General features: G+C 71.0%; 54 protein-coding genes and 2 pseudogenes (1 of these 56 cut by a window edge). 32 read left to right on the top strand and 24 right to left on the bottom strand.

Features of this window, described 5'->3' with window-relative positions; translation table 11 throughout:
* On the bottom strand, nucleotides 1-710 hold the 5' portion of the coding sequence (locus ACGFNH_RS00280) for an anion permease (protein WP_393650712.1). The gene continues 574 nt to the left of window position 1, outside the view; only the first 710 of its 1,284 coding nucleotides appear in the window; the start codon lies at nucleotides 708-710; the stop codon falls past the left edge of the window.
* Nucleotides 711-912: 202 nt separating this feature from the next.
* Here ACGFNH_RS00280 and ACGFNH_RS00275 point away from each other — a divergent pair, with 202 nt between their 5' ends.
* The 3 genes from ACGFNH_RS00275 to ACGFNH_RS00265 all read left to right on the top strand — a co-directional run bounded on the left by ACGFNH_RS00275 (nucleotide 913) and on the right by ACGFNH_RS00265 (nucleotide 4,797).
* Nucleotides 913-1,584 (top strand): class II aldolase/adducin family protein, encoded by a 672-nt coding sequence (locus ACGFNH_RS00275; RefSeq protein WP_393650711.1) that lies wholly within the window; start codon nucleotides 913-915, stop codon nucleotides 1,582-1,584.
* Between the two features lie 214 nt (nucleotides 1,585-1,798).
* Nucleotides 1,799-2,926, top strand: a complete 1,128-nt coding sequence (locus ACGFNH_RS00270; RefSeq protein WP_393650710.1) for an alpha/beta hydrolase — start codon at nucleotides 1,799-1,801, stop codon at nucleotides 2,924-2,926.
* 323 nt (nucleotides 2,927-3,249) lie between these two features.
* Nucleotides 3,250-4,797, top strand: a complete 1,548-nt coding sequence (locus ACGFNH_RS00265) for a hypothetical protein (RefSeq protein ID WP_393651451.1) — start codon at nucleotides 3,250-3,252, stop codon at nucleotides 4,795-4,797.
* Nucleotides 4,798-4,860: 63 nt separating this feature from the next.
* On the opposite strand, the gene ACGFNH_RS00260 is transcribed toward ACGFNH_RS00265, so the two are convergent.
* Nucleotides 4,861-5,517, bottom strand: a complete 657-nt coding sequence (locus ACGFNH_RS00260; protein ID WP_393650709.1) for an alpha/beta fold hydrolase — start codon at nucleotides 5,515-5,517, stop codon at nucleotides 4,861-4,863.
* Between the two features lie 62 nt (nucleotides 5,518-5,579).
* Nucleotides 5,580-5,999, bottom strand: a complete 420-nt coding sequence (locus ACGFNH_RS00255; RefSeq protein WP_393650708.1) for a VOC family protein — start codon at nucleotides 5,997-5,999, stop codon at nucleotides 5,580-5,582.
* Between the two features lie 364 nt (nucleotides 6,000-6,363).
* On the opposite strand from ACGFNH_RS00255, the pseudogene ACGFNH_RS00250 reads away from it, so the two are divergent.
* The 3 genes and pseudogenes from ACGFNH_RS00250 to ACGFNH_RS00240 all read left to right on the top strand — a co-directional run bounded on the left by ACGFNH_RS00250 (nucleotide 6,364) and on the right by ACGFNH_RS00240 (nucleotide 9,450).
* Nucleotides 6,364-7,961 (top strand): annotated as a pseudogene (locus tag ACGFNH_RS00250) (ABC-F family ATP-binding cassette domain-containing protein).
* A gap of 356 nt (nucleotides 7,962-8,317) precedes the next feature.
* Nucleotides 8,318-8,539, top strand: coding sequence for a helix-turn-helix domain-containing protein (locus ACGFNH_RS00245; RefSeq protein WP_055472015.1), 222 nt, complete (start codon nucleotides 8,318-8,320; stop codon nucleotides 8,537-8,539).
* A 125-nt stretch (nucleotides 8,540-8,664) separates the two neighbouring features.
* Nucleotides 8,665-9,450 (top strand): enoyl-CoA hydratase/isomerase family protein, encoded by a 786-nt coding sequence (locus tag ACGFNH_RS00240; protein WP_393650707.1) that lies wholly within the window; start codon nucleotides 8,665-8,667, stop codon nucleotides 9,448-9,450.
* Nucleotides 9,451-9,582: 132 nt separating this feature from the next.
* Here the strand turns inward: ACGFNH_RS00240 and ACGFNH_RS00235 are convergent, their stop codons facing one another.
* On the bottom strand, nucleotides 9,583-10,413 hold the full coding sequence (locus ACGFNH_RS00235) for a hypothetical protein (RefSeq protein ID WP_393650706.1): 831 nt from the start codon (nucleotides 10,411-10,413) through the stop codon (nucleotides 9,583-9,585).
* A 209-nt stretch (nucleotides 10,414-10,622) separates the two neighbouring features.
* Here ACGFNH_RS00235 and ACGFNH_RS00230 point away from each other — a divergent pair, with 209 nt between their 5' ends.
* From ACGFNH_RS00230 to amaP, 5 genes are all read left to right on the top strand, one after another.
* Entirely contained in the window at nucleotides 10,623-11,120 is a 498-nt protein-coding gene (locus tag ACGFNH_RS00230) for an Asp23/Gls24 family envelope stress response protein (RefSeq protein ID WP_393650705.1), read from the top strand.
* A 63-nt stretch (nucleotides 11,121-11,183) separates the two neighbouring features.
* Nucleotides 11,184-11,369 (top strand): hypothetical protein, encoded by a 186-nt coding sequence (locus ACGFNH_RS00225; protein WP_393650704.1) that lies wholly within the window; start codon nucleotides 11,184-11,186, stop codon nucleotides 11,367-11,369.
* A gap of 6 nt (nucleotides 11,370-11,375) precedes the next feature.
* On the top strand, nucleotides 11,376-11,801 hold the full coding sequence (locus tag ACGFNH_RS00220) for a hypothetical protein (protein WP_393650703.1): 426 nt from the start codon (nucleotides 11,376-11,378) through the stop codon (nucleotides 11,799-11,801).
* Nucleotides 11,798-12,556, top strand: coding sequence for a DUF6286 domain-containing protein (locus ACGFNH_RS00215; RefSeq protein WP_393650702.1), 759 nt, complete (start codon nucleotides 11,798-11,800; stop codon nucleotides 12,554-12,556). Before ACGFNH_RS00220 ends, ACGFNH_RS00215 begins: the two co-directional genes overlap by 4 nt.
* 7 nt (nucleotides 12,557-12,563) lie before the next feature.
* A complete protein-coding gene (gene amaP / locus ACGFNH_RS00210; RefSeq protein ID WP_393650701.1) occupies nucleotides 12,564-13,163 on the top strand; it encodes an alkaline shock response membrane anchor protein AmaP in 600 nt (199 codons plus the stop codon).
* Between the two features lie 137 nt (nucleotides 13,164-13,300).
* On the opposite strand, the gene ACGFNH_RS00205 is transcribed toward amaP, so the two are convergent.
* The 4 genes from ACGFNH_RS00205 to ACGFNH_RS00190 all read right to left on the bottom strand — a co-directional run bounded on the left by ACGFNH_RS00205 (nucleotide 13,301) and on the right by ACGFNH_RS00190 (nucleotide 16,412).
* Nucleotides 13,301-14,056 carry an SDR family oxidoreductase gene (locus ACGFNH_RS00205; protein ID WP_393650700.1) on the bottom strand — a complete coding sequence of 252 codons (756 nt, stop codon included), beginning with the start codon at nucleotides 14,054-14,056 and terminating at the stop codon, nucleotides 13,301-13,303.
* A gap of 170 nt (nucleotides 14,057-14,226) precedes the next feature.
* Nucleotides 14,227-15,030 (bottom strand): SURF1 family protein, encoded by an 804-nt coding sequence (locus tag ACGFNH_RS00200; protein ID WP_393650699.1) that lies wholly within the window; start codon nucleotides 15,028-15,030, stop codon nucleotides 14,227-14,229.
* 49 nt (nucleotides 15,031-15,079) lie between these two features.
* Complete coding sequence (locus ACGFNH_RS00195) at nucleotides 15,080-15,313, bottom strand: hypothetical protein (protein ID WP_393650698.1); 234 nt, start codon at nucleotides 15,311-15,313, stop codon at nucleotides 15,080-15,082.
* 64 nt (nucleotides 15,314-15,377) lie between these two features.
* A complete protein-coding gene (locus tag ACGFNH_RS00190; protein ID WP_393650697.1) occupies nucleotides 15,378-16,412 on the bottom strand; it encodes a DEDDh family exonuclease in 1,035 nt (344 codons plus the stop codon).
* A gap of 279 nt (nucleotides 16,413-16,691) precedes the next feature.
* On the opposite strand from ACGFNH_RS00190, the gene ACGFNH_RS00185 reads away from it, so the two are divergent.
* The gene (locus ACGFNH_RS00185; RefSeq protein ID WP_393650696.1) at nucleotides 16,692-17,675 is read left to right on the top strand and encodes a sterol desaturase family protein; all 984 of its coding nucleotides are present in this window, start codon (nucleotides 16,692-16,694) and stop codon (nucleotides 17,673-17,675) included.
* 147 nt (nucleotides 17,676-17,822) lie between these two features.
* On the opposite strand, the gene ACGFNH_RS00180 is transcribed toward ACGFNH_RS00185, so the two are convergent.
* Complete coding sequence (locus ACGFNH_RS00180) at nucleotides 17,823-19,376, bottom strand: S8 family serine peptidase (protein ID WP_393650695.1); 1,554 nt, start codon at nucleotides 19,374-19,376, stop codon at nucleotides 17,823-17,825.
* 120 nt (nucleotides 19,377-19,496) lie between these two features.
* Nucleotides 19,497-21,032, bottom strand: a complete 1,536-nt coding sequence (locus ACGFNH_RS00175) for a S8 family serine peptidase (RefSeq protein ID WP_393650694.1) — start codon at nucleotides 21,030-21,032, stop codon at nucleotides 19,497-19,499.
* Between the two features lie 596 nt (nucleotides 21,033-21,628).
* On the opposite strand from ACGFNH_RS00175, the gene ACGFNH_RS00170 reads away from it, so the two are divergent.
* The 3 genes from ACGFNH_RS00170 to moaA all read left to right on the top strand — a co-directional run bounded on the left by ACGFNH_RS00170 (nucleotide 21,629) and on the right by moaA (nucleotide 24,745).
* Complete coding sequence (locus tag ACGFNH_RS00170) at nucleotides 21,629-21,979, top strand: DUF485 domain-containing protein (protein ID WP_393650693.1); 351 nt, start codon at nucleotides 21,629-21,631, stop codon at nucleotides 21,977-21,979.
* The gene (locus ACGFNH_RS00165; protein ID WP_393650692.1) at nucleotides 21,976-23,595 is read left to right on the top strand and encodes a cation acetate symporter; all 1,620 of its coding nucleotides are present in this window, start codon (nucleotides 21,976-21,978) and stop codon (nucleotides 23,593-23,595) included. Before ACGFNH_RS00170 ends, ACGFNH_RS00165 begins: the two co-directional genes overlap by 4 nt.
* A gap of 160 nt (nucleotides 23,596-23,755) precedes the next feature.
* A complete protein-coding gene (moaA, locus tag ACGFNH_RS00160) occupies nucleotides 23,756-24,745 on the top strand; it encodes a GTP 3',8-cyclase MoaA (protein ID WP_393650691.1) in 990 nt (329 codons plus the stop codon).
* Here moaA and ACGFNH_RS00155 read toward each other — a convergent pair.
* The 5 genes from ACGFNH_RS00155 to ACGFNH_RS00135 all read right to left on the bottom strand — a co-directional run bounded on the left by ACGFNH_RS00155 (nucleotide 24,728) and on the right by ACGFNH_RS00135 (nucleotide 30,189).
* Nucleotides 24,728-24,952 carry a hypothetical protein gene (locus ACGFNH_RS00155; RefSeq protein ID WP_393650690.1) on the bottom strand — a complete coding sequence of 75 codons (225 nt, stop codon included), beginning with the start codon at nucleotides 24,950-24,952 and terminating at the stop codon, nucleotides 24,728-24,730. The genes moaA and ACGFNH_RS00155 overlap by 18 nt on opposite strands.
* A 229-nt stretch (nucleotides 24,953-25,181) precedes the next feature.
* The gene (locus ACGFNH_RS00150; protein WP_393650689.1) at nucleotides 25,182-25,556 is read right to left on the bottom strand and encodes a DUF3099 domain-containing protein; all 375 of its coding nucleotides are present in this window, start codon (nucleotides 25,554-25,556) and stop codon (nucleotides 25,182-25,184) included.
* Nucleotides 25,557-25,789: 233 nt separating this feature from the next.
* The gene (tyrS, locus tag ACGFNH_RS00145) at nucleotides 25,790-27,217 is read right to left on the bottom strand and encodes a tyrosine--tRNA ligase (protein ID WP_393650688.1); all 1,428 of its coding nucleotides are present in this window, start codon (nucleotides 27,215-27,217) and stop codon (nucleotides 25,790-25,792) included.
* Nucleotides 27,218-27,277: 60 nt separating this feature from the next.
* Nucleotides 27,278-28,669: a metallopeptidase TldD-related protein gene (locus ACGFNH_RS00140; RefSeq protein WP_393650687.1), complete on the bottom strand. Its 1,392-nt coding sequence runs from the start codon at nucleotides 28,667-28,669 to the stop codon at nucleotides 27,278-27,280.
* On the bottom strand, nucleotides 28,666-30,189 hold the full coding sequence (locus ACGFNH_RS00135) for a TldD/PmbA family protein (RefSeq protein ID WP_393650686.1): 1,524 nt from the start codon (nucleotides 30,187-30,189) through the stop codon (nucleotides 28,666-28,668). The genes ACGFNH_RS00140 and ACGFNH_RS00135 overlap by 4 nt, the downstream gene beginning before the upstream one ends.
* A 176-nt stretch (nucleotides 30,190-30,365) precedes the next feature.
* Between ACGFNH_RS00135 and fabG the strand changes: the two genes are divergently transcribed.
* The 3 genes from fabG to ACGFNH_RS00120 all read left to right on the top strand — a co-directional run bounded on the left by fabG (nucleotide 30,366) and on the right by ACGFNH_RS00120 (nucleotide 32,381).
* Nucleotides 30,366-31,070, top strand: a complete 705-nt coding sequence (gene fabG / locus ACGFNH_RS00130; protein WP_393650685.1) for a 3-oxoacyl-[acyl-carrier-protein] reductase — start codon at nucleotides 30,366-30,368, stop codon at nucleotides 31,068-31,070.
* Between the two features lie 5 nt (nucleotides 31,071-31,075).
* Entirely contained in the window at nucleotides 31,076-31,855 is a 780-nt protein-coding gene (fabI, locus tag ACGFNH_RS00125) for an enoyl-ACP reductase FabI (protein WP_393650684.1), read from the top strand.
* Nucleotides 31,856-32,048: 193 nt separating this feature from the next.
* Complete coding sequence (locus ACGFNH_RS00120) at nucleotides 32,049-32,381, top strand: hypothetical protein (RefSeq protein ID WP_393650683.1); 333 nt, start codon at nucleotides 32,049-32,051, stop codon at nucleotides 32,379-32,381.
* Here the strand turns inward: ACGFNH_RS00120 and ACGFNH_RS00115 are convergent.
* On the bottom strand, nucleotides 32,356-33,030 hold the full coding sequence (locus tag ACGFNH_RS00115) for a FadR/GntR family transcriptional regulator (protein ID WP_393650682.1): 675 nt from the start codon (nucleotides 33,028-33,030) through the stop codon (nucleotides 32,356-32,358). The two genes, ACGFNH_RS00120 and ACGFNH_RS00115, sit on opposite strands and share 26 nt — an antisense overlap.
* A 73-nt stretch (nucleotides 33,031-33,103) precedes the next feature.
* Between ACGFNH_RS00115 and ACGFNH_RS00110 the strand changes: the two genes are divergently transcribed.
* The 4 genes from ACGFNH_RS00110 (at nucleotide 33,104) to ACGFNH_RS00095 (ending at nucleotide 36,086) form a co-directional block, all read left to right on the top strand.
* Nucleotides 33,104-34,555: a CynX/NimT family MFS transporter gene (locus ACGFNH_RS00110; protein WP_393650681.1), complete on the top strand. Its 1,452-nt coding sequence runs from the start codon at nucleotides 33,104-33,106 to the stop codon at nucleotides 34,553-34,555.
* Between the two features lie 170 nt (nucleotides 34,556-34,725).
* Nucleotides 34,726-34,842, top strand: coding sequence for an SGM_5486 family transporter-associated protein (locus tag ACGFNH_RS00105; protein ID WP_393650680.1), 117 nt, complete (start codon nucleotides 34,726-34,728; stop codon nucleotides 34,840-34,842).
* 215 nt (nucleotides 34,843-35,057) lie between these two features.
* Nucleotides 35,058-35,276: a hypothetical protein gene (locus ACGFNH_RS00100; protein WP_393650679.1), complete on the top strand. Its 219-nt coding sequence runs from the start codon at nucleotides 35,058-35,060 to the stop codon at nucleotides 35,274-35,276.
* Nucleotides 35,277-35,534: 258 nt separating this feature from the next.
* Entirely contained in the window at nucleotides 35,535-36,086 is a 552-nt protein-coding gene (locus ACGFNH_RS00095; protein WP_393650678.1) for a SixA phosphatase family protein, read from the top strand.
* Between the two features lie 198 nt (nucleotides 36,087-36,284).
* Here the strand turns inward: ACGFNH_RS00095 and serB are convergent, their stop codons facing one another.
* Nucleotides 36,285-37,520, bottom strand: coding sequence for a phosphoserine phosphatase SerB (serB, locus tag ACGFNH_RS00090; RefSeq protein ID WP_393650677.1), 1,236 nt, complete (start codon nucleotides 37,518-37,520; stop codon nucleotides 36,285-36,287).
* A gap of 621 nt (nucleotides 37,521-38,141) precedes the next feature.
* Between serB and ACGFNH_RS00085 the strand changes: the two genes are divergently transcribed.
* A complete protein-coding gene (locus ACGFNH_RS00085; RefSeq protein ID WP_393650676.1) occupies nucleotides 38,142-40,811 on the top strand; it encodes an FHA domain-containing protein in 2,670 nt (889 codons plus the stop codon).
* 121 nt (nucleotides 40,812-40,932) lie between these two features.
* Here the strand turns inward: ACGFNH_RS00085 and ACGFNH_RS00080 are convergent, their stop codons facing one another.
* The 3 genes and pseudogenes from ACGFNH_RS00080 to ACGFNH_RS00070 form a co-directional block, all read right to left on the bottom strand.
* Nucleotides 40,933-41,679, bottom strand: a complete 747-nt coding sequence (locus ACGFNH_RS00080; RefSeq protein ID WP_393650675.1) for a transglycosylase SLT domain-containing protein — start codon at nucleotides 41,677-41,679, stop codon at nucleotides 40,933-40,935.
* 484 nt (nucleotides 41,680-42,163) lie between these two features.
* Nucleotides 42,164-43,327, bottom strand: coding sequence for an S-adenosylmethionine:tRNA ribosyltransferase-isomerase (locus ACGFNH_RS00075; protein WP_393650674.1), 1,164 nt, complete (start codon nucleotides 43,325-43,327; stop codon nucleotides 42,164-42,166).
* A pseudogene (locus ACGFNH_RS00070) lies at nucleotides 43,324-44,024 on the bottom strand (SDR family NAD(P)-dependent oxidoreductase). Before ACGFNH_RS00070 ends, ACGFNH_RS00075 begins: the two are co-directional and overlap by 4 nt.
* Before the next feature lie 182 nt (nucleotides 44,025-44,206).
* Between ACGFNH_RS00070 and ACGFNH_RS00065 the strand changes: the two are divergent.
* From ACGFNH_RS00065 to ACGFNH_RS00050, 4 genes are all read left to right on the top strand, one after another.
* A complete protein-coding gene (locus ACGFNH_RS00065) occupies nucleotides 44,207-45,385 on the top strand; it encodes a GAF domain-containing sensor histidine kinase (RefSeq protein WP_393650673.1) in 1,179 nt (392 codons plus the stop codon).
* Nucleotides 45,378-46,031, top strand: coding sequence for a response regulator (locus ACGFNH_RS00060; RefSeq protein WP_393650672.1), 654 nt, complete (start codon nucleotides 45,378-45,380; stop codon nucleotides 46,029-46,031). Before ACGFNH_RS00065 ends, ACGFNH_RS00060 begins: the two co-directional genes overlap by 8 nt.
* A gap of 175 nt (nucleotides 46,032-46,206) precedes the next feature.
* Nucleotides 46,207-46,446, top strand: coding sequence for a chaplin (locus ACGFNH_RS00055; RefSeq protein ID WP_393650671.1), 240 nt, complete (start codon nucleotides 46,207-46,209; stop codon nucleotides 46,444-46,446).
* A 263-nt stretch (nucleotides 46,447-46,709) separates the two neighbouring features.
* The gene (locus ACGFNH_RS00050) at nucleotides 46,710-46,955 is read left to right on the top strand and encodes a chaplin (RefSeq protein ID WP_393650670.1); all 246 of its coding nucleotides are present in this window, start codon (nucleotides 46,710-46,712) and stop codon (nucleotides 46,953-46,955) included.
* Nucleotides 46,956-47,112: 157 nt separating this feature from the next.
* Here the strand turns inward: ACGFNH_RS00050 and ACGFNH_RS00045 are convergent, their stop codons facing one another.
* A complete protein-coding gene (locus ACGFNH_RS00045) occupies nucleotides 47,113-47,922 on the bottom strand; it encodes a hypothetical protein (RefSeq protein ID WP_393650669.1) in 810 nt (269 codons plus the stop codon).
* A 108-nt stretch (nucleotides 47,923-48,030) separates the two neighbouring features.
* Here ACGFNH_RS00045 and ACGFNH_RS00040 point away from each other — a divergent pair, with 108 nt between their 5' ends.
* The 4 genes from ACGFNH_RS00040 (at nucleotide 48,031) to ACGFNH_RS00025 (ending at nucleotide 51,630) form a co-directional block, all read left to right on the top strand.
* Nucleotides 48,031-48,825: an ABC transporter ATP-binding protein gene (locus tag ACGFNH_RS00040; RefSeq protein WP_393650668.1), complete on the top strand. Its 795-nt coding sequence runs from the start codon at nucleotides 48,031-48,033 to the stop codon at nucleotides 48,823-48,825.
* 191 nt (nucleotides 48,826-49,016) lie between these two features.
* Nucleotides 49,017-49,439 carry an NfeD family protein gene (locus ACGFNH_RS00035; RefSeq protein WP_393650667.1) on the top strand — a complete coding sequence of 141 codons (423 nt, stop codon included), beginning with the start codon at nucleotides 49,017-49,019 and terminating at the stop codon, nucleotides 49,437-49,439.
* Nucleotides 49,440-49,560: 121 nt separating this feature from the next.
* Nucleotides 49,561-50,526 carry an SPFH domain-containing protein gene (locus ACGFNH_RS00030; RefSeq protein ID WP_393650666.1) on the top strand — a complete coding sequence of 322 codons (966 nt, stop codon included), beginning with the start codon at nucleotides 49,561-49,563 and terminating at the stop codon, nucleotides 50,524-50,526.
* 189 nt (nucleotides 50,527-50,715) lie between these two features.
* A complete protein-coding gene (locus ACGFNH_RS00025; RefSeq protein WP_393650665.1) occupies nucleotides 50,716-51,630 on the top strand; it encodes a sulfite exporter TauE/SafE family protein in 915 nt (304 codons plus the stop codon).
* Between the two features lie 24 nt (nucleotides 51,631-51,654).
* On the opposite strand, the gene ACGFNH_RS00020 is transcribed toward ACGFNH_RS00025, so the two are convergent.
* The 3 genes from ACGFNH_RS00020 to ACGFNH_RS00010 form a co-directional block, all read right to left on the bottom strand.
* Nucleotides 51,655-52,173 carry an HNH endonuclease gene (locus ACGFNH_RS00020; RefSeq protein WP_393650664.1) on the bottom strand — a complete coding sequence of 173 codons (519 nt, stop codon included), beginning with the start codon at nucleotides 52,171-52,173 and terminating at the stop codon, nucleotides 51,655-51,657.
* A gap of 247 nt (nucleotides 52,174-52,420) precedes the next feature.
* Nucleotides 52,421-52,948: a YbhB/YbcL family Raf kinase inhibitor-like protein gene (locus tag ACGFNH_RS00015; protein WP_393650663.1), complete on the bottom strand. Its 528-nt coding sequence runs from the start codon at nucleotides 52,946-52,948 to the stop codon at nucleotides 52,421-52,423.
* 60 nt (nucleotides 52,949-53,008) lie between these two features.
* A complete protein-coding gene (locus ACGFNH_RS00010; RefSeq protein ID WP_393650662.1) occupies nucleotides 53,009-53,800 on the bottom strand; it encodes a sporulation protein in 792 nt (263 codons plus the stop codon).
* A 156-nt stretch (nucleotides 53,801-53,956) separates the two neighbouring features.
* Here ACGFNH_RS00010 and ACGFNH_RS00005 point away from each other — a divergent pair, with 156 nt between their 5' ends.
* Nucleotides 53,957-54,598 (top strand): DNA-3-methyladenine glycosylase, encoded by a 642-nt coding sequence (locus ACGFNH_RS00005; protein WP_393650661.1) that lies wholly within the window; start codon nucleotides 53,957-53,959, stop codon nucleotides 54,596-54,598.
* The last annotated feature ends 417 nt before the right edge of the window (nucleotides 54,599-55,015 follow it).

The raw sequence follows: 55,015 nt of genomic DNA, 5'->3' as shown, positions 1-55,015 counted from the left end.
CAGCCGCCCAGGTACGTGCCGAGCGCGATGGCGAGTCCGGCCGAGACGATGACCCACATCGGCGGGTCGGCGTCCGGGGCGATCACCCCACCGGTGATCAGCGCCAGGGTCATCACACCCATGGTCTTCTGCGCGTCGTTCGTGCCGTGGGCCAGGGAGACGAGCGCGGCCGAGGCGATCTGGCCGGCGCGGTAGCCCTTGGCGGTGGCGTCGGGGTCGGCCTTGCGGGCGGCCCGGTAGGTCAGGCGGGTCGCCAGCAGCGTGGCGACACCGGCCACGATCGGAGCGGCGACGGCCGGGATGAGGACCTTCATGACGACCTCGTCGCCGTGGACGGCGTCGAAGCCGACCGAGGCCACGGTCGCGCCGATGATGCCGCCGAACAGAGCGTGCGAGGAACTGGACGGGAGTCCGGCGAGCCAGGTCAGCAGATTCCAGACGATGGCACCCACCAGACCCGCGAAGATGACTTCGGGTCGAATGCCGGATTCGTCGATGATGCCTTTGGAGATCGTGGCCGCGACCTCGACCGAGAGGAACGCGCCGACGAGGTTGAGGGCCGCCGACATCGCCACCGCAGTCTTGGGCCGCATAGCCCCGGTGGAGATGGTCGTGGCCATGGCGTTGGCTGTGTCGTGGAAGCCGTTCGTAAAGTCGAACACCAAGGCCGTGATGATCACGATCCCGATGAGAAGCGTGATGTGTTCCATTCACCCAGGCAATCAGCTCGATGGTCAGTGGCACGGCGACCGTAGGGATGGCGAGTGAACGGAAGATGAACTGAACGCGGCGTTGGAGTGCTGCTGTGCAGCGGTGGTCGGTTCTCGGCCGAATGTGCGGAGAATCAGCCTCCCAGGTGACGGCCGTCCCGCCCAACACTGTGAAACAGCTCACTGACATCGAGGTGAATGCATGGAATCGCTGGAACGGCCGACACCGCTCAACGAGGCCTGGGCCGACCTGGTCGCCACGGCCCGTCGCACCGTCGCCGACGGCCTGGTGGTCGGCACGTCGGGGAACGTCTCGGTACGCGTCGGGGACATCGTGCTCGTCACCCCGACCGGGGTCCCGTACGAACGGCTGGCCGCCCACGACGCGGTAGCCGTCGACCTCTCCGGGCACCAGATCCTCGGCGAGCTGAAGCCCACCAGCGAACTGCCCATGCACCTCGCCGTCTACCGCACCACGGCGGCGGAGGCCGTCGTCCACACCCACGCCGTCCACGCCACGGCCGTCTCCACGCTCGTCCCCGAGCTGCCGCCCATCCACTATCTGACGGCGACCCTCGGCGGAGCGGTGCGCGTCGCCCCCTATGCGCTCTACGGCAGCGAGGAATTGGCCGAGAACATGCTGCACGCTCTCCGTGACCGCAGCGCCTGTCTGTTGCAGAACCACGGCACCGTGGCGTACGGCGCGAGCCTGGACGAGGCGTACGACCGCACCGCGCATCTGGAGTGGATGTGCCGGGTCTGGCTCGCAGCGAACGGCGTGCCGGGGCGCGAGCCCAGCCTGCTGTCGCCGGAACGGCTGGCGGAGGCGGGGGAGAAGCTCCGGGGATACGGCCAGCCCTGCGGCGGCGGCTGAGCGGCGGCGACGACCGGGGTCGAGCGGCGACGGCCAACGGGGGCCGGGCGGTGACGACCGTCCGAAGGGCCGACCGGGTGCCACGGCCGCCGGCTCGTTCCGCCGCGACCGTGCCGCCGGTCGGCTCCCCTCCCCGAGGCCGTGCCCGCACCGCCACTCCCGGACGGTGCCATCCCACTGGCCGCCCGACCCCCGGCCGACCACACTGGGACGGATGCGCCTGCGTTCAGCGGCGGCCGCGGCCGCCACCACCGTGCTCGGTGCCGGAGCCGCCGCCGTGGCGGCGGGACGGTACGCCTGTGACGCTGCCCTCAAACCGGCGCGTACCCGGCCGTTGCCCGCCGACCAGCCCCTCACCGTGCACGCCGTGGACGGCGACCGGGTCACCCTCACCCGCAGTCTGGCGTCACTGCGGCCGGGGACGTACGGGCTGACCGGAGGGGAAACGCACGCCGTCGTCGGGCCCGTCCTGGAGTCCGCCCCGCACCCGCCCGACTGCGTCGTACGCCGCCTGGAGCGGGTCACCCACGGCTCCCTGAAGCCGGGCGCGCGCCTCTGGCTCACCCCCCAGGTGCACATCGGCAACCCGCGCGACGCGCTCGGCCTGGACCACGCCGATGTCGATGTGCCCGGTGAACTCGGCCCGCTGCCCGCCTGGTTCGTGCCCGGCGCCCGCGACACCTGGGTCATCACCGTGCACGGCCTCGGCACCACCCGCGAACACCCCATGACCGTCCTGCCCTTCCTGCACGGGCAGGGCGTCCCCGTCCTCGACCTCGCCTACCGCGGCGACCTCGGCGCGCCCCGTTCCCCGGACGGCATCAGCCACCTCGGCGACACGGAGTGGCGCGACCTGGACGCGGCGATCCGCTACGCGGTGCGGTACGGCGCCGAGACCGTCGTGCTGTACGGCTGGTCCACGGGCGCCACGATGGCCCTGCACGCCGCGGCGCGGTCCGCCCTGCGCAACCGGATCAAGGGCCTGGTGCTCGACTCCCCGGTCCTCGACTGGCGGGCGACCGTACGCGCGCTCGCCTCCGCCGACGGCACGCCGGGGCTGCTGCTCCCGCTGGCCGTGCGCGCCGCACAAGGGCGTACGGGACTGGACGGCGGGCCGCTCACCGGATCCTCCGACCCCGACCGGATGACCGTGCCGACGCTGATCCTGCACGGTCCGGACGACGGCATCGCCCCCTGGGGCCCGTCGCAGGCACTCGCGGATGCCCGGCCCGACCTCGTCACGCTCCACACCGTCGAGCACGCCCCGCACGCGTCCTCGTGGAACGCCGACCGGGAGGACTACGAGGAGTCGCTCCGGCGCTTCCTGACGCCCCTGATGTAGTCCCGCTCGACCGAGGGGGGAGTCACGCTCGCCGGAGCATCCGGTCCCGCTCGACGGAGACCCGCGCCTCGCTCGTGCCGTCCGTCGCCAAGGACGTGACGCCTGCCCGGTGACGGTCGTCCGCGGGCAGTGCCCTGCGCGACGACGTGCCTGCGGGCGGTACGTATGCGCAGGTCGGAGCAGCCCCGCGGCTGCTGCGCGAGAGGTGCGGCAGCCGCCCGAGCGGATTCCGATTGGGCTTTCCGGCCGCCAGCGGGAAGACTGCTCCCGTGACGTCCCGTACCCCGCGCGACTCCCGGCTCCGCCTTGTCCCCCGCCGACCGATGACCGCCGCCCGCCGGGCCGTGTCGAACCGGCGCACCCGAAGCGCGCCGCGGCCGCCCGAGGGCACTCCGCCGAGGGCCGAACTCGCTCGGCAGGCGCGGACGGAGCTCGCCGACGCCGTACGGATCGCCCGCTGGGCGGACACCGAAGGCGTCCGTGGGGCCTGCCTGCCGCCCGGAGACAGCGGCACGCTCAGCGCGGAGGCGGCCGAAAGGGCCGCGGCGGCACTGGAATTGACGTCGCATCAGGTGCAGGCCGACTGGGACCGGGCACGCCTTGCCGGCCTCGTCGAACTGCACGGTGACACCGCCCGCCCCGGCTGGCGGCTGCAGGCGTGGGACCGGGACGACGGCGCGGTGCTGCGCGGCTGGGTCGCGCTGTTCGACGCCTGGTCGATCGCCCACCCCGCGCCCTCCGCGTTCGCGCCCGGGCCGGTTGCGGAGGTCGTCGAGGCTGTGCCGCAGCTGCTGTCCCTGCTGCAGCTCTCCGAGGGAGCCTTCCTCGTCTCGGCCCTCCAGGATCTGCTGGAGCAGCGCATCGCCGAACTGCGCACCGAGCGCTGCGAAGTGCCTTACGGCGGCGGCATTCCCGAGCCGCGGGCCGCGGAGGCGGAGGCGGAGCCGGGTGAGCCGGCCGACGCTGCCGGAATGTCCCGGGGGCCCGACGCCGCGCAGGCCGAATCCGCGCAAGCCGCATCCCCCAAGGCCGAATCCGCGCAAGCCGCATTCGCCAAGGCCGAATCCGCGCAGGCCGAATCCGCCAAGGCCGAATCCGCGAAGCCCGACGCGGTGAAGGCCGACGCCGGGGCGCCCGCCGCCGAGGGCCCGCCGTCCGGTGTGCTGCTGGACTGGGCACTGGACGCCTTGGTGAGCGTCGGTGCGCTGACCGTGGGCGACGGCCAGGCCAGGCTCACCCCGCTCGGCAACTGGGCCGTATGGGTCAAGCTGGAGCAGATCTGCGTCGCGGCGCAGAGCCCCGCCGGGAACATCGAGCGGTCCGCGGAGGACATGCTGCGCGGCTGCGCCCGCCTCACCCCCGGCCCCGCGCGGGACGAGTACCGGGCCTGGCTCGCCGCCCGCCCGAGCGGCAGCGCCGTCTCCGAGCTCCTCGACGCCGCCCGCGGCGACGACGCCCTGCTGCGCGGGCTCGCCTTCGAGGCGCTGCGCGTGGTCGGCGCTCCCGCCGAGCCCGCCGTGCGGTCCGTCGTCGACGAACCGGGCCTGCGCCCCTACGCGTTGATGTGGCTGGCGGAGCAGGAGGGCGTCGACCCGGACGACCCGCTCGCGGTGCTCACCCGCGAAGAGGCCACCTGGCTGTGGATCGACACCGCCGCCGCTGTCGCCGACCACGGCGAAGCGCCGCTGCTCGTACGCCATCTGGACTCGGCCGTGCAGGGCACGGTCCCCGCGCTGCTGGCGGAGGTACGGGCCGTGGGCCATCCCCGTACGGTGCAGGTGCTCGTCGCCCTCGCCGCCGCGCACCCCGACCCGGCGCTCGCCAAGGCCGTGCGGAGGGCTGCCTTCCAGGTGCACACCGGAGAGGCGTAGCGACCGGACCCGGACCGCAGTCCGGCGCGGCGGCTGCCCAACAGCCGGGCGCGGCCGGGCAGTTCACTCCGCGTCCGTGTGAATCCTCAGCAGGAACTCGAGGATCGGCGGGGCGACCGTCCTGGCGAGATCCTCGGCCGTGCGCAGATCGCCGGAGACGGCGACCGAGGCGAGGGTGGCGTCCGGCATCACGGCCGCGGCCTGCTCGGCGAGTGCCCGCGGATGCCGCCAGTCGGTGCCGGGGATGACGAGCGCGGGTGCGCGGACGGCCGCCAGCTCGTTCACATGCCTGAAGGACCGGTCGTGGCCGACGGCGGCCGCCGCCACGATGCTGGGCGGTTGGCTGCGCGGAATGGCGTCGCGGACCATCGACCCGACCACGGGCGGGAGTTCGGGCAGGATCGGCGCCCACGCGGCCTCCAGCCCCCGGGACCGGGCGCGTCGGGCGAAGGCGTCGAGGAACGCGATCTCCTCGGCCTTGGCAGCGTCGTCCTCGATGTCCTCGACCCCGATCGGGAACACGCCCCTGATGCGGTCCGGCCGGTCGATCGCCGCCCGGAGCGCGATCGTCGAACCGAGCCCCGTACCGCCGACCGCGGCCCGCCCCGTGCCCACTCCGTCGAGCAGCGCGAACACATCGTCCGTGTACTGCTGCCAGGTGTGGCGGGCGGGATCGGTGCACACCGAAGTGCCGTAGCCGCGGATGTCCGGCAGAACCACCGTCGGGATGCCATGGCCGCCCCACAGCCCGAACAGCTCCCACCGGGCCGCCGGGCCGGCCGTCAGTCGGCTTTGCCGCTGGGTACGTACGTGCCGAAGCTCCAGACATTGCCCTCGGCGTCCCGCGCCATGTAGTCCCGCGACCCGTAGTCCTGGTCGGTCGGCGCCATCAGGATCTCGACACCATGGGCCGCGGCCCTGCTGTGGTGGGCGTCGACGTCCTCGACGACGACGTAGATCCCCGAGGGTCCCGCGTTCCGCATCGTCTGGGCGAAGACGCCCTCACGGCCCTTCGAGCCGAGCATGACCACGCCGTTGCCGTAACTGAGTTCCGCGTGGGCGACCATGTCGTCCTCGCCGGTGTAGACAGCGTCGGCGCGGAAGCCGAAGGCCTCGGTGAGGAGTGTGACGGCGGCATGGGCGTCGTCGTACAGCAGCGTCGGGCAGATCGTCGGCCGAACCGGACCGCTGGTGTCCGCCATGACGTTCACTCCTCGTTCCCTGAGTGCCATCGGGTGCCATCGGGTGCCATCGCGGCTGCCGCTGCGGCCGTGGGCCCGCCGGGGCGCGGGCGACTGCCGTCGATGAGCCCGAGTATGAGTGAAACGCATCACTTCGGCCTGTCACGCGCCGCGGCGACGGGCCTCCTCAGCGGCGGCGCGGGGGCGCTCCGCCCGGAAAAAGCAGTTGCACAGCACCGCTAGACTCCTCTTCATGGCAATTCTCCTTGTGCATTAGACGGCGTCGCCGGTCGCTCATCGCCCGCCCGGTGTCACCGGTGCGCTCTGCGCGCGGCCGCCGCACCCGCCTGCCCGACGCCCTCTTCTGCTGTCCTGGAGTTTTTCCGTGATCACCGCCACCGGCCTCGAGTTGCGCGCCGGCGCCCGCATCCTCATCGAGTCCGCCTCCTTCCGTATCGCCAAGGGCGACCGGATCGGTCTCGTGGGGCGCAACGGCGCCGGCAAGACCACCCTGACCAAGGTCCTCGCCGGCGAGGGCATCCCCGCCTCCGGCACCGTCACGCGTACGGGCGAGGTCGGCTACCTCCCGCAGGACCCGCGCACCGGCGACCTCGAGGTGATGCCCGCGACCGCATCCTCTCGGCGCGCGGCCTGGACACCGTGCTGCGCCGCATGCGCGAGAACGAGGAGCGGATGTCCACCGGCCAGGGCGCCACCCGCGAGCGCGCCATGAAGAAGTACGAGCGCCTGGAGACCGAGTTCCTGACCAAGGGTGGTTACGCGGCCGAGGCCGAGGCCGCGACGATCGCCGCCAGCCTCAACCTCCCGGACCGCGTGCTCGGCCAGCCCCTGCACACGCTCTCCGGCGGACAGCGGCGCCGCGTCGAGCTGGCCCGGATCCTCTTCTCCGACGCCGACACCCTGCTCCTCGACGAGCCGACGAACCACCTCGACGCCGACTCGATCTTCTGGCTCCGGGACTTCCTGAAGACCTACCGCGGCGGCTTCGTGGTCATCTCCCACGACATCCAGCTCGTCGAGACAGTCGTGAACAAGGTCTTCTACCTGGACGCCAACCGCTCGCACATCGACATCTACAACATGGGCTGGAAGAAGTACCTCCAGCAGCGCGAGGACGACGAGAAGCGCCGCAAGCGCGAGCGCGCCAACGCCGAGAAGAAGGCCGCGGCCCTCAACTCCCAGGCCGACAAGATGCGGGCCAAGGCCACCAAGACCGTGGCCGCCCAGAACATGGCCCGCCGCGCCGAGAAGCTGCTCTCCGGCCTGGAGGAGGACCGCCGGCGCGACAAGGTCGCCAAGCTGCGTTTCCCCGACCCCGCGCCCTGCGGCAAGACCCCGCTCACCGCCGAGGGCCTGTCGAAGTCGTACGGCTCGCTGGAGATCTTCACCGACGTCGACCTGGCGATCGACAAGGGCTCCCGGGTGGTCATCCTCGGCCTCAACGGCGCGGGGAAGACGACGCTGCTGCGCCTGCTCGCCGGGGTCGAGCGGCCCGACACCGGCATGGTCACGCCCGGCCACGGCCTCAAGCTCGGCTACTACGCGCAGGAGCACGAGACCCTGGACCCGGACCGCACGGTCCTGGAGAACATGCGGTCGGCCGCCCCGGACATGGACCTGGTCGAGATCCGCAAGACGCTGGGCTCGTTCCTCTTCTCCGGCGACGACGTGGACAAGCCCGCGGCGGTGCTCTCCGGCGGCGAGAAGACCCGTCTCGCGCTCGCCACCCTCGTGGTGTCCTCTGCGAACGTGCTGCTCCTCGACGAGCCCACCAACAACCTCGACCCGGCCAGCCGCGAAGAGATCCTCGGCGCGCTGCGCACCTTCACCGGTGCGGTGGTGCTCGTGACGCACGACGAGGGTGCGGTGGACGCGCTCCATCCGGAGCGGATCATCCTGCTGCCGGACGGTGTCGAGGACCTGTGGGGCGACGACTACGCGGATCTCGTCGCGCTCGCCTGATCCACTTCGGCCTCGTCACCTGATCCACTCCGTATGGATCATTCGGCCTAGGCGTGATCCATCATCTGAGTGAGTCAAGGTCATCCTCCGGCGTGCCGCCTCGGTCGGTCCCCCTCTCCGTGGTCCAGACCTCCGCCGGTCGAGTCCCGGTCGAGGGGTGCTGCGCTGACCTGGACGTTCTCGCGCGACTGCACACAGTGACGATCCCCGCGCGGCACGGAATCGCGAAGTCCGATTGTGGCTGTGCGCTGCGACGGCGCGAAGCTCGTCGCAGAGACCTTGCCGAATGGGTGGCCAGGAAGCCCCCTAGGGGTGATCATGAGAGTCCAGAGCGCACTTCCCATGAGGAGGCACGGGTGGCCGAGACTCTGAAGAAGGGCAGCCGGGTGACCGGCTCCGCGCGCGAAAAGCTCGCGGCAGACCTGAAGAAAAAGTACGACTCCGGTGCGAGCATCCGGGCGCTGGCCGAGGAGACCGGCCGCTCGTATGGGTTCGTTCACCGGATGCTGAGCGAGTCCGGGGTGACCCTCCGTGGTCGTGGCGGAGCCACTCGGGGCAAGAAGGCTCCCGCCTCCTGACGAGGCACCCCCGGCAGGAATTGGGCAGTGCCACCCGGTCGGTCGGCCGATCGCCCGGGTGGTTACTGTGCAGTAGGGTCGACTCGATCGTCGACCGTTCGACTGCTGCCCATCCGGAGGCACCCATGACCCTGCTGGACAAGGACGGCGTACGGCTCACCCTCGACGAAGCGGAATCCGTCGCCACGGTGACCCTCGCCAACCCCGACAAGCGCAACGCCCAATCGCCCGCCCTGTGGCGCGCGTTGACCGAGGCCGGGCGCATCCTGCCGGGCAGCGTCCGCGTGGTGGTGCTGCGCGGAGAGGGCAAGTCGTTCTCGGCGGGGCTCGACCGGCAGGCGTTCACCCCTGAGGGTTTCGACGGCGAGCCGTCGTTCATCGATCTCGCGCGCGGCTCCGACGCGGACCTGGACGCGACCATCGCCGAGTACCAGGAGGCGTTCACCTGGTGGCGGCGGAACGACGTCATCTCCGTCGCCGCCGTGCAGGGACACGCGATCGGCGCGGGCTTCCAGCTCGCGCTCGGCTGCGACCTCCGCGTCTGCGCCGACGATGTGCAGTTCGCCATGCGCGAGACCAGCCTCGGACTGGTCCCGGACCTCGCCGGTACTCATCCGCTCGTCGGCCTCGTGGGCTATGCCCGTGCGCTGGAGATCTGCGTCACCGGGCGCTTCGTCCAGGCTGCCGAAGCCGAGCGCACCGGCCTCGCCAACCTCGTCGTACCCACTGCCGAACTCGACGCCGCGGTGGCGGATCTGACCGCCGCTCTGCTCGCCGCACCGCGCAACGCCGTGGTCGAGACGAAGGCGCTGCTGCGCGGTACGGCCGGGCGCTCGTACGAGGAGCAGCGGGTGGCGGAGCGGGGCGCGCAGGCCCGTCGCCTCCGCGACCTCGCGGGCGTCGGCGACTGAACGAGTGCCTCCGGCGAGGCCGGCGTTGCCGGGGCGCCTCGGTGCCTGCGGCGTCTCACGTTCCTCTCGATGACCGGGCCGGCGCCGAGACGGCACCGACCGTGATCCGGGCGGGGAGCAGCCCTGCCCGGATCACGGCTGGTCCACCGCCGTCACGAGCACGGCCACCGTCACCGGGATGGCCGTGTCGGCGGCCGCCGCGGCGGTCACGGCCGAGCGCACGGCACGGGCGACGTCCAGCGTGCGATGGCTGAGCGCGGTCGCCAACTGCACCTCGACATGGCGCCGTTGGGGCTCCTCCTCATCTTGGAGCCGTACGGCGCGGGCGAGCCCGCCGAGCGCGGGGGCGAGCCGGGTCACGCCGGGGACGGCGACGACGGCATCGGCCACGTGGCGTACGGTGCCGGGCTCCGTACGTCCACCTTCCCGGCTCGTGCCGTCCGGTTCCTTCCGAGGACGGGCCCCCGCGGCATCCCTGCCCCGGTCGTCCCCGTCCTGGCCGTCCGCGCACCCCTCGTCCTGCTCCCCGCGGTCCGGTCCCGGGGGCTCCTCGGTGCCCGGCTCGCCGTCCAGCACGTCGGTGACCCGGAGGTCGACGACCGTCGCTTCCAGCCCGAGGTCGTCCTCCGCGGACGCCAGCAGCAGTTCGCGCAGCCGCTCCGCCGTTTCAGGGAGCGGCTGACGCGTCCCGGCCGCGAACTCCGCCTCCACGCGCAGGAGTCCCGGGGGCAGGGCGCTCGCCGGCGGCGGGACCGCCGGCTCGCCCGCCGCGCCGGGGTCGGCGAGCGAGAGCCGGATCCTGCCTGTCCGCACCCCGTGCAGCCTGCTCGCCGCCCGGCGCAGTACGCCGCTCGCCGCCCGCTCCGTGATCCACGCGCCGTCGCCGGGCCCGCCGAGTGGCAGGATCCGGCCCAGCGCGAGCTGTTGCCGTACGGCGTCGGTCCACGCATCCGTGACCACCACCGGGCCTCACCTTCCTCGGCTCGTACGCATCGTTGCGTCGTCCTTCGCGGTCCGTCTCGCCGGCGTGATCGTGGTTCCACGCCCGCCTGTCACGGGGTACAGCGTGCCGTCCCACGCCTGCCGCACCCCCGGAGCGGCACGGGCGATTCACACTTAATCTGAGCAAAGGAGCGAAATTGCGCTTCTCACCTCGGAAGGGATGACCGGACATGCCCGAGACCGCCCAGCGGAAACGGACCGAGACCCCTGAATCCCAGTCCTTTGAATCCCAGTCCTCCCTCGAGCCCACCGGGAAGACGCTCGGCTCGGCACGCGGTGGAGGGGACCCGGCCACACGCGGCCGTACCACCATCGCCGACGGGGTCGTGGAGAAGATCGCCGCCCTCGCGGCGCGCGATGTCTTCGGCGTCCACGCACTCGGCGGCTCCCGCACCTTCGGTGCGGTGCGCGACCGGGTGCCGGGCGGAAAGCCCCCCGTCACTCGCGGGGTTCGCGCCGAGGTCGGCGAGGTGCAGACGGCGCTCGACATGGAACTCGTCGTCGACTACGGCGTGGCGATCGCCGACGTCTCGCGGGCCGTACGGGAGAACGTGATCTCCGCGGTGGAACGGATGACGGGTCTGGAGGTCGTGGAGGTCAACATCGCGGTCAGCGATGTGAAGCTGCCCGACGAGGAGGACGAGGAAGAGGGGCCGCGCATCCAGTAGGCGCAGCCGCGGGGGGACGGACCGGACCGGGCGGCGCAGGCACCAACCGAAGGAGCGCGCACGATGAGCATGGCCCTGATCGGCATGATCGCCGGAATGGCGCTGGGATTCGCCGGATACTTCGGCGGGTTCGGTGCGTTCCTGCTGGTGGGGGCGCTGGGCGTCGTCGGACTCGTGGTCGGCCGGCTCCTGGAGGGCGACTTGGAGCTCGGCGACTTCTTCCGTTCCCGCGACGACCGGCGGCGGTGAGCGCCGGTGCCGGAGGAGTCCGTCGCGGAGGCGGAGCCGGTACGCGAGCCCGTGGCCGCCGGGGAGCGAGGGGACACCAGCATCGCGGACCGGGTCGTCGCGAAGATCGCCGCGCGGGCGGCCAGGGAGGCGCTCCGGGACGCTCCCGCGGTGCAGTGGGTTCCTGCCGGGCGTCCGCCGCATGCGACGGTCTCCCTCCGCAGGCGGCCCGGCCAGGGCGGGGCGCTGCCCCCCTTCGGTGAGGCGCGGATCCGGATCGCCCTGGAGCTGGGCTATCCCTGCGACATCGGCGCACAATGCGGAGCCGTGCGTCGCGACGTCACCGAGCGGGTACGCGCCCTGGCGGGCATGGACGTGCCCGAGGTCTCCGTGTCCGTGGAACGACTGCACTCCGAGCAGTCGCGGGCCGCGGAGCAGGGGAGGGTCAGATGAGCGACCACGAACCGGACGCGAAGGGCGCGCCCGGCACCTCCGGCAGCACGCAGCGCATGCCGACGGTCGAGCGCGATCCCGGCTCCGGCGGCGACTCCGGCCCGGGCCGCGGTTCCGGTTCCGGTTCCGCCTCCGGCGGTGGAGCCGATCTGGAGCAGTCCTCGTCCGCCGCGGACTACGAGGGCGCGAGCGGCAACGGCAAGCCCCGCAGGTTCTGGTCGGAGCGCCGGGTCCCGGCGGGCATCGTCGCGGCGATCGCCACTGCGGCTCTCGGGCTCGCCCTCTACGACGTCGCCGCGGTACGGGCCGGGCGGACCGCGATGGAGTGGCGCCGTCGGCTCGCCGACGGGCTTGCCCAACAGCCCCTGGACGACGGCTGGATGATCGGCGGAGCGGCGGCCGCGACGGTGATCGGGCTGTGGCTGCTGCTGCTCGTGGCCACTCCCGGCCTGCGCGCCCTGCTCACCATGCGGAAGCCCTCGAACGTCGCCGGGGCCGACGACGTACGCGCCGGACTCCAGCGGGCCGCGGCCGCTCTCGTCCTCCGCGACCGGGCGATGGAGGTGTCGGGCGTCCAGTCGGTACGGGTGGGTGCCGGCCGCCGCCGGGTGAAGGTCCGCGCGACGGCCCACTTCCGCGACCTCGACGAGGTGCGCACCGATTTGGGCGCCGCCCTGGCCGTGGGTCTCGACGAACTCGGCCTGGTCCGGCCGCTCGCCCTGTCCGTTCACGTGCGACGCCCGGCGAAGAGGTGACGTACCGATGCTGAGGATCGTCAACCGTGTTCTGCTGGGGCTGCTCGGGCTTGCGCTCTTCGTGCTGGGCGGGTCGGTTCTCGTCACCGGGCTGGACCTGCCGAAGCACTGGGGCTTCGAACTGCCGGACTGGTGGCCCTTTTCGGGGCCGGACGACGTCGTGCTGACCGATGCGGACCGCATCCAGTACCGCAACGACGGCTGGTGGTGGCCGGTCGTCTTCGCGGTGCTGACCGTGCTGCTCGTGCTGATGCTGTGGTGGTTCCTCGCCCAGCTTCGCCGTCGTCGTCTCCGCGAGGTCCTCGTGGACAGCGGGGACGGCGCCGGTGCGCTGCTCCGGGGGCGGGCCCTGGAGAACGTGCTCAACGCGGAGGCGGAGTCGCTGGACGGTGTCTCCCGCGCCAACGTCGTGCTGACGGGCCGCCGCCGGACGTCGCCCGAGACACACGTGGTCCTTCTCCTGGAACCGCACGCCGCCCCCGCCGACGCCCTCAACCGTCTGACCGGGGAGGCCCTGGCCCACGCGCGCGGGTCCGCGGGACTCGACCGCCTCCCGGCGGAGTTCCACTTCCGCGCGGTCCGCCACCCCTCGGAACGCGTCCTCTGAGAGCGGCGCGTGACGGGGAGCTCCGCCGGCGCGGGAACACGGGGCTGCCGATCCGTCTCGGCCGAGCCCGGGTCGAGAACACGTGTCCCTCCCTCGGGCCCGGGCGACCTCCTCGCGCACCGCCGTGGCCGAAGCGGTCAGAAGCCGTGCCGGGCGCCGCCGTCGACCGGGAGCATCACCCCCGTGACATAGGAAGCGGCGGGGGAGAGGAGGAACGCCGCGGCCTTGCCGAACTCCTCCGGCCTGCCGTAGCGCCTCAGCGGGATGGCAGCCGAGGAGCGGACCCGGGCCGCCTCCGGGTCGCCGGAGAGCGCGTCGAGCTCCCGGATCCGGTCGGTGTCGACGCGCCCCGGCAACAGCCCGACCACACGGATCCCGCGCGGCCCCAGCTCCACCGACAGGGACTTGGCGAACCCCGCGAGGCCGGGCCGCAGGCCGTTGGAGATGGTCAGCATGGGGATCGGTTCATGGACGGAGCCGGAGAGGACGAAGGCGATCACGCCTCCCTCGGAGAGCTCGGCCGCGGCGGTCCGCGCGAGCCGTACGGCGCCGAGGAAGACCGACTCGAAGGCCGCGCGCCACTGCTCGTCCGAGGTGTCCGCGCCCGTCCCGGGAGGCGGGCCGCCCACGCTGATCAGGACGCCGTCGAAGCGGCCGAAGCGGGCGCGCGCCGTGGCGATGAGGCGCTCGGCCGCGTCCGGATCTGCGTTGTCCGCGGCGACCGCGGTCGCGTCGGGCCCGAACTCCGCCGCCGCGTCCGTGACGGCCTGCTCGTCGCGGCTGCTGAGCACCACCTTCGCGCCGCCGCCGACCAGTTCGCGCGCCGCGGCCAGCCCCAGCCCGCGCGAGGCGCCGGTGACGACGTACACCCGGTCCTTCAGTTCAAGATCCATGCCTCACATGGTGTCCCATCGCCCGGCGATGACGCGAGGCCTGTGGACAACCGTGGGACGGGGCGACGGCGAACGGCAGTCGATCCCCTGCGGCCGTGCCCTCGGCGGATCCCCTGCGGCCGTGCCCTCCGGCCCTCGTGGCTCCCGGACCTCTGCCCTGACCTCCGGCCTCAGGCCGGGACGGCGACCTGCTCCTTCTCCTGCTCCGGCTTCTGTGCCGCCGCGAGGCGGTCCTTGCGCTCGCGGCGGACCAGGACGACCCAGCCGACCGGAACTCCCGCCGCGAACAGCCACCACTGGACCGCGTACGCCATGTGCGGCCCGATGCCGCTGTGGTCCGGGGCGGGTACGGGCTCCGGCTGCTTCGCGGAGACCTTCGGCGACGTCCCGGTGAGCTGGACGTAGCCGCCGAGCACGGGCTTGCCGACGGATCCGGCGAGTTCACGGCTGTCGATCAGCATGATCTGGCGCTGCGGCAGGCCCTGCTTGTCCTTGATGCCGCTGTTCGCGGTCGTCTCGTCCGGCATCAGGCGACCCGTGACCTCGACCTTCCCGGACGGCGCCGCCGGGACCTTCGGGAACCGGGTGAGATCTCCGCCGGCCGGGATCCAGCCGCGGTTGACCAGCACCGCCCGGCCGTCCTTCGTGATCAGCGGGGTGAGGACGTAGTAGCCGATGCTCTTCTCGTCGGCGGCGGTGCGCTGCCGGACCACGACCTCGTGCCCGGTGTCGTACGTGCCGGTGGCGGTGACCGTGCGCCAGGAGTCGGCGGGGTCCACCTCCCGGTCCGGTGCGGAGAGGGTGCCCACCGGGACGGCGGGAGAGTCCAGGGTCCGCGCAATCTGCTCGTTCCGGGCGACGCGGTGCTCGTGGCGGTGAAGCTGCCAGAAGCCCAGCTCGATCATCGTGGGGATGAGCGTGAGCGCAACGAGGGTGAGAATCACCCACTGCCGGGACAACAGGAAGCGGTACACCCCACGACCGTACAACTCGGTCGCGGGGTGCTCGGCGGGCGGGGGTGGGTCATACGTGGTCGACCAGGCCCACCTTCCCTTCTTCGCGGGCGCAGTGCGCACCGCAGTAGAAGTGGCCGTCGGCCTCCACGCCCTGGCCGATGATGCTGGTCCTGCAGTGCTCGCAGACCGGGGCCATCTTGGCGATGGCACAGGAGAAGCAGTCGAAGACGTGCACCGAACCCTGGGCGTGCACCTCGAACGTCATACCGTACGTGTTTCCGCAAACCTCACATTTGGCCATGGGCCACAGGGTGCGGGTGCCGGATGACGGAGGGGGAGCGGACACCGGGCGCGTCGTGCGCCGTTCACTCGGACGAGGGTGCCGCGGCCACGTCCTGGAGCAGTTGCATGAAGGCCGCTTCGTCGATCACCGGGGTGCCGAAGGTGTGGGCCTTGCGGGTCTTGGTCGTGCTCGAATCGGGGTCGTTGGTCACCAGCAGGCTGGTGACCCGGGAGATGCTGTTGGCGATGTGCAGCCCGGCGTCGAACGCCCGGTCCTCCAGCAGCTCTCGGTCCACCGAGGTGTCGCCGGAGAAGGCCACCCGCATGCCCTGGACGAGCCGCTCACCCGGCTCGTACCGGCCGGGGTTGGGGTACGGGCAGGCCGGACGCTTGCGGCTCTGGCGCCATGCGCCCGGGCGGTACGAGCGCTGATGGCCCATCACGGGCGGTGCGTCCGACCATTCCGTGAGCGGCTGGCAGGCCAGGAGGGGCAGCCGCACCCCGGCCTCCGCCGCCAGGTGCAGGCTGGGCCGGAACGTCTCGGCGAGCACCCGGGCGTCGTCGAGCGCGTGGTGCGCCTGCCGCTGTTCGACGCCGTAGTGCGCGGCAAGCGTCTCCAGCCGGTGGTTGGGGAGCGGAAGGGCGAGTTCCTTGGAGAGTGCGATGGTGCACAGCCGCTGCCGCACGGGGACCGCACGGTCGGCGCGGGCGTATTCGCGGGCGATCATCGACCAGTCGAAGACGGCGTTGTGCGCGACGAGTACGCGGCCGTCGAGGCGCTCGGCGAAGGCGTCCGCGATTTCCGGGAAGAGCGGGGCCCCCTCCAGCACCTCACTGGTCAGGCCATGGATCCACACCGGGCCCGGGTCGCGCAGCGGATTGACCGGCGAATACCAGTGGTCCTCCACATTGCCCCGGGCGTCGAGCCGGTAGACCGCCGCCGAGACGATGCGGTCGTTGCGCGCGAGCCCAGTCGTCTCGACGTCGACGACCGCATAGCCGGGCGGATATGTCTCCGGCCACCCCTCCGCGGACGCCGGATCCCGCGTCGCGTCCCGCACCGGGGGCGCGGACTGCTGCGCGATGGACGGTACGGCGGCGATGCGGTTGTCGAGCATGGTCCACGAGAATACGGGCCGCCTCCGACAACACCGACCACCGGGCCGGAGCGGCGACATGACGGAGCGTCAGGCAAATTCCCGGCGGCCCGGATCTTGTCCCGTACGCCGCGCCCCGCGCCGCCGTCCGGCTGCAGCCGGATCGTGATCCGCTCCCGGGCGGAGGCGTCCGGATCATGACCGGATGGCGGCGCCGTGCCCGAACTCCCGCCGCCGCTGTCCGATACCGATCGGTAACGACCTCTGGCGGAGTGACTCGCTCCGCTCTATGGTGCGGCCATGCCGCACTTGCCCGATGTCGTGCTGTGGTCCATTCCCGCCTTCATACTGCTCACCGTCCTGGAGGTGGTGAGCTACCGCCTGCATCCCGACGAGGACGCCGCCGGCTACGAGGCCAAGGACGCGGCGACCAGCATGGGGATGGGGCTCGGCAGCCTGTTCTGGGACGCGCTGTGGAAGATCCCGATCGTGGCGATCTATGCCGCGATCTACGAACTCACCCCACTGCGCGTTCCGGTGCTCTGGTGGACGATCCTGCTCATACTGCTCGCCCAGGACTTCTTCTACTACTGGTCGCACCGCGGGCATCACGTCATCCGCATCCTGTGGGCCTGCCACGTGGTGCATCACTCCAGCCGGAAGTTCAACCTCTCCACCGCGCTGCGCCAGCCCTGGACCTCCTGGACGGTGTGGCCGTTCTACGTGCCGCTCGTCGCCCTCGGCGTCCACCCGGCGGCACTGGCTTTCCTCTCCTCGGTCAGCCTCGTGTACCAGTTCTGGATCCACACCGAGCGCATCGGCAAACTGCCCCGGTCCATCGAGTTCGTCTTCAACACCCCGTCCCACCACCGCGTCCACCACGCCTCCCAAGGCGGTTATCTGGACCGCAACTTCGGCGGGATCCTCATCGTCTGGGACCGGCTCTTCGGCTCCTTCACGCCCGAGACCGAGCGCCCTGTCTACGGCCTCACCAAGAACATCACCACGTTCAACCCGCTGATGGTGGCCACGCACGAGTACGCCGCCATCGCACGTGACGTCCGCGCGGCGCGTACGTGGAGCGAGCGCGCGGGGCGTCTGCTGCGGGGACCGGGCTGGGATCCCGCTTCCGCCTCCGCTTCCGCTTCCGTCCCGGCCCCGGCCCCGGATCCGGCTTCCGCCGCGGTGCAGAGCCCGCAGCCTCCCGACCCGGCTCCGGTCCCGACGGCGCACGCCGCCGTCGAGCCCGCGCAGGCCCCGGCGAGCGGGGCGGCCGTACCGTAAACGGCACTGCGGAACGGGGGATTCGCCGGGCGGGAACCGTGACGAATCGTCAAGTGCCTTCCCCCGCAGGTCCTTTCTCGCTGAGCGAGCTCCGGTCAACGCGAAGGGCGGCACCCCGGAGGCCCGGGGTGCCGCCCACCACTGCCGCTACTTCTTCACCGCGTCCAGGGCGTCCGCCATCCCGGCTCCGTAGAAGCCGTTGTAGCGTGTGCCGCCCTCGCACACCGCGTCCGCCTGCCCGTCGCCGTCGATGTCGTACGGGTCCTGGCATGCCATGTCGTCGGCCTGCTTCTTCAGCAGGGCCTTGACCACCTTCGGGGACGCCTTCGGGTGAGTGCTCTTGATGAGCGCGGCCACACCCGCGACGTGCGGGGAGGCCATGGACGTGCCGGCCATGTAGCCGTAGCCGCCTCCGGGCAGGGGCCCGAGGATCAGGCCGCTGGTGGCCGGCGGGGCCGGGGGCTGGTACGCGGTGCTGTCGCCGCCGGGGGCGGCGATGTCGACCACGCCCAGACCGTGGTTGGAGAACGAGGACTTCAGACCCTTGGCGCCGGTGGCGGACACCGTCACGACGCCCGGAAGCTGGGTCGGGATGTCGAAGCACTCGCTCGGGTCGATCTCGCGCTCGACCGGGGTGGTGTCGTTGGGGCTCACCGGGTCGGTGATGGAGTCGGCGGCCAGGTCGTAGTTCTCGTTGCCCGCCGCGGCGACGTTCACCGCGCCCTTGCGCTCCGCGTACCGCGTGGCCCGCGTGATGGCCTCGACCAGTGCCTTCTGGTCGGGGTCGTCGGAGCAGTTGAAGTACCACGGGTCGGTGTAATAGCTGTTGTTGGTCACCTCGACACCGTGCTCCGCGGCCCAGATGAAGCCGCAGACGACCGCCTCGGTGTAGAAGAACCCGGCCTCGGTGGACACCTTGATGCCGGAGACCTTCACGCCCGGGGCGACACCGGTGACACCGACACCGTTCTTCGCGGCGGCGATCTCACCCGCGACATGCGTGCCGTGCGGGCTCTCCTGGGCGCTCGGCCGCCAGGCGCCGTCGGCCGTGTTCGCCTTGCCCGTCACGCAGTTGACGGATGCCTTGCGGTCGAAGTTGGGCGCGATGTCGGGATGGGTGTCGTCCACGCCCGTGTCGATGACGGCGACGGTGACACGGTCGCTGCCGAGCGATTTCTCGTGCGCCTTGTCCGCCTTGATGGCGGGAAGGTCCCACTGCAGCGGCTGCAGCGGGTCCTCGTCGCCGTCCGCCTGCCGGGCGGCCGCCTTGGCCTGCTCGGCGGTCAGCAGCGTGGGGGCACCGGTGTCGGTCGTGCCCTGCGCGGGCAGCGGAGCCGTACGGGTCGCGCCGGCCGAGTCGACCCCGCGGACCTTGCGGATCTTCTCGGCGAAGTACGCGTCGCCCGAGTGGACGACGATGACGCCGATCTGGTCGTAGGCCTTCACGATCGCTCCGCCGGCCTTGGATATCGCCTTCTTCATGGCGGAGGACGAGGCCTGCCCGGGGCGGACGTTGACGACATAGCTGAGCTTCTCGCCGCTCGCCGTCTTCGCCGTCGTTGCGGCGGCAGCGGTGGTGCCCGCGACCTCCGCCGGCGCGGCGGAGGCCGAGCCGGGGAGGAAGGCGAGCGCGGCGGTCAGGACCATGCTGGCCGGTATCACGACGGCGCGTCGTGAGCGTCCGGCTGAGCGCTCGGTCATGGGTTCTCCACTTCGGTCGAAGCAGTCACGAGCATCTTCGTGCGTCGTGAAAGGTCAGGAAATCCATGGAAAGTGAGGTGCTTTCAGGCAAGAGGAGGTGACTGTGTGCCGGCGCGGCGGTCACTTCTTGACCGCGTCGAGCGCGTCGACGATGCCGAAGCCGTAGAAGCTGTTGATGTGCTGCGTGCCCGTGCACTCGGCGTTGACCTTGCCGTCGCCGTCGGGGTCGTAGGGCTCCGTCGGGCATGCGGGGTTGTCCGCCTGCGCCTTGAGGAGCCACTGGATCTCCTGCGGGCTCGCGTCCGGCCGCTTGCTCTTGATGAGCGCGGCGACGCCGGCGACGTGCGGCCCGGCCATCGAGGTGCCCTGGAGGTACGCGTAGTCGCCGCCGGGCATCGTGGAGAGAATCCGCCCGTCCTTGGCCGGGGCGTCGGGCACCTGGTACTTGTCCCCGCCCGGACCGGCCACGTCGATCTGGTTCAGGCCGTAGTTGGAGTAGTACGACTTCAGGGCCTTGGGTCCGGTCGCGGACACCGTCACGACACCCGGCAACTGGGTCGGTATGTCCAGGCACTTCGTCGGGTCGATGGTGCGCTCGACCGGCGTGGTGTCATTCGGGCTCGAGGTGTCGTTGATCGACTTCGCGCCCAGGTCGAAGGCGGAGTTGCCCGCGGACGCGATGTGCAGCGCGCCCTTGCCCTCGGCGAACTTCGCGGCCCTGCTGACCGCTTCGACTATGGCGCCCTGGTCGGCGTCGTCCTTGCAGGCGAACATCCAGGGGTCGATGTAGTAGCTGTTGTTCGTGACCTCGATGCCCTTGTCGGCCGCGAACATGAAGGCGCAGACGACGGCCTCACCGTAGAACAGACTGGTCTCCGGCTCGCTCACCTTGATGGCGGAGACCTTGACGCCCGGCGCGACTCCGGCGACGCCCACGTTGTTGCGCGCCGCGGCGATCTCACCGGCCACATGCGTGCCGTGGTAGTCGTCGGCGGTGTACGGGCGCCAGGCGCCCTTGCTGGTGTCGGCGACGCCGCCGACGCAGTTGGCGGACTGCTTCGCGGAGAAGTTCGGGGCGAGGTCCGGGTGGGTGTCGTCCACGCCGGTGTCGATGACCGCGACGGTCACCTTCTTGCTGCCCGGGTTCACCTTCGCGGCCTTGTCGGCCCGGATCGCGGGGATGTCCCACTGCAGGGATTCGAGCGGTTCCTTGCCGGAGGCCTTGGCGGACTTCAGCGCGGTGGCCGAACGCGGTTCGCTCACCTTCTCCGGCTTGCCGACGTCCGTCGTGGCGGCGGCCTTGAGCGGAGCGGTACGGGTGGCACCGGCCGACTGGACGCCCTTCACGGCGCGTATGGTCGCGGCGAACTCGGGGTTCGACGCGTGGGCGACGATCACCCCGATCCGGTCGTGCACGGCGACCACGGTGCCACCGGCCTTCGTGACGGCCTTCTTCACCTTGCCGAGCGTGGCGGCGTCGGTGCCGGTGTTCACCACGTACGAGAGCTGGGGTCCGGATTCCTGGGCGGCCGGTGAGTCCGCGGTCTGCGGAGCGGCGGCCGTGGCGGGGCCGGGAAGGAAGCCGAGGGAGGCGACGAGCGCCAGCCCGACAGGCAGTGCGAGTGCGCGACTGCGTCTGGACCCGAGAGGAGCCATGGGTTCTCCACATCATCCGTGAGACCGCCCACGCACGGGTGTGCGCATGGACGGGTACATGACGACGGAAGCTAGCGTCGATACGGTGATCTGATCAATGGATTCCGGCGAAAGGCCGAGAATCCCCTCAGTCATGGCCTGTATGGACTGTATGGCAGAAAAGCCCAGAAGTACCTGGTGTTGACCCCTTTGGGGTGATCTGACTCAGTGGCGGGACGGATGCATCCGCAGCGCCTCGATGCTCAGCGGCGGCAGCGTGACCCGCGGTCCGTACCACTGCCCGAATTCGCCCGCGGACATGCGAGGTTCTGCCCGTTCGGTCCGAGCGACCGTGACCGGGCCGGGCAGTCGCACCAGTCCGAAGGGGCGGCGCGCGGGCACCGGAGGCGGGGGGTTCGACGGCTCGCTCACACCCGGGTCAACGAACCGCGAAGCGGTGGGTGTCGGCTGTCCTTGACCGATCCTGTCGAATTCAACCACTCCCCCTGTCGGAACCCGCCACCCGGGCCTACCATGCCGAATCCGGAAGTGATCTAGCTCATCCCGCCGCACGCGCCATCACCGCTCATTTGTCCCCGTTCCCACAGGAGAGACCCGTGTCAACCGACCCGAGCCCCACAAGGGAGGGTGCGCAGGGTACGGAGCAGTACCGAGGAGTGCAGGCGAGCCCCGAGTTCGCCGAATTGCGCCACGCGTACCGCTCCTTCGCCTTCCCCCTCACGGTCGCCTTCATCACCTGGTATCTGCTCTTCGTCCTGCTTTCCAGCTATGCGGGCGGGTTCATGGGCACCAAGGTGGTCGGCAACATCAACGTCGCCTTCGTCCTCGGCATCGCCCAGTTCGTCACCACATTCGCCATTGCGTGGTGGTATGCGCGTCACGCCGCCGCCAAGCTCGATCCGCGGGCCGAGGCCATCAAGTCCCGCATGGAGGGTGACGCGTCATGAGCCCGACCATCCAGCTGGCCGCCGGCACCAGTGAGCACCGGCCGCTGATCATCACCCTCTTCTCGCTGTTCGTCGTCGCGACCCTCGTCATCACGGTCTGGGCCGGGCGTCAGACCAAGGGCGCCGAGGACTTCTACGCCGGCGGCCGGCAGTTCACCGGCTTCCAGAACGGCCTTGCGATCTCCGGCGACTACATGTCGGCGGCGTCGTTCCTCGGTATCGCCGGCGCCATCGCCATCTCCGGCTACGACGGATTCCTGTATTCCATCGGCTTCCTCGTCGCCTGGCTGGTCGCCCTGCTGCTCGTCGCCGAACCGCTCCGCAACTCGGGCCGGTTCACCATGGGCGACGTGCTGGCGTACCGCATGCGCCAGCGCCCGATCCGTACGGCCGCGGGCACCTCCACCATCGTCGTCTCGATCTTCTACCTGCTGGCCCAGATGGCGGGCGCCGGTGCGCTGGTCTCCCTGCTGCTCGGCATCACCAGTGAAGCGGGCAAGATCCTCATCGTCGTCCTCGTCGGGATCGTGATGATCCTCTACGTGACGATCGGCGGCATGAAGGGGACGACCTGGGTGCAGATGGTGAAGGCGGTCCTGCTCATCGCGGGCACGCTGCTCATCACGTTCCTGGTGATGCTCAAGTTCAACTTCAACATCTCGACGCTGCTGGGGGAGGCGGCCGAGCACAGCGGGAAGGGGGCCGCGTTCCTGGAGCCCGGCCTCAAGTACGGCGCCACGGCGACGTCGAAGATCGACTTCATCTCCCTGGGCATCGCCCTGGTGCTGGGCACCGCCGGCCTGCCGCACATCCTGATCCGCTTCTACACCGTGCCCACGGCCCAGGCCGCCCGGAAGTCGGTCATCTGGGCCATCGGGATCATCGGCTCCTTCTACCTGATGACGCTGGCCCTGGGCTTCGGAGCCGCGGCGCTCATCGACCAGAAGACGATCATCGAATCGAACCCGGCGGGCAATACCGCGGCCCTGCTGGTGGCCCAGGAGATCGGCGGCGGCGCGGATTCGACGGGCGGCGCGATCCTGCTCGCGGTGATCTCGGCGGTGGCGTTCGCGACGATCCTCGCCGTCGTCGCGGGACTCACCCTCGCCTCCTCGTCCTCCTTCGCCCATGACCTGTATGTGAACGTCATCCGCAAGGGCAAGGCGTCCGACAAGGAAGAGGTCAGGGCTGCCCGCTACGCGGCGATCGGGATCGGCGCGGTGGCGATCGTGCTCGGTGTCTTCGCCCGCGGGCTCAATGTCGCGGGCCTGGTGGCGCTGGCCTTCGCGGTCGCCGCCTCCGCCAACCTCCCGACGATCCTCTACAGCCTGTTCTGGCGGCGGTTCACCACCCAGGGCGCGCTGTGGTCCGTCTACGGCGGTCTGACCTCGTCCGTCGTGCTGGTGCTGTTCTCGCCGGTCGTCTCCGGCAAGGCGACCTCCATGTTCCCCGGTGTGGACTTCCACTGGTTCCCCCTGGAGAACCCCGGGCTGATCTCCATCCCGCTGGGCTTCCTGCTCGGCTGGGTCGGGTCCCTGCTCTCCAAGGAGGAGCCGGACACCGGCAAGTACGCGGAGCTGGAGGTCCGTTCCCTGACCGGGTCCGGCGCCGTGTGATGCGCTGAGGAGCAGGTCACCGACGGTTGCGGCCGCGTCGTAGGGATCTACGACGCGGCCGTACCGTTCCTGGTGGCATCGGCCCGTGCCGATGTCACAGGCGTCACGTACGCTCGGAAGAGATCGCCGGAGAAGTTCAGGAGTTGGGGGAGGGGCCCAAGTGCTGATGGATACATACGGTCGCGTGGCTACCGACCTGCGCGTTTCGCTCACCGACCGATGCAACCTCCGATGCACCTACTGCATGCCCGAAGAGGGCCTGCAGTGGCTCGGCAAGTCCGACCTCCTCAGCGACGACGAGATCGTCCGCCTCATCCGTATCGCGGTCACCGACCTCGGCATCACCGAGGTCCGCTTCACCGGCGGCGAGCCGCTGCTGCGCCCCGGCCTCGTCGGCATCGTCGAGGAATGCGCCGCTCTCGAACCGCGCCCCCGGATGTCACTGACCACCAACGGCATCGGCCTGCGGCGCACCGCAGGGGCCCTGAAGGACGCGGGGCTGGACCGGGTCAACGTCTCGCTCGACACCCTGCGTCCCGAGGTCTTCCAGACCCTCACGCGCCGCAAGCGCCACCAGGACGTGCTGGACGGGCTGGACGCCGCCCGTGCCGCCGGCCTCACCCCGGTCAAGGTCAACTCCGTCCTGATGCCGGGGCTCAACGACGACGAGGCCCCCGAACTGCTCGCCTGGGCCGTGGAGCACGACTACGAGCTGCGGTTCATCGAGCAGATGCCCCTCGACGCCCAGCACGGCTGGAAGCGCGACGGCATGATCACCGCCGGGGACATCCTGGCCAGTCTGCGCACCCGCTTCAACCTCAGCCCCGAGGGCGAGGACGCCCGCGGATCCGCCCCCGCCGAGCGGTGGCTGGTCGACGGCGGTCCCGCTCGCGTCGGTGTCATCGCCTCGGTCACCCGCCCGTTCTGCCGGGCCTGCGACCGCACCCGGCTCACGGCCGACGGTCAGGTCCGTACATGCCTGTTCGCCCGCGAGGAGACGGATCTGCGCGAGCTGTTGCGCTCCGATGCGCCCGACGCGGAGATCGCGAAGCAGTGGAAGCTCGCGATGTGGGGGAAGAAGGCGGGATCCGGGCTTGACGACCCGTCCTTCCTTCAGCCCGACCGCCCCATGTCAGCCATCGGCGGCTGAATTCCGCTCCCATTCCTCAAGCGGTACGACGTCCTTGAGGAAGTTGCGTACGCCGAGGAAGGCCGAGAGGTGCTCGCGGTGCTCCTCGCAGGCAAGCCAGGTCTTCCGGCGCTCCGGTGTGTGAATCTTCGGGTTGTTCCAGGCCAGTACCCACACCGCAGCGGTACGGCATCCCTTGGCCGAGCAGATCGGCGATTCGTCGTTCACAGTTCTTCAGTCTGCCTCCGCCAGGCGGAGCGGCGTCCCCGACCCCCGGTGAACATGGCGACGCCGGGCAGCCACGGGGGGAGCCGCCCGGCGTCGGTCCGTCGCTCCGACGGGGGATGCGGAGCGCGTACGCAGTATGTCACGGGGGACCCTGACCGGGGCAGCCGATCCACATGATTGATCTGAGCTTTTCTTGAGCTATGCACACTGCGGTCACACTCGCTCGAATTCAGCTCTCGTCCCGCGACCGCTCGTTCTCCTCAGCCCCGTTGGGCTCCGACACATGCCCGGGCGATCCGCTCTGCGCACCGTTTCCCAGCATCGGCCGGACCGGCGTCGTGATGAAGGATTCCGGCAGCGAAGGAGCGTTCTCCCGGCCCGCGTTGGCGATGACCACGGCGACATACGGGAGGACGAAGCCGAGCACAAGGGCCACGATCGCCACATGCCGTTCGACATTCCACAGGACCACGGCCAGGAGGAAGGAGAGCGTGCGCACGACCATCGAGATGACATACCGGCGCTGCCGGCTCCTGACGTCGTCGGCCAGCCCCGCGCGGGCCCCGGTGATCCGGAAGACCCCGGGGTCGCTGTGCTTCCGCATCCCGCTTCACCACCTGCGCATCCGCCGGTACCGCCCCGGTCCCGGACATCTTCCACGGTACGCCGCGGCCCCTCGGTCCACGAGACCGGGTCACCCCGCGGCGAGCCGGTCCCGTAGGGCCTGTTCCGGGCCGGGCGGCACGGCCGCGGCAGTGTCCCCGTGCCCGGCACAGGCCGCCGGCGCGCACCGTGCGACGCATCCGGCAGCCGCCGCCACATGAGCCCCGCGGGCCCCTACGCCCTTGGCAGCCCCCGCAGTTCCGCGATCTTCCGTCCGGCCTTGAGGTAGACCGTGCCCGAGGGCGCGGACAGGCCGGCATCGGCCAGGACCCCCTCCACGGCCTCGGCCAGCGGACGGGTGGCCGCGGCCTCGTCGAGCACGAACGTCTGCTGCCCGCCGTCGGCCTCCACGACCAGCCGCAGACCGTTCTGCTTGGCGAGGCGGCGGGCGGCCGAGGCGCTCTGCGTGAACTCCAGCACCTTGGTCAGGACGGCCGCCACGGTCTCGGTGCCGTGCTCCGCCGCGTCGACCGACGGCAGCGACTCGACCTCGGTGAAGCTCTTCTTCGAGAACTGCGCGACGAAGCCGGCGCGGGCCGCCATCGCCGCCTCTACGCCGTACAGCGCCGATACGACCTCGCCCGCCAGGACCTTCTTGAGGTCCATCGGGTGCAGCGACTTCCCCTCGATCCGGGACAGCGCGAGCGCGATCTCCTCGTCCGTCCACTCGGTCCAGGCCTTCAGATACGGCTCCATCAGCCGGTCGGGCACCGACATGATCTTGCCGAAGACATCGTCCGCGGTTGCCGTCAGACCGACGTAATTGCCCTTCGACTTCGACATCTTGGCGCCGGTACCGTCCGTGCCCTCGATGAGCGGCATCGTGACGACGAGCTGTGGCTGCTGTCCCTTCAGCTCCATGAGCCTGCGGCCCATCTGCAGATTCAGCAGCTGGTCCGCGCCGCCCAGTTCCACGTCGCAGTTCAGCGCCACCGAGTCCAGGCCCTGGGCGATGGGGTACAGCATCTCGGTCATCGTCAGCCCGGCGCCCGAGGCCAGACGCGTACGGAAGTCGTCGCGCTGGAGGAGCGTCGAGACCGGCACCTGGGTGAGCAGTCCGAGCAACTCGGGGAAGGTGTACGGCGCGAGCCACTCGCTGTTCTGCCGGAAGCTGACCTTCTCGAAGTCGAAGAACGGCCGCACCTGCTCGCGGTAGCCGGCGAGGTTCGCCGCGATGTCCTCGTCGGTCAGCGGCGGGCGCTCGGCCGTACGGCCGGAGGGGTCGCCGATCCTGGCCGTGAAGTCACCGATGATCAGGGTGACATCGTGGCCCAGCCGCTGGAAGCGGCTGAGGATGATCAGCGGCACCGCATGGCCGAGGTGCACATCGGTCGCGGTCGGGTCGATACCGAGCTTGATGTGGAGACCGCGGCCCTCGGCCCGGCGCTCCTCGATCCGCTCGGCCATCTTGGCGACCGCCGGCAGCACCTCGACCGTACGCGAGGCGATCAGCTCCGCCTGTTCCTTGGCCGGCAGGTCCGACAGGTCCAGATAGCGCCTCGCCTTCGTCTCCGTGAGCAAATGCTCGACGGTCTTGTCGGAGGAGAGGTCCTGCACCAGCAGATCGCGGGTGCGAGCGACGGAGTCGCCGAGGCGTGTCATGGCGTTCCTGTGGATGAGGTCGGTCGGAAGGGTGGACTGGGCCGATTCTATGGGGTGCGTTCACACGCCCTGGCTGACGGAACTCATATGGAAGTCGGGGACGCGCAGGGCGGGCATCGCGGCCCGCGTGAACCAGTCGCCCCACTCGCGCGGCAGCGTCCGCTCCGTGACGCCCGCCTCCGAGGCCCGCGACAGCAGGCTCACCGGGGACTCGTTGAAGCGGAAGTTGTTGACCGCGCCGGTCACCTCGCCGTTCTCGACGAGATAGACACCGTCCCGGGTCAGGCCGGTGAGCAGCAGCGTCGCCGGGTCGACCTCGCGGATGTACCAGAGGCAGGTCAGCAGCAGCCCGCGCTCGGTGTTCGCGACCATCTCCTCCAGCGAGCGTGTGCCACCCGCGTCGAGGATCAGGTTGTCGATGTCGGGGGCGACAGGGAGGCCCGTCAGCCCGGCGGTGTGCCTGCTGGTGAGCAGCCGGGTCAGCTCGCCGTCGCGCAGCCAGTCGGTCGGGGCCAGCGGCAGGCCGTTGTCGAAGACGGAGGTGTCGTCGCCCGAGGCGTGCGCCAGCACGAAGGGCGCCGCCTCCAGGCCCGGCTCGTGCGGGTCGCTGCGCAGCGTCAGCGGCAGCTCGGAGAGCTTCTCGCCGACGCGGGTGCCGCCGCCGGGCTTGCTGAAGACCGTGCGGCCCTCGGCCGCGTCCCGCGCGGAGGACGACCACAGCTGGTAGACGAGCAGGTCGGCCACGGCCGTGGGCGGCAGCAGCGTTTCGTAGCGACCGGCGGGCAGGTCCACGCTCCGCTCCGCCCAGGCCAGCCGCCGCGCGAGATCGGTGTCCATCGCGGCCGGGTCGACGTCCCGGAAGTCGTGGGTGGCCCGGCCCGCCCACGCCGAGCGCGTACGGTCCGGGGACTTGGCGTTGAGTTCCAGGGTGCCGGTGGGCTGGTCGTGGCGCAGCCGCAGCCCGCCGGAGGTGCCGAGGTAGCTGGAGACCATCTCGTGGTGCGCGAAGCCGTACAGCTCGCGGCCACCCGCGCGAGCCCGCGCGAACGCCTCCCCGAGCGCCGGCGCGAAGGCCGCGAACACCTCGGACGAGGTCTCCGCCGGGGCCTCGGTGAAGGCGGCGGACGCGGGGACGCCCTCGACGAGCGGCTGCGCGTCCTCGGCCGGGCCCGCGTCCCGCGCCGCGGCCTCGGCGGCACGCACCAGCGGCTCCAACTCCTCTGCGGTGACGGCGCTGCGCGAGACGACACCGGACGCGGTGCCCTGCCCGCCGTCCACCGTGGCGACGACCGTGAGCGTACGGCCGCGCGTCACGCCGTTCGTCGTCAGCGCGTTGCCCGCCCAGCGCAGATTCGCCGAGGACTCCTCGTCCGCGATCACCACGCAGCCGTCGGACCGGGACAGTGCGAGGGCGCGCTCGACGACCTCGTGCGGTGGGGTCGTACGGCTCATCGGCCGGCCTCCTGCGTGGTGTTGAGGATGTTGACGCCGCGGAAGAGCGCGGACGGGCAGCCGTGGCTGACGGCGGCGACCTGGCCGGGCTGCGCCTTGCCGCAGTTGAACGCGCCGCCGAGGACGTAGGTCTGCGGGCCCCCCACGGCCGTCATGGATCCCCAGAAGTCGGTCGTGGTGGCCTGGTAGGCGACGTCGCGCAGTTGCCCGGCGAGCCGGCCGTTCTCGATCCGGAAGAAGCGCTGACCGGTGAACTGGAAGTTGTAGCGCTGCATGTCGATGGACCACGACCGGTCCCCGACGACGTAGATGCCCCGCTCGACACCGGAGATGAGCTCCTCGGTGGAGGGGCCGCCGGGCGCGGGTTGCAGCGAGACATTCGCCATCCGCTGGACGGGCACATGGCCCGGGGAGTCGGCGTAGGCGCAGCCGTTGGACCGCTCGAAGCCCGTCAACCGCGCGATCCTGCGGTCGAGTTGGTAGCCGGTGAGGATGCCGTCCTTGACCAGGTCCCAGGACTGCCCTGCCACGCCCTCGTCGTCGTAGCCGATGGTCGCGAGCCCGTGCTCGGTGGTCCGGTCCCCGGTCACATTCATGATCCCGGAGCCGTACTCGAGCGTGCCGAGCTGGTCGAAGGTGGCGAACGAGGTGCCCGCGTAGGCCGCTTCGTATCCCAGGGCCCGGTCCAGCTCGGTGGCGTGGCCGATCGACTCGTGGATCGTCAGCCACAGGTTCGACGGGTCGACGACCAGGTCGTACGCTCCCGCCTCGACGCCGGGCGCGCGCAGCTTCTCGGCCAGATGGCCCGGGATCTCCGCGAGTTCGGCGTCCCAGTCCCAGCCGGTGCCCGTCATGTACTCCCATCCGCGCCCGACGGGTGGGGCGATGGTGCGCATCGAGTCGAACTCGCCGCTCTTCGGGTCGACGGCGACAGCGGTGAGATGCGGGTGCAGCCGGATGCGCTGCTGGGTGGTGGAGGTGCCGGCGGTGTCCGCGTAGAACTTGTTCTCCTGGACGGTCAGCAGCGCAGCGTCCACATGGTCGACGCCCGTGGCGGCGAGCAGCCGCCCGCTCCACTCGGCCAGCAGCCCGGTCTTGTCGGCATCGGGCACATCGAAGGGGCTGATCTCGTAACTGGAGACCCACGTACGGTCGTCGTGCACCGGCTCGTCCGCCAGCTCCACGCGCTCGTCCGATCCGGCCGCCGCGATCACCTGTGCCGACAGTCTCGCCATCGCCACGGCCTGTCCCGCGACCCGCGCCGCCGCGTCCGGCGTCATGTCCACGCCGGAGGCGAACCCCCAGGAACCCCCGTGCACCACACGCACCGCATACCCCAGGTCCGTGGTGTCCGAGGAGCCCGCGGGTCTGGCGTCCCGCAGCCTCCACGCGGCGCTGCGGACCCGCTCGAACCGGAAGTCGGCGTGATCGGCGCCCAGTGAACGGGCGCGTGCGAGCGCCGCGTCGGCGAGCGCGCGCAGCGGCAGCGCCGTGAAGGACTCGTCGATGGAATGGGGCACGGCATCCTCCCGTAGTCGTCGCACTGATCATGTCGTGTCGCCGGGGTGGCTGCCCAGTGTTTTCTGTAGGGACCCGACAGTGTGCGCCGGATGCCCCTGTCGGGCCCGGATTCTCCGTCGCGGGCCCCGGAACGATAGTTTTCGTGGTAGCCGACCACTACTGAAAGGGTGATCCGTTGAGCCGCTCGGTTCTCGTCACCGGAGGAAACCGGGGCATCGGCCTCGCCATCGCCCGCGCATTCGCCGATGCCGGCGACAAGGTCGCCATAACGTACCGCTCGGGTGAGCCGCCGGAGGGCTTCCTCGCCGTCCGCTGCGACATCACCGATTCCGAGCAGGTCGAGCAGGCCTACAAGGAGATCGAGGAGCGGCACGGTCCGGTCGAGGTGCTCGTGGCCAACGCGGGCGTCACCCGCGACCAGCTGCTGATGCGCATGACCGAGGAGGACTTCGGCGCCGTCCTCGACACCAACCTCACCGGCACCTTCCGCGTCGTGAAGCGGGCCAACCGCGGCATGCTGCGCGCCAAGAAGGGCCGCGTCGTGCTGATCTCCTCCGTGGTCGGGCTGCTCGGCTCGGCGGGCCAGGCGAACTACGCCGCCTCCAAGGCCGGCCTGATCGGGTTCGCTCGCTCGCTCGCCCGCGAACTCGGGTCCCGCAACATCACTTTCAACGTCGTCGCGCCCGGCTTCGTCGACACCGACATGACCAGGGCGCTCGACGACGAGCAGCGGCAGAACATCATGGGCCAGGTGCCGCTCGGCCGGTATGCGCAGCCCGAGGAGATCGCCGCCACCGTGCGCTTCCTCGCCTCGGACGACGCCTCGTACATCACTGGAGCCGTCATCCCCGTTGACGGCGGATTGGGCATGGGTCACTGAACGACATGAGCGGAATCCTCGCCGGAAAGCGCCTCCTCATCACCGGGGTCCTCACCGACTCCTCGATCGCCTTCCACGTCGCCAAGCTCGCCCAGGAGGAGGGCGCCGACGTGGTGCTCACCGGCTTCGGGCGGCTCAGCCTGGTCGAGCGGATCGCCAAGCGGCTGCCCAAGCCCGTCCCGGTGATCGAGCTCGACGTGCAGGACAAGGAGCACCTGGAGAGCCTGGCGAGCAAGGTCGCCGAGCACTTCGGCCCGGACGCCTCGCTCGACGGGGTCGTGCACTCCATCGGCTTCGCGCCGCAGGACGCCCTCGGCGGCAACTTCCTCAACACCGGCTGGGAGTCGGTCGCCACGGCCGTCGAGGTCTCGGCGTACTCGCTGAAGTCCCTGACGATGGCGGTGCTCCCGCTGCTGGAGAAGCGCGGCGGTTCGGTCGTCGGCATGGACTTCGACGCGCAGATGGCGTGGCCGAAGTACGACTGGATGGGCGTCTCCAAGGCCGCCCTGGAGGCCACCTCCCGCTACCTGGCCCGTGACCTCGGCGCCAAGGGCATCCGTTGCAACCTGGTCTCGGCCGGGCCCATCAAGTCGATGGCCGCCAAGTCCATCCCGGGCTTCGACGAGCTGGCGGACGTGTGGAACACCCGCGCCCCGATCGGCTGGGACCTCGCGGACCCGGAGCCGGCCGCGCGCGGTGTCGTGGCGCTGCTCTCCGACTGGTTCCCCAAGACCACCGGCGAGATCGTCCACGTCGACGGCGGCGTGCACATGATGGGCGCCTGATCCCGGGCTCCCCGCAGCGCACCGACGCCCCGGCCTCCTCCGCGGAGGCCGGGGCGTCGCCCGTTCGGGCCAGCCCGGGGGCGGAGCGGCCCCGGGGCGGCCACGCTGAACGGAGTACGACCCCCTTGTGGTGCTCACCCCTTGTGGTGCTCAGCGGCGGGTCCCGCCGCGGTACGGCCGAGGAGGTCCCGGGTTGCGCACGCTCCGCCGTCTCGCCGTCATGGTCCTGGCGCTGATCGCCGGGCTCGCCCCTCCCGCGGCCGTGGCCCGCACCGGCACGGAGCGGGAACCCTTCGGCGCCGCGTGCCGGACCTACGTCCACGGCTCCCGCGCCACGGTGAGCTGCCACAATCCGTATGCCGTGAGCGACTCCGTCCAGTTGCACATCGAATGCGAGCGCTGGTGGGACCCGGACGTGGACACCGAGCCCGCCGAGGCCGGACCCGCGGAGACCGTCGAGATGACGGGCCGCTGCTGGATGGAGATCCGCAGGGCCTGGGTCACTCACCACCGCTCTGGCACATGAACGCGTAGCTCGCCGCCTCGGCGCCCGCGGTCTCCGCGTCACCGGCCCGGATCGCCTCGACCAGCCGGGCGTGATCCACATGGCGCTCGGGACGCAGCTCGCGCCCCACATCGCTGCGCAGCCACTCGCGTACGACATCGCCCAGGTCGGCGTAGAGCTCGGACATCACGTCGTTGTGCGAGGCCGCCACGACCGCCAGGTGGAACGTGCTGTCGACCGCGACGAACGCCTCCGCGTCCCCCGACTCCCACGCCTCCTCGCGCCGCCGCAGCAGGGCGTCGAGCTGCTGCAGATCGCGCTCGGTGCGGCGCTGTGCGGCGAGCCGCGCGGCGGAGGCCTCCAGGGTGCTGCGCAGCTCGGCGATGTGGCGCGGGTCGGCCCCGGCGAAGCGCCGGTGCATGACGCCGGCCAGCTCGCTGGTGGCGATCACGTACGTGCCCGAGCCCTGCCGGATGTCGAGCAGCCCGTTGTGCGCGAGGGCGCGTACGGCCTCCCGGACGGTGTTGCGGGCCACGCCGAGCTGCTCGACCAGCTCGGACTCGGTCGGGATGCGGGAGCCGACCGGCCACTCGCCGGACGTGATCTGGTTCCGCAGAGCCGTGATCACCTGATCGGAGAGCGCGGAGCGGCGGGTGGTGGTCAGCGGCATGACTCTCCGGAACGTGAGACGGGGCGTCGGACGATTGGACAGCCAATCATCCCATGATTCTATGATGGCGGGCATGGCAGGCGACGAAACCCCCGCGAGGACCCCCGCCCCGGCCCGCAGGACGGACCGGGGGACCGCGATCGGTGACAGGGGCCCGTCGGGCAGCACGGCGGTCGGCAGGACAGCGGACACGGCCGGGAGCACGACCGAGGAGGCCGGTATCACCACCAAGGCCGCCACCGGCTGGATCACCCGCCTCGTCGTCGTCGGACTGGTCCTGGCCGCCCTCAACCTGCGCCCGGCCATCACCAGCCTCGGCGCGATGCTCGAAGAGGTCCGCGACGGGCTCGGGATGAGCGGAAGCGTCGCCGGACTGCTGACGTCCGTGCCGCCGCTCTGCTTCGCCGCGTTCGGCGTGATCGCGCCGAGGGCCGCACGACGCTGGGGCTCCGGCACCGTCGTCTGCGCCGGGATGGCCGCGATAGCGACCGGGCTGCTGATACGGCCCTGGGCCGGGGGCACCACCGGCTTCCTCGCCGCCAGCGCCCTGGCGCTGGCGGGCATCGCGGTCAGCAACGTCCTGATGCCGGTGATCGTCAAGCGGTGGTTCCCCGACCGGGTCGGCTCGATGACCGGTCTCTACTCGATGGCGGTGGCCCTCGGCACCGCGCTAGCCGCCGCCGTCACCGTGCCCATGACCGAGGCCCTGGGCGGCAGTTGGCGCACCGGGTTGATGCTGTGGGCCCTGCCCGCGGTGCTCGCCGCCCTGCCCTGGCTGCGGCTCCGCAACCAGCGAGAAGGCTGGGGCGACCGGGGAGACCGGGGAGACCGGGGAGACCGGGGCGGCCGGGTCGGCCTCGGGGGCGAGCAGCCGTCCGCGGCGAGGGCGAGGGCGGCGAGCGCATCGGCAATGCGGCGGGAGCCGGCCTTCAACCCCGTCCGCAGCCGCATCGCCTGGTCGCTCGCCTGCTTCTTCGGCCTCCAGGCCACTGCCGCGTACATCACCATGGGCTGGCTGCCGCAGATCTTCCGGGACGCCGGAGTCCCGGCCTCCACGGCCGGGGTGCTGCTCGCCGTGACCATGGGCCTCGGCGTCCCGCTCTCGTTCGTACTGCCGCAGATCGCCGCCCGTATGCGGCACCAGGGCATGATCGCCGTGGCCCTGGGGCTGTGCGGCCTCTCCGGCTACGCGGGCCTCCACCTCGCCCCGGCCGCCGGAGCCTGGGCCTGGGCGCTGCTGCTGGGGATCTCCAACTGCGCCTTCCCACTGGTCCTCACGCTCATCGGGATGCGCTCACGGACCGGCTCCGGAGTGGTCGGACTGTCCGCCTTCGTGCAGAGCACCGGCTACCTCATCTCGATCCCCGGGCCGCTGCTGGTCGGCGTGCTCTACCAGCACAGCGGCGGATGGGGGCTGCCGCTCGCGCTGATGACCGCGCTGATGGTGCCGCAGATCGTGCTGGGCTTCCTGGCCGGGCGGAACCGGACCGTCGAGGACGAACAGGCGGCAAGGGTCCGAGCCTGACCCCACAGGTGCGGTAGGGGTCCTGGGGGCGCGGTGACGCGCAGGGGCGCCGTGCGGATGGCGGCGCGTACGGACGGGCGGGACCGCGAGCGGGCGGGGCCCGGCCGGGGGACGTCACGGGCGTACCCCCTGCGTCCCTGCCTCCCGGGCCGGGTGCGAGACTGTTGCGCATGCCCGTCCTCGAACCGAACCCGCAGAACAGCCAGAGGAAGCTGCTCGCCATCCTCGGTCTGATGCTCCTCATCACGGTCGTCATCGGCGTGATCGCGTCCATCGCCGCGCCCTGAACGTCCGGGCCGCGCCCGCTCGCCCACGACGCCCGCGCAGCAGGGGTGGGGCCGGCACCCCCATCCCCTAGGGGGCCAGGGTCAGGGTGAAGTGGGTGGATCACCGGATGGGCCGGGCGATCTTCCTTCCGTAGGTTCTCCGTAGCCGCGATGAAGCGGCCGGCGCGGTCGTGGCAGGCGGCCGCGCCACCACCGGATTCCACGGAGGTGGTCCCATGCGGGCCCGCACCCAGCGCTGGACCGCCCCACCGTCCCGGGACGCCTACGAGATCCGGCTTCCGTGGTGGGCCATCGCTCTCCCCGCCGTCGCCTTCGCGGCGCTGCTGCTCCTGATCGCGGGCCCGGCGGAGGCGCACGCCGCGACCGGACAGCAGCCCGTGCTCGTCCACACACTGGAGCGGATCCAGGAGGTCCTGCTCCACCAGCTCCGCTGAGGCCACCGGCTCTGCCGAGTGTCCACCGGCTCCGCCGGGACCGCCGTCCCCGTGGAGACCATCGGCTCCGCGCGGACGGCCGGGTGGCCCCGGGTGTTCCGCACCGCCCCGTGCGCCCGCCCCTGGACACCGGTCCGTCTGTGCCGTCTCCTGCGCATCCGTTCCGTACGGCCCGGTCGGCGCGCGCACGTCACCTTTCCTGGGGGAGCCTCTCAACACCCCGCGCCCCACCGCTGGTTTCATGCGAAGCTGGGACGCATGAGCGTCGCTGCAACTTCCCCGGAAAGCACCCCAGGATCCCCGGAGACCCGCAGGCTCGTCCTCCTCCGGCACGCCAAGGCCGACTGGCCGGAGGTGTCCGACCACGAACGTCCGCTCGCCGAGCGCGGCCGCAAGGAAGCACCCGTTGCCGGGCGCTGGCTCGCGGGGACCGGCATCAGCCCCGGCCTCACCCTCTGCTCCACCGCGATCCGCACCCGTGAGACCTGGAAGCTCGTGGTGCACGAGCTGCCCGAGCGGCCGAAGACCGTCTACGAGGAGCGGCTCTACGATGCCTCGCTCGGCGAGCTCATCGCGCTGCTCAACGAGACGCCCGACGACGTGCGGGATCTGCTCCTCGTCGGGCACAATCCGGGCATGCATGCGCTGGCCGACGCCCTCGCGGGCGAGGCCGAGGGAGACACCCTGGTGCGGATGAATCGGAGCGGGTTCCCGACGGCGTCGGTGGCCGTCGTCGGCTTCAACGGCTCGTGGAAGTCCGTGGAACACGGGGTGGGGAAGCTGCTCGACTACTGGGCGCCGCACGACTAGAGCGTTCCCCGCGGGACCGCGGGACACGGCCACTTGATCACGGCAGGGCCCCGGCGCGATCTTCGCGTCGGGGCCCCACTCGTGCGGTGGTGGGTGCGGTGCGTGAATCTGCGACGACTCGCTGGTGCTGTGGACGGCCGGGGGCTCGCTGAGACGGTTGGCTTGCCCGTGCGGTCGCGGTGAGCGGCCCGCCGCCGTTCAGTCGGCGGCGGTCTCCGCGGCCTCGACCTCTTCGCGCGTGATGCCGAGCAGATAGAGCACGGTGTCGAGGAACGGCACGTTCACGGCGGTGTGGGCGGCCTCGCGGACGACCGGCTTGGCGTTGAAGGCCACACCGAGTCCCGCCGCGTTCAGCATGTCCAGGTCATTGGCGCCGTCGCCGATAGCCACGGTCTGCGCCAGAGGCACCCCCGCCTCGGCGGCGAACCGGCGCAGCAGACGGGCCTTGCCCGCCCGGTCCACGACCTCGCCGATCACCCGGCCGGTGAGCTTCCCGTCGACCACCTCAAGGGTGTTGGCCGACGCGAAGTCCAGCCCCAGCCGTTCCTTGAGATCGTCGGTGACCTGGGTGAACCCGCCCGAGACGACGCCGACTTGATAGCCGAGACGCTTGAGGGTACGGATGAGCGTACGGGCACCGGGGGTGAGCCGGACCTCGGCGCGCACCTTGTCGACCACGGATGTGTCCAGCCCCGCGAGCAGCTTCACCCGCGCGTGCAGCGACTGCTCGAAGTCCAGCTCGCCGCGCATCGCGGCAGCCGTCACCGCGGCGACCTCGGCCCCGGCGCCCGCGTGTTCAGCGAAGAGCTCGATCACCTCGTCCTGGATGAGGGTGGAGTCCACATCCATGACGACCAGGCGCTGGGCCCGGCGCTGCAGCCCGGAGGAGACGACCGCGACATCGACGCCACGGGCGGCTGCCTCCAAGGCCAGTGCGGTGCGCAGCGGCTCGGTCTCGGCGCCCGACACGTCGAACTCCACCGCCGTCACCGGATACTTCGCCAGCCGGAAGATCCGGTCGATGTTGCCCCCGGCTCCGGTGATACGGGCAGCGATGGCGGCCGTGGACTCGGCGGTGAGCGGGCGCCCCAGCACGGTGACGTGCGAACGGCCCGTTCCGCGCGGCCGGTTGTCGCCGCGTCCCGAGATGATCTCCGCCTGGAGCTTCATCGACTCGGCCCAGCCGTGGATCGTGGAGCGCAGCTCACCTTCGGTGACGCTCCCCGAGTCCGGGGCCGTGACCAGGGCGCACAGCACTATCCGCCCTCGGGTGACCACCTGCTCGATGTCTACGACGTCGACCGCGAACGCGGCGAGGGTGTCGAAGAGCCCGGCCGTGATGCCCGGACGGTCCTTCCCGAAGATCTTGACGAGGAGGGTGGGGGTGTCGTCGCCCGGTACGGTCGCGGCAGGCGTGTTCTGCGATGCGCTCATGGTGCTACCACCGTATCCGCCCGTGCTCGGGCACGCCCCACCTGTCCCGCTGTACGGACGGCCCCGGCGGGGGCGGGGAGGGCAGGCCGGACGGTCGCGGCGGGGGCGATCCGGGACCCGGGGAGGGATGGGCCGGTCGCGGACCTCGTGCCGGGTTCCTCGTCCGTACGGGGCGCCGGCGGTGCCTCCGCCGCCGACGGTGATCCCGTAGCCCGTAGCCCGTAGCCCGTAGCCCGTAGCCCGTAGCCCGTAGCCCCGTAGCCCCGTAGCCCCGTAGCCCCGTCGTTCCGCGGCCCCGCCGCCCTGGGCGGCGTGCGTCCGGCGTCAGGGGCCGGTGGGCTGGCGCGATATCGACGGTCGCGCGGGTCCTCTGCCGTGCTCGGTCCCGCCTCCACGTCCACATCGACCTCACCGTGCGGGAAGCCGAGTTGGTCGATAGCTCATGATTCATGGTGATCCGTGGCCGGTTACCGTGCTCCGGGGTGTTTCGGCCGAGTCGGCGATACAAGGGCGCGAACGCGCCACGGGTCGACTTTCGGTTGTGCGGCTGAGCCTGAAATAGTTCCTCACGATGTTCGCCATCCCTAGACTCCGTTGACGGAGTCACTCGGGGGACAAGTAGTGGGGCATGGAGTGCCGGAACTCGTACTGGAATTGAACGGACGCACCTGGACGCTCGATGCGTCACGGTCGTACTCGCTGGGCCGTGATCCGCAGGGCGACCTGGTGGTCGACGACGCCAGAGTGTCGTGGCGGCACGCCACCGTCCATTGGGGCGGCGGCAGTTGGGTGCTCCACGACCACGGGAGCACCAACGGCACGTACATGCGCGGGCAGAAGGTCCAGCAGGTGGAGATCGGACCGGGGTCGGTGGTCCATCTCGGCAACGCGACCGACGGTCCCCGGCTGACCGTCTCCGGCTCCGCCGACGGCGGCCAGGGTGCGCCGTCCGGGACGGCCGCCCCGCAACAGGCCCAGCAGGCGCACCAGCAGGCGGCCGCGCACCCGGTGGCCCACCAGGCGCAGCAGGCCGCGGGCTGGGCCGGGCAGCAGGCCGCCCCGCAGCCGCCGCCCGCGCAGGCCCCGCACCAGCCGCATCAGGCCGCCCCGGCAGCGCACATCCCGCACCAGCAGCAGGCCGCGCAACCGCAGGCCGGCCTTGAGCAGGCCCCCCACGGCGCGCACCAGGCCCCGCACGCCCAGCACGTGGGCGGCCACGTGGGCGGAGCTCCACACCAGCCGTCAACGGGTGCGGCTCCCGGCGGTCCCAGGACCGGCTCCGGCGACCGCGGCCCCACCGGCTTCCACCAGCTCGCCGTCGGCCATGTCATGCGCATCGGCCGTGCGCTGGACAACGAGTTGGTGGTCTCCGACCTCCAGGTCTCGCGCCATCACGCCGAGTTCCACTCCACGCCCGACGGCCGCTTCGAACTCCGCGACCTCGGCAGTCACAACGGCACGTACGTCAACGGCCAGCCGCTCGCCAAGTCCGGCTCGGCCCTCATCGGCCCCAACGACACGGTCGGCGTCGGCCACTCGACGTTCCGCCTCGTCGGCGACCGGCTCGAGGAGTTCGTCGACACCGGTGAGGTCTCCTTCTCCGCCCGCCACTTGACCGTCACGGTCGACGGCGGCAAGCAGATCCTGAAGGACGTCTCCTTCGGCGTCCCGGAGAAGTCCGTGATCGCGGTCATCGGGCCGTCCGGCTCCGGCAAGTCCACGCTGCTGAAGGCGCTCACCGGCTACCGCCCGGCCGACCAGGGCGATGTCCTCTACGACAACCGGAACCTCTACAAGCAGTTCGCCGAGCTGCGCCAGCGCATCGGTCTGGTCCCGCAGGACGACATCCTGCACAAGGAACTGACCGTAAGGACCGCCCTCAAGTACGCGGCCAAGCTCCGCTTCCCCGCGGACACCACCACGGCCGAGCGCAACGCCCGGATCGACGAGGTCCTGCGCGAGCTCAAGCTCGACATCCACAAGGAGAAGCGGATCACCTCGCTCTCCGGCGGCCAGCGCAAGCGTGTCTCGGTGGCGCTGGAGCTGCTGACCAAGCCGTCGCTGATCTTCCTGGACGAGCCGACCTCCGGCCTCGACCCGGGCATGGACCGCGATGTGATGCAGCTCCTGCGCGGTCTGGCCGACGACGGCCGTACGGTCCTGGTGGTCACACACTCCGTGGCCGAGCTGGCCCTCTGCGACAAGCTGCTGGTGATGGCGCCGGGCGGCGCGGTGGCGTACTTCGGCCCGCCGGAGGAAGCGCTCAACTTCTTCGGCTACCAGACCTGGGCGGATGTCTTCTCGGCCTTCGAGAACTACCGCGACTACGACTGGGCCGGCCGCTGGCGCGGCTCCCAGCACTACCAGCTGTACGCCGCGGACTTCGACGCCGTCGCCCCGCAGCAGGTGCAGATGCCGCCCCCGCAGCAGATCCGGCCGCCGAAGCCGCAGAGTTGGGGCGCCCAGTTCTTCACCCTGGTCCGCCGCTATCTGTCGGTGATCGCCTCGGACCGCGGCTTCATGGCCCTGATGCTGCTGCTCCCCGCCGTTCTCGGTGTGGTCAGCACCCTGATCCCGACCGACTTCGGTCTGGCGCGGGGACCGGCGGTCAAGGCCTTCACCAACCGCGACGCGTCCACGATCATGCTGATCCTCGCCGTCGGCGCCTGCTTCGCCGGCGCGGCCAACTCCGTGCGAGAGCTGATCAAGGAACGGGTGATCTACGAGCGCGAGCGTGCGACCGGTCTGTCACGCTCCGCGTATCTGGCGTCCAAGGTGCTCGTGCTCGGCCTGATCACCGCCCTCCAGGGCGCGATCATCAGCGCGATCGGCTTCGCCTCGCGGGACCTGCCGGCCGAGGGCGTGCTCTTCGAGGACCTGCCGGCCGTCGAGATGGCCGCCGCGATCACCGCGCTCGGCTTCACCTCGATGATGTTCGGCCTGATCATTTCCGCGCTCGTCAAGACATCCGAGAAGACGATGCCGCTGCTGGTGATGTTCGCCATCGTCCAGGTGGTCTTCACCGGCGTGCTCTTCCAGCTCTACGACTCCCCGGGCGTGGAGCAGCTCGCCTGGCTGATGCCCTCGAGGTGGGCGGTCTCGGCGATGGGGGCGACGGCCGAGCTGAACCTGCTGCTGCCCTGGGAGAAGGGCAACCCCGACCCCCTGTGGGAGCACACGGCGGGCACCTACCTCCTCGACATGGGCATCCTGCTCGCCATCGGCGTCCTGTGCGGCGTTGCCGTGCAGAAGCTGCTGCGGCGGCACGAGCCCGAGGTGATGCGCAAGTAGCGGGGCTTCCCCCGCCGCGGGCCGGAACGGCCCGGAAAGCCGCCAGGGCGGCGGCACCCTCTCGGGTGCCGCCGCCCTGGCGCGTATGGCGACTCCTGCTGTGTCGCGTGGACCGCGGTTCTTAGTACGCGGAGTCCACGTTGTCCATGGAGCCGTACCGGTCGGCGGCGTAGTTGCAGGCCGCGACGATGTTGGCCACCGGGTCGTACTGCGAGTTCTTGGTGCCCTCGACGTGGTACTGGTCGAAGGTCGGCTTGATCACCTGCAGCAGACCGATGGACGGAACGCCGTTCTGGGCGTTGACGTCCCAGTTGTTGATCGCGTTCGGGTTACCGCCGGACTCACGGATGATGTTGCGGTGAATGCCCTCGTAGGAGCCCGGGATGTTGTTCTTCTTCATGATGTCGAGGGACTCCCGGATCCAACCGTCGAGGTTGTTCGGGTAGCTCTTCGCCGGGGCGGCAGCGCGGGCCTGCGAACGGTTCGCAGTGTCCTTCGCAGCGCGCTCCTTCTTGGCCTTCTCGGCGAACGCGGCCTTCTTCTTGGCCATGTCCGCGGCAGCCTTCTTCTGCTTCGCCGCAAGGTCGGCGAGCTTCTTCTTCTCAGCCTCGGCCTTGGCCTTCTTCGCGGCCTCGGCGGACTTCTGCGTGGCGGTGTCCTTCTGGATCTTGCCAACGCTGTCCGCCTGAAGCTCCGCGACCGGCTTGGCGGAGAGCGCCTGGGAGGACTCCGGCTGCTCGGCCTCGGCCGACCCGGGAACGACCGAGAAGGCCAGGGCCGCGGCTGCGCCTGCAGCGGCGACTCCCGCTGCCGAGAGCTTGTGGGTCTTGGTCAGACGGCGATAACCGGAGAACGTGGGGACGGGCATGAAGTGGACCTCTTCCAAATCGCTCGGTGCCGCAGAGGCCGGATCTTTGGTAGGCGGGCGAATCCCCCCGAGCGGTGGGGGCAGATACGCTCGCCGGTCCGGCAAAAGCGCCGCGTTCGTTCTGCGACGCCGTGCGACGTGAAGAATTCTTAGCGGCGCCAAAAGCCACTTGCAAAGGTGTGATGTACTACGCCGGATCGTGGATACGGCGAAGTCAGGAATACGTTGAAAGGCTTTGCCGAGCGGCTGAAGAGGGGATTTCGATCCCACTAGGAGGGGTCGTAAGTGATGTGCGTTACATGGGGCGGCTCACAATGGAAGAGGGTCCGTCTCACTTTCCGAATTCGCGGATGCGCAGAGTGTGCATCGGGCGGTAATGCTCTGACCTGGGAAAATGAACAGGAGGGGTCAAATCGGGCATAAAGGAACCCCGAATCGGGTCTCCGATCGGGGTTCGGGGATATCGGTACAGCGAATTCGCAGGTCAGCCGGACGGCACGGGAAGCATCAGATGTACATCGCCGAACTCGTGCCAGAGATAGCGGTGGGCCAGCGCGGCCTCATAGGCGCGATCCAGCGCCTCCCGGCCGGTCACCGCCTCCAGCATCAGGAGGTGCGAGGCCTCAGGCTCGTGCAGGCCGGTCAGCAGACCGTCCACCACCCGCACGCCCCGCTCCGGCGTGACGACCAGATCCGTCCAGCCCGAGGCGGCTCGCACCAGCCCCGACGGCAGGGCCGCCGTCTCCAGCGCCCGCACCACCGTCGTCCCGACGGCCAGGACCCGTCCCGCCGTCCGCCCGCCGCCGTCACGCCCGCGCCCCCTGCGGCCCTGGCCGCGGCGCCCGCGCCCGTCCTGCCCGTGCCCGTCCCGCCCGCGGCCCCGCACAGCCCGTACCGCGTTCACCAGCCGCGCCGTCGCCTCCGGGACGGTGAAGCGCTCCGGATACGGCGGCTCGTGCGCCTCCAGCGACGCGACCCCCGTATGCAGCGTGATCGGCGCGATGTGCACACCCCGGCTGACCAGCTCGGCCACCAGCGGCGCGGTGAAGGGCCGGGCCGCGCTCGGCATCTCCGCCGACCCGTCCCCGTCCGGCGCCTCCACCCCGAACACCGTCTGGTACGCGGGCAGCCCCTGATCCCGGTCCGTGTACGGATAGCGGATCGGCCGGCCGTACCGGTGCAGCAGCCCGGGCACCTCCGCCCCGGTCACCCGTCCCCACCACAGCCGCCCGCCAGGCCCGTCCAGCGGCTCCTCCAGCACCAGCGACGCCCCGCCCGGCAGCCGTACGAGCGCGCCGGAACGGTCCACCGGCCGCGGCCGCGTGCTGCCCCGCCCGTCCGGACTCCGCAGCTCCACCGACCGGCGGCCGTCGTCCCCGCGCGTCGAGAAGTGCACGACGACCTTCTCGCCGCGCCCGTCCCCGAGCCGCCCGTCGACCGCCGCGGGAAGCGTGCGCGAGGTGTTCACGACCAGGACGTCCCCGGCCCGGAGGAGCCGCGGCAGCTCCCCGAACGTGTGGTGCGACACCTCCGCGCCCCGGCTCACCAGCAGCCGCACCGAGTCCCGCCCCCGGCCGCTCCCGCGCCGCTCCGCGGGCACCCGCGCCGACAGCTCGTCGGGGATCCGCAGCGCCCCCACCGCGCTCACCGCCGCGCCGCCATGAGCTCCGGGGCCGCGTACCGGCCGCTCGGCGCGGCCCGGTCCAGCAGCGAGAGAAAGGCGGGGACCACCGCATCGGGCAGCGGCCGCCCCGAGAAGTCGTCGTCCGGGACGGCGGCCGCGTAGAGATCCGTGCGCATGTCGCCCGGGTCCACGGCCCAGACCCGCAGCTCGGCTCCTCCTCGGCCAGCACGGCCGAGAGCCGGTCCAGCGCGGCCTTGGACGCGCCGTATCCGCCCCAGGTGCCGTACGCCTCGACCGCCGCGTCCGAGCTCACGTTGATCACGGCACCCGGGGCCGCCGCGCGCAGCAGCGGCAGCGCCTCGTGCAGGAGACCGAGCGGCGCCACCACATTGGTCTCCAGCGCCGTACGCAGGCCCTCGGTCGGCAGGTCGGCCAGGGCGACCAGGGGCTCGGCGCCCAGCGCGCTCGCGTTGTTCACCACCAGGTCCAGGCCGCCCAGATCCCGGGCGGCCGACACCAGCGCGGCCCGGTGCCCGGGGGCCGTGACGTCCCCCGGCAGCGCCACGACCCGTACGCCCGCGCGGCCGATCTCCTCGGCTGCGGACGCGAGCGGCCCCTCCGAGCGCGCGTCCAGCACCAGGTCCCAGCCCCGCCCGGCCAGTGCCGCGGCAAGTGCCCGGCCCAGTCCCTTCGAAGCCCCTGTGATGATCGCCACCGGCATCGGACTCGTCCCCCTTCGCCGTCTCTCCCGTCAAGGTGTCCTCACCGTAGGAAGGGCGGCCGGGCCCCCGCCTCGTCCCGCGGTCGGGTGCCGCCGGGACACTTCGGCCTAGGCCCGGAGGCCGAAGCCGGTGCCTTCTCCGGTCCGATACGACGCCCGGCCCCCGCCGGTACGGTGAGCCCATGACCACCGGCTCCGTACCCGAATCGGGTCTCGCCGCGGTGAGCGCCGCGCTGCTGGCGATGAGCCGCCACCTCGAAGTCCGCGACGTGCTCCAGACGATCGTGGGCTCCGCGCGCGAGCTGCTGGACGCCGAGTACGCGGCCCTCGGGGTGCCCGACGATCACGGGGGCTTCGCCCAGTTCGTGGTGGACGGCGTCAGCGACGAGCAGTGGAAGGCCATCGGCCCCCTGCCCCGGCAGCACGGCATCCTCGCCGCGATGCTCCAGGACGCCACCCCCCAGCGGCTCGCCGACGTCCGGCAGGATCCGCGCTTCGAGGGCTGGCCGCGCACCCACCCCGAACTGTCGGATTTCATCGGGCTGCCCGTCGCCGACGGCGACGAGGTCCTGGCCGCCCTGTTCCTCGCGAACAAGCGGCATCCGGCGGGCGACGCGGAGGCGGGCGGGGCCGGGCCCCGTGACGGCTGCGGCTTCACCGAGGAGGACCAGGCCCTGCTCGGCATCCTCGCCCAGCACGCCGCCATCGCCCTGACCAACGCACGCCTCTACGAACGCAGCCGCGAGCTCACCATCACGGGGGAGCGCGCCCGGCTCGCCCACGAGCTGCACGACGCCGTCTCCCAGAAGCTCTTCTCACTGCGCCTGACCGCCCAGGCCGCGGCAGCCCTCGTCGACCGCGACCCCGCGCGGGCCAAGGGCGAGATGCAGCAGGTCGCCGGTCTGGCCGCCGAGGCGGCGGACGAGCTGCGGGCCGCGGTCGTGGAACTGCGCCCCGCGGCGCTGGACGAGGACGGGCTCGTGGCCACCCTCCGTACCCAGATCCAGGTCCTCGACCGCGCCCACACCGCCGAGGTCACCTTCTCCTCACAGAACGTGCGGGCCCTGCCCGCCGCGCAGGAGGAGGCCGTTCTGCGGGTGGCTCAGGAAGCTCTGCACAACGCGCTGCGGCACTCGGGGGCCGCCCGTGTCGGGGTCTCGCTCGTCCGCTGCGGCCAGGGCGCGGTGCTCCGAATCGAGGACGACGGCCAGGGCTTCGACCCGTCGGCGGTGCGGCGGGCCGGCCGCCACCTGGGGCTGGTGTCGATGCGTGACCGGGCGAGCGGCGTGGGCGGCGCCCTGACCGTGGAGTCGGCGCCCGGAAAGGGCACCCTGATCGAGATGGAGGTGCCCGGTGGCTGAGCGCCGGCGCGGCATCCGCGTCCTGCTCGTCGACGACCACCAGGTCGTACGGCGCGGGCTGCGGACGTTCCTCGAAGTGCAGGACGACATCGAGGTGGTGGGGGAGGCGGCGGACGGCGCGGAAGGGGTCGCGCGCGCCGAGGAACTGCGCCCCGACGTTGTCCTCATGGACGTGAAGATGCCCGGCACCGACGGCATCGAGGCCCTCCGCAAGCTCCGGGCCCTCGACAACCCCGCCCGTGTGCTCGTCGTCACCAGCTTCACCGAGCAGCGCACGGTCGTCCCCGCGCTCCGCGCGGGAGCCAGCGGCTACGTCTACAAGGACGTCGACCCGGACGCCCTGGCCGGCGCCATCCGGTCCGTCCACGCCGGGCACGTCCTGCTGCAGTCCGAGGTCGCCGGGGCGCTGCTCTCCCAGGAAGAGTCGGCGGGGTCCGGCCAGGGGCGGGGCGGCTCGCTCACGGACCGGGAGCGCGAAGTGCTCGCCCTGATCGCCGACGGCCGCTCCAACCGGGAGATCGCACGCGCGCTGGTGCTGTCCGAGAAGACGGTGAAGACCCACGTCTCGAACATCCTGATGAAGCTGGACCTGGCGGACCGGACGCAGGCGGCGCTCTGGGCCGTACGGCACGGTGTGACCGGCTGAGGCGGGGGCCGGGCGCCACGGGCCGGGCGGTGCGTTCACCGCAGGCCGCCCGCCAAACCGAGATTCATACTGTCGGGTGTATGTCGCCCGCATGGCGCAACCGCATGGGCGGTGACCCGTTCTCCATGGTGCCGCGGCGATCCGTCCGCGGTGAAAGCCAGGGAGGGTTAAGAAAGTGATGAACCTCAAGAAGGCCGCTGCCGTCACGATGATCGCCGGTGGGCTCGTCGCCGCCGGTGCCGGTGTCGCCTCTGCCGCCGGTTCGCACGCCCAGAGCGAGGCCGCGTTCTCGCCGGGCATCGTGTCGGGCAACCAGGTCCAGGCGCCGGTCCACGTGCCGGTCAACGTCGCGGGCAACACCGTGAGCGTCATCGGCGCCATGAACCCGGCCTTCGGCAACACGGTCGCCAACTGATCGCTCGTCGCCGGTCAGTACGGACGGGCCCCCGGAGGACACCTCCCCGGGGGCCTGTCCCTTGCCAAGGGCATGTGTCACCGCGGGGCACGGTCCGCCGTACGTCCGTGACCAGCGGTTCCGGGCCAAGGGGGCCGGTGGGCGCTGGGCCGAACGGGGGCATCGCGCCCCTGGGCCGTGTCATCGGGGCAAGCGGGGGCGTTGCGCACCACGTGGCCCCGAAGCCTGGGGTCACGGAACCCAGCAGAAGGAACGTCTTCTTCATGAACACTGCCAAGAGGGCCGCGATCCTCATCGCTTCCGCCGGCGCCGTCGTCGGTGCCTCGGCCGGCGCAGCCGTTGCCGATGGCGCCTCCGCTGTGGCCGCGGGCTCGCCCGGCTTCATCTCCGGCAACGTCATCCAGGCCCCGATCGACATTCCGATCAACCTCTGCGGCAACACGATCGGTGCCCTCGGTGACCTGGCGAACCCGGCGTTCCGGAACACCTGCATCAACAGCGACCGCTGACGCAGAATCCGGCATCAGGGCCCCGTGGGCATCGCCCCCGGGGCCCTTCCGCTGCCCGCGCCGGGCAGGGGTTCAGCGACACCGCCCACGCGCGGACGCCTTGGCGGCCGATTCCGTACGTCCGGGCAGGCTGCCTGTCCGCACCGATGCCGCGCTCTCAGCGTCGTTCCCGCTCCTCCACGTACGCGTTGTACGCCGCCACCTGCGCCCTGCGCGCCGTGCGTTCCACCGGCCGCAGCGCCTCCGCCCGCGCCGCGATCTGCGACGCGCTCATCGCCGCCCCGTGCTCGCGCCCGTCCCCGCTCCCGGCGTCCGGCCCGCTCGCGATGGCGACCAGCGCACCCACCCGCTGCGCCAGTGCCAGCACGCGTACCGCGCGCGGTGGATAGCCCGGCGCCAGGACCTCCCGGCCGCGATCGGCCCGCGCCCGGTACGCCTCGAGCGCCGCGTCCGCCACGGGACCCGAGCCCGCCACATCCATCCGCGACAGCAGGTCGGTCGCGTCCCGCAGTGCCTCGGCCAGTTCGCGCTCCGCCTCACCGAGCGACGGCACGTCCGCCGGCGGCGCATCCCGTACGGGCAGGCAGCGCCACACCACCTCGATGTGCTGGTCCCCGTCGGGACCCGCCGCGTGGACCTCGGGAACGAACCCCAGCGGCTGTCCGCCCGAGGCGATCACGGCCTCTTCCGCTTCCAACGCCCGGGCGTTGAAGTCCGGCGGCCCGCACAGACCGAGCGGATGCCCCGGTGTGGGCAGTGCCACGAGCAGTCCGGTCACGCCGAACGCGCGGAGCCGTCCGAGCGCGAGGCTCAGGCCGACGGGATCCGCCTCGCCGGGCAGCCCCTCGATCCGGTGCAGTGCGTCGTCCGCCACAATGCGGTGCACGGCTTCGTCGGGCGAGACAAGTCCGGCGATAAGGGCATTTCCCCAGGCGGCCAGCCGCCCTGAACGCGGTTCCGTGAGCATGGGACCAGCCTAGAGACCGACCCCGCCGACCGGTGGCGTAGGTTTTCCCTGGGGGCTGCGTCCACAGGCGCACACGACAGCCGAGACTGCATGGGAGACAACGCGCTCATGAGCGATGTACTGGAGCTGGTGGACGTATCCGTGGTCCGCGAGGGCCGGGCTCTGGTGGACCAGGTCTCCTGGTCGGTCGCCGAAGGCGAGCGCTGGGTGATCCTCGGCCCCAACGGCGCCGGCAAGACGACGCTGCTCAACATCGCCTCCAGCTACCTCTTCCCGAGCAGCGGCACCGCGCAGATCCTCGGCGAGAAGCTCGGCAGCGTCGACGTCTTCGAACTGCGCCCCCGCATCGGCATGGCCGGCGTCAACATGGTCGACAAGCTGCCGAACCGCCAGACCGTTCTGGAGACCGTCCTCACCGCCGCGTACGGCATGACCGCGCACTGGCACGAGAACTACGAGTCCGTGGACGAGGAGCGCGCCCGTGCCTTCCTCGACCGGCTCGGCATGAACGATTATCTGGACCGCAAGTTCGGCACCCTCTCCGAGGGCGAGCGCAAGCGCACCCTGATCGCCCGCGCGATGATGACCGACCCCGAGCTGCTCCTGCTCGACGAGCCGGCGGCCGGGCTCGACCTGGGCGGCCGCGAGGACCTCGTACGGCGACTGGGACGGCTCGCCCGCGACCCGATGGCCCCGTCCATGATCATGGTGACGCATCACGTCGAGGAGATCGCCCCCGGGTTCACCCACGTGCTGATGATCCGTCAGGGCAAGGTGCTGGCCGCCGGCCCGGTGGAGACCACGCTCAACTCCCGCAATCTGTCGCTGTGTTTCGGGTTGCCGTTGGTCGTCGATTGCAACGGTGAGCGGTGGACCGCCCAGGGCCTGCCGCTGAAGGGCTGACCGCTCCGGGGGCGCCGGTCGTTGCCGAAGTCCCCTCTCCGAAGCCCTTTCCCGAAGCGTCCATACGGTTCCTGAACCAACGATCCGGAACGCGCAGTTCCTGAACACCCGCCTTGTCGCTGGGCGTTCGCCGATCACTCTGTCCGATCGGCCCCTGTCGGCAATGAGGTCACCACGCCTACGATGAAGACGTGGATCCATGGGTGTGGTGGCTGATCGCCGCCGTCGGGCTTGGCATACCTCTCGTTCTCACCGCGATGCCCGAGTTCGGGATGTTCGCGGTCGGCGCCGTGGCGGCCGCCGTCACGGCCGCGCTGGGCGCCGGCACGGTGCCTCAAGTGCTCGTGTTCGCCGCCGTCTCCGTCGCTCTCATCGCCGTCGTCCGGCCGATCGCCGCCCGGCACCGACGGCAGCGGCCCCAGATGGCCAGCGGCATCGATGCGTTGAAGGGGCGTCAGGCCGTCGTCCTCGAACGGGTCGACAGCGGCGGCGGCCGGATCAAGCTCGCGGGCGAGGTCTGGTCGGCCCGTACGCTCGACTCCGATCAGGTCTGCGAAGTGGGCCAGCAGGTCGACGTGGTCGACATCGACGGTGCGACCGCCGTGGTGATGTGAGCGGCCGTGGTGAGGTGACGCCTGCTCAACCACCCGTCAGATGGCTGGAATCCGCACCCCGCGGGGCCGCTCTCTGCGAGACTCGATCATCAAGCAACCGAAGGGGTAACGGGGAGCATCCATGGAACCGATCATCATCGTCCTGATCATCCTGGTGGTGCTCGTCTTCATCGCACTCATGAAGACGGTGCAGGTCATCCCCCAGGCCAGCGCCGCCATCGTGGAGCGCTTCGGCCGATACACCCGCACCCTCAACGCGGGCCTCAACATCGTCGTCCCGTTCATCGACTCGATCCGCAACCGGATCGACCTCCGTGAACAGGTCGTCCCGTTCCCGCCGCAGCCCGTCATCACCCAGGACAACCTGGTCGTCAACATCGACACCGTCATCTACTACCAGGTGACCGACGCCCGGGCCGCGACGTACGAAGTCGCCAGCTACATCCAGGCGATCGAGCAGCTCACCGTCACCACGCTCCGCAACATCATCGGTGGCATGGACCTCGAGCGGACCCTCACGTCCCGCGAGGAGATCAACGCCGCGCTCCGCGGAGTGCTGGACGAGGCCACCGGCAAGTGGGGCATCCGCGTCAACCGCGTCGAGCTGAAGGCCATCGAACCGCCCACCTCCATCCAGGACTCGATGGAGAAGCAGATGCGCGCCGACCGCGACAAGCGCGCGGCGATCCTCACCGCGGAGGGCATCCGCCAGTCCCAGATCCTCACCGCGGAGGGCGAGAAGCAGTCCGCGATCCTGCGCGCCGAGGGTGAGGCCAAGGCCGCGGCCCTGCGTGCGGAGGGCGAGGCCCAGGCGATCCGTACGGTCTTCGAGTCCATCCACGCCGGAGACGCGGACGAGAAGCTGCTCTCGTACCAGTACCTCCAGATGCTCCCGAAGATCGCCGAAGGCGATGCCAACAAGCTCTGGATCGTGCCCAGCGAGATCGGCGACGCGCTCAAGGGGCTCAGCGGCGCCGTCGGCAACTTCGGTCCGATGGCCGGAGGCGGCGGCCAGGCCCCGGCCGCGCCTGCGACCTCCGCACCCAAGACGCCCGCCCCGCGCCGGGAGCAGCCCCCGCTGGACTGAGCCGCGGAGCTACGCGGTGACGGGCGCTCCTCCGGCGGATCCGGACGACGACCCGGGCGAGGAGCTGGTCGACAGGTCCGGGACGACGAATCCGGGCGACGGCTCCGGACGAGCGCAGCCCCGCTGCTGATCGCCGCCCGCCGTCCGGCATGATCGGTGCGGGAGACACCGATCACCGGAAGGCACAGCGTGGGCATCTGGGAGGCTCTGGCCGTATTCGCGGCAGGCATCGCAGCCGGCACGATCAACACCATCGTCGGCTCCGGCACACTGATCACTTTCCCGGTGCTGCTCGCCGTGGGCCTGCCGCCCGTCACCGCGAACGTCTCCAACAGCCTCGGTATCGTCCCCGGCTCGATCGGCGGCGCCATCGGCTACCGCCGTGAACTGCGGGGCCAGCGGAGCCGCGTCCTGCGCCTCGGCGTCGTCGCCCTCATCGGCGGACTCATCGGCGCCGCCCTGCTGATCGTCCTGCCGTCGGACGCCTTCGACACGATCGTGCCGGTGCTCGTGGGCCTGGCGGTGGTGCTGGTCGCCGTCCAGCCGTGGCTGGCGCGCGCCGTTCAGCGCCACCTGGCGCGCAGGGCCACGGCCGACGCCACCGATACTGCTGCCCCTGCCGGTGCCCACAGCGACGGTGCATCGAGGGAAAGCACTCCCGGTGAAGTTACCGCCGGTGATGACACTCCCGGTGACGGCCCTCCCGGTGACGGCGCCGCGGACCAGCCCGGCGCACGCCCCCGCCGGGGAGACCGCAGCCCGGTCCTGCTGCTCGGCCTCCTCCTCGCCAGCGCCTACGGCGGCTACTTCGGCGCGGCTCAGGGAATTCTCTATCTCTCCATGATGGGTCTGCTGCTCGACGAGAATCTGCAACGGCTCAACGCCGTCAAGAACGTTCTCGCCGCCCTCGTCAACGCCGTCGCCGCCCTCTTCTTCCTCTTCGTCGCCGACTTCGACTGGACCGCCGTCCTGCTCATCGCCGCCGGGTCCGCACTCGGCGGCCCCCTCGGCGCCACCGTCGGCCGCCGCCTTCCGCCCGCCGCGCTCCGCGCCATCGTCGTCGTGGTCGGTGTCGTCGCGATGGTCCGCCTGCTCCTCACCTGAGCAAGCAGCAGACGGACCCTCCGCTCACGCGGGCACGCGCGCACCCGGCGCCGGCAGCCACTCGGGCAGCGCCTCACGTCCCGACATCCCCAGCGCCAGCACCAGAGCATCCGCCGGCGTCGGCTCGAACGGCTTGCTGAGCAGCCGCATCCCCGCCTGCTCCGGCGTACGGTCGGCCTTGCGGTGGTTGTCCTCGGCGCAGGCCGCGACGGTATTCAGCCACGTGTCCGTACCACCGTGCGAACGCGGCAGCACGTGGTCCACCGTCGTCGCCCGCCGCCCGCAGTACGCGCAGCGGTGCCGGTCACGCACCAGCACACCCCGCCGCGACCAGGGCGCCCGTCTTCGGAACGGCACCCGTACGTACCGGCAGAGCCTGATCACCTGCGGCACCGGAAGCTCCACTGCCGCGGCGCGTACCCGCAGGCCGGAGTGAGCCTGCTCCACGACGGCCTTGTCCTGCAGAACGAGCACCACCGCGCGCCGCAGCGACACCGTCGACAGCGGCTCGAAGCTCGCGTTCAGTACCAGCGTCTCGCGCATCCGTAGCCCACCTCCCGGGTCCCCCGCCGCGTGGCGGGCTCGGCTCAACTCTGGCCGCGCGCACCGGTCGGAACAACGCAATTTCCTGTACGGGAGGGGGCTCGGGGGTGAAGACGTGAAAACCCGCCCGCTCCGCCACACACGATGTGGCAGGGCGGGCGGGTCACTGCGCCGTACGAGCGGAGGGGCCGGTGCGACAGGCAGTCGCCCCCGCCCCCCACGGCATCGGCACTCTCAGTCCGCCACGTCAGTCCGTGCCGAACTCGCCGATCACATGGGCGCGCCCCAGGGTGTGGAACCGCAGGTTGAAGCCCACGGCCGCCGGCGTCGCGTCCGCGTCCGGACCCAGCTTCTCCGAGTCCACGGCGTACACCGTGAACACATAGCGGTGCCTCTCCCCGGGAGGCGGGGCGGCCCCGCCGAAGTTCCGCTCCCCGAAGTCGTTCCGCACGTGCACGGCCCCCTCGGGCACCCCGCCGAACGTGCCGCTTCCGGCACCCGCGGGCAGCTCCGTGACATCGGCGGGGATGTCGAAGAGCACCCAGTGCCAGAAGCCGCTGCCGGTCGGCGCGTCCGGGTCGAAGCACGTCACCGCGAAGCTCTCGGTCTCCGCGGGGAACCCCTCCCACCGGAGGTGGGGCGAGGTGTTGTCCTTCGCGAACACCTGGGCATCGGCCAGCGTCGCCCCCGGCGCCACGTCATCGCTCACCACGGTGAACGAGGGCACCTCCGGGTGGAAGTCGTGCGGGAGCGGCGGCCGCTTGAGCTCGGACACGTCGAAACCTCCTGATCGGATGGCTCGGGATGGATCCAGTGGATCTCTGCCTCTCCGAGCCTAGAACCAGTTGCGGCGACCGCCGACCTCGGCGAGCCACTGGTTGAGATACGCAGCCCAGTCGGTCTCCTGGAAGTTCTGGAGGTTGACGGCGAACGAGCGGTAGGAGTCGGTGCCTTCGGTGAACAGACCCGGCTTCTTGTCCATCTCCAGGACGACGTCCATCTCGTGGCCGTCCGCGATGAACGTCAGCTCGACCTGGTTCAGGCCCCGGTACTGCTGCGGGGCGAAGAACTCGATCTCCTGGTAGAACGGCAGCCGCTGGCGCGTGCCGCGGATGTGCCCGCGCTCCAGGTCCGCGCTCCTGAAACCGAAGCCCAGCGCGCCGAAGGCGTCCAGGATGGCCTGCTGCGCCGGCAGAGGATGGACGTTGATCGGGTCGAGGTCGCCCGAGTCCACGGCGCGCGCGATCTGCAGCTCCGTGGTCACCCCCATCTCCATCCCCGTCAGGTGCCGCCCCATGAACATCGTGATCGGGGTCTCCCAGGGGATCTCCAGCCCGAACGGCACCGCGTGCACGGCACCGGGCTGCACCTCGAAGGCACCGCCGAGTTGCTTCCGGTGGAACTCGACGTTCTGCTTGACGTCCTGTCCGTTGACCTGCACGTCCTCGCGCTCGACCCGCGACTGAAGGCCGACGGCGAGTCCCTCGATCTGCTGCGCCACGGACCCGCCCTGGATCCGCACTTCACCCTGCACGACTCCGCCCGGCACGACGTTCGCCTCGGTCAGCACGGTTTCGACGGATGCCCCGCCGGCGCCCATGCTCGCGAGCAGCTTCTTGAAGCCCATGTTCTTCCTCCCCGGGCGAAACCAAGTCTCGCCGCGACAACTCTTGACCTCTAGATACGCCCCACAGCACCGGGCGGTTCCGCTCGGCCAACGGTGGCAAGCCGGCCGCCGTATGGCCAGCCGCCGTACGTACCAGGTGCACTACGCTCGGAGCGCATGCCGCACCGTACGCCGCTCCCGCGCGACTTCTTCGACCGGCCCGTACTCGAGGTCGCCCCGGACCTCCTCGGCCGCACCCTCGTCCGCACGACGCCCGAGGGCACGATCGAGGTGCGGCTGACGGAAGTCGAGGCGTACGACGGCTCGACGGACCCCGGCTCGCACGCGTACCGCGGCCGCACTGCGCGCAACGCCACGATGTTCGGCCCGCCCGGCCACGCCTACGTCTACTTCATCTACGGCATGTGGTTCGCGATGAACCTGGTCTGCGGACCGGTGGACCGCGCGAGCGCCGTGCTCCTCCGCGCCGGTGAGATCACAGAGGGAGCGGAGTTGGCGCGGACACGGAGGCCCACGGCGCGCAAGGACAGCCAACTCGCCCAGGGCCCCGCCCGTCTGGCCACCGCTCTCGATGTGGACCGTGCCCTCAACGGCGTGGACATCTGCACCGGTCCGGGCTCTGCGCTGTCGGTGCTTGAGGGAGAACCGGTGGACCGGGACCGCGTCCGCAGCGGACCGCGTACGGGAGTCGGAGGTGAAGGGGCCGTCCACCCTTGGCGTTTCTGGATCGACGGCGACCCGACTGTCAGCCCGTACCGCGCTCATACGCCTCGTCGCCGTAGCCAGAAGGCGACTTGACTCCCAGTCCGGAAACGCCTAACGTAGCCCGAGCCGCTTGACACGGGAAGAGCCGCGAACGGCCCCAGCCGAACGCCAGACCCGCAAGCGGCACAGCCATCACTACGAGCTTCTCCCTCACCGGGGACAATTTCGGCATGCCGAAATTCGTGCCGAAGGGGGCGATTATGAATCGCCAGGGAAACCCGCTAGTGTGGTGAACACCGAAGGGAAGCGCCCGGAGAAACCAGGGATGGTTTTGAAGGAAGCGTCCGTTCCTTGAGAACTCAACAGCGTGCCAAAAGTCAACGCCAGATATGTTGATACCCCGTCTTCGGGCCATTTTGGTCCGGGGCGTGGTTCCTTTGAAGAAAACACACAGCGAGGACGCTGTGAACTGCCGGATTATTCCTCCGGTGGTTCCGCTCTCGTGGTGTT

Source organism: Streptomyces sp. NPDC048639, from assembly GCF_043199075.1.
Lineage (GTDB): Bacteria > Actinomycetota > Actinomycetes > Streptomycetales > Streptomycetaceae > Streptomyces.
The sequence above is the reverse complement of the archived record's forward strand: the minus strand, read 5'-3'. Positions and strand labels throughout refer to the sequence as shown.

Bases quoted from the DNA above. Each gene is read 5' to 3' on its own strand.
- ACGFNH_RS00275 (WP_393650711.1), top strand. From the start codon at position 913: ATGGAATCGCTGGAACGGCCGACACCGCTCAACGAGGCCTGGGCCGAC.
- ACGFNH_RS00270 (WP_393650710.1), top strand. From the start codon at position 1,799: ATGCGCCTGCGTTCAGCGGCGGCCGCGGCCGCCACCACCGTGCTCGGT.
- ACGFNH_RS00265 (WP_393651451.1), top strand. From the start codon at position 3,250: ATGACCGCCGCCCGCCGGGCCGTGTCGAACCGGCGCACCCGAAGCGCG.
- ACGFNH_RS00255 (WP_393650708.1), bottom strand. From the start codon at position 5,999: ATGGCGGACACCAGCGGTCCGGTTCGGCCGACGATCTGCCCGACGCTG.
- ACGFNH_RS00240 (WP_393650707.1), top strand. From the start codon at position 8,665: ATGACCCTGCTGGACAAGGACGGCGTACGGCTCACCCTCGACGAAGCG.
- ACGFNH_RS00230 (WP_393650705.1), top strand. From the start codon at position 10,623: ATGCCCGAGACCGCCCAGCGGAAACGGACCGAGACCCCTGAATCCCAG.
- ACGFNH_RS00225 (WP_393650704.1), top strand. From the start codon at position 11,184: ATGAGCATGGCCCTGATCGGCATGATCGCCGGAATGGCGCTGGGATTC.
- ACGFNH_RS00215 (WP_393650702.1), top strand. From the start codon at position 11,798: ATGAGCGACCACGAACCGGACGCGAAGGGCGCGCCCGGCACCTCCGGC.
- amaP (WP_393650701.1), top strand. From the start codon at position 12,564: ATGCTGAGGATCGTCAACCGTGTTCTGCTGGGGCTGCTCGGGCTTGCG.
- ACGFNH_RS00205 (WP_393650700.1), bottom strand. From the start codon at position 14,056: ATGGATCTTGAACTGAAGGACCGGGTGTACGTCGTCACCGGCGCCTCG.
- ACGFNH_RS00195 (WP_393650698.1), bottom strand. From the start codon at position 15,313: ATGGCCAAATGTGAGGTTTGCGGAAACACGTACGGTATGACGTTCGAG.
- ACGFNH_RS00190 (WP_393650697.1), bottom strand. From the start codon at position 16,412: ATGCTCGACAACCGCATCGCCGCCGTACCGTCCATCGCGCAGCAGTCC.
- ACGFNH_RS00185 (WP_393650696.1), top strand. From the start codon at position 16,692: ATGCCGCACTTGCCCGATGTCGTGCTGTGGTCCATTCCCGCCTTCATA.
- ACGFNH_RS00180 (WP_393650695.1), bottom strand. From the start codon at position 19,376: ATGACCGAGCGCTCAGCCGGACGCTCACGACGCGCCGTCGTGATACCG.
- ACGFNH_RS00175 (WP_393650694.1), bottom strand. From the start codon at position 21,032: ATGGCTCCTCTCGGGTCCAGACGCAGTCGCGCACTCGCACTGCCTGTC.
- ACGFNH_RS00165 (WP_393650692.1), top strand. From the start codon at position 21,976: ATGAGCCCGACCATCCAGCTGGCCGCCGGCACCAGTGAGCACCGGCCG.
- ACGFNH_RS00150 (WP_393650689.1), bottom strand. From the start codon at position 25,556: ATGCGGAAGCACAGCGACCCCGGGGTCTTCCGGATCACCGGGGCCCGC.
- tyrS (WP_393650688.1), bottom strand. From the start codon at position 27,217: ATGACACGCCTCGGCGACTCCGTCGCTCGCACCCGCGATCTGCTGGTG.
- ACGFNH_RS00140 (WP_393650687.1), bottom strand. From the start codon at position 28,669: ATGAGCCGTACGACCCCACCGCACGAGGTCGTCGAGCGCGCCCTCGCA.
- fabI (WP_393650684.1), top strand. From the start codon at position 31,076: ATGAGCGGAATCCTCGCCGGAAAGCGCCTCCTCATCACCGGGGTCCTC.
- ACGFNH_RS00115 (WP_393650682.1), bottom strand. From the start codon at position 33,030: ATGCCGCTGACCACCACCCGCCGCTCCGCGCTCTCCGATCAGGTGATC.
- ACGFNH_RS00110 (WP_393650681.1), top strand. From the start codon at position 33,104: ATGGCAGGCGACGAAACCCCCGCGAGGACCCCCGCCCCGGCCCGCAGG.
- ACGFNH_RS00105 (WP_393650680.1), top strand. From the start codon at position 34,726: ATGCCCGTCCTCGAACCGAACCCGCAGAACAGCCAGAGGAAGCTGCTC.
- ACGFNH_RS00100 (WP_393650679.1), top strand. From the start codon at position 35,058: ATGCGGGCCCGCACCCAGCGCTGGACCGCCCCACCGTCCCGGGACGCC.
- ACGFNH_RS00095 (WP_393650678.1), top strand. From the start codon at position 35,535: ATGAGCGTCGCTGCAACTTCCCCGGAAAGCACCCCAGGATCCCCGGAG.
- serB (WP_393650677.1), bottom strand. From the start codon at position 37,520: ATGAGCGCATCGCAGAACACGCCTGCCGCGACCGTACCGGGCGACGAC.
- ACGFNH_RS00080 (WP_393650675.1), bottom strand. From the start codon at position 41,679: ATGCCCGTCCCCACGTTCTCCGGTTATCGCCGTCTGACCAAGACCCAC.
- ACGFNH_RS00065 (WP_393650673.1), top strand. From the start codon at position 44,207: ATGACCACCGGCTCCGTACCCGAATCGGGTCTCGCCGCGGTGAGCGCC.
- ACGFNH_RS00050 (WP_393650670.1), top strand. From the start codon at position 46,710: ATGAACACTGCCAAGAGGGCCGCGATCCTCATCGCTTCCGCCGGCGCC.
- ACGFNH_RS00045 (WP_393650669.1), bottom strand. From the start codon at position 47,922: ATGCTCACGGAACCGCGTTCAGGGCGGCTGGCCGCCTGGGGAAATGCC.
- ACGFNH_RS00040 (WP_393650668.1), top strand. From the start codon at position 48,031: ATGAGCGATGTACTGGAGCTGGTGGACGTATCCGTGGTCCGCGAGGGC.
- ACGFNH_RS00030 (WP_393650666.1), top strand. From the start codon at position 49,561: ATGGAACCGATCATCATCGTCCTGATCATCCTGGTGGTGCTCGTCTTC.
- ACGFNH_RS00020 (WP_393650664.1), bottom strand. From the start codon at position 52,173: ATGCGCGAGACGCTGGTACTGAACGCGAGCTTCGAGCCGCTGTCGACG.
- ACGFNH_RS00010 (WP_393650662.1), bottom strand. From the start codon at position 53,800: ATGGGCTTCAAGAAGCTGCTCGCGAGCATGGGCGCCGGCGGGGCATCC.
- ACGFNH_RS00005 (WP_393650661.1), top strand. From the start codon at position 53,957: ATGCCGCACCGTACGCCGCTCCCGCGCGACTTCTTCGACCGGCCCGTA.